Below are 43,621 nucleotides of genomic sequence, written 5' to 3'. Positions count from 1 at the left end.
AACTGCTCACCGCCGAGCAACTGGAAGAGCTCCTCAGCCCGCAACGCCTGGCCAACCTCAGCAAGTAGTCCCCCACCACCCGACAGCCCTCCACCTACCCCGCCCGATCAAGGGAGCAGGGGCACACCGCCGTGCCCAAATATCCCCGGTGCCTACGCAAGGACTGAGTATGAAAAACAAATCAACGATGTGGATTCTGGCAGCGCTCGTGTTCGGAATCCTCAGCGGGCTGCTGTTCCACTGGCTGCTGCCGGCGGACACCCGCGGAGCCGTTGTGGGCGTCCTCGACACCGTGACGCACATGTTCCTGAACCTCATCAAAATGATCATTGCGCCGCTGATCTTTGCCACGCTCGTCTCCGGTATCGCAGGAGCGGCGAAATCTGCAGGGGTAGGGAAGCTCTTTGGCCGCTCCATGGTCTGGTTCCTGTCCGCCTCCGTCCTGGTGGGCGCCTTCGGTTTCATCACCGCCCACATACTCAACGTCGGTGACGGGCTCAACCTGATGCCGGGAGGTGATGCGGGGATGGAAACGAAGCCCCTCGATTACCAGGAGTTCATTACCCACATCATCCCCACAAGCGTCTTCGCCGCGCTGACCGCCAACAACCCCCTTCAGATCCTCGTCTTCGGCGCTCTCTTCGGCATTGCCCTGCTGAACCTCCGGAAGAAGGGCCGCTCCTCCATAGCGGATGCCATTGATGAACTCATGGGCGTCATGCTGAAAGTCACCGGGTACGTAATGAAGGCGGCCCCGGTCGGGGTGTTCGCCGGCATCGCGGCGGCCTTCACCTCCAAGGGCGTGGACGCTTTCGCAACCTATGCCTCGTTCATCGGCGGCTTCTATGTCTCCCTCTCCGCCCTCTGGGCGATCATGATCGCCGTCGCCGTCGCTTTCCTCGGACGGGCGGCCTTCCGGCTGGTCCGGATCGTACGCGAACCCATGGTGATCGCGTTCGCCACCTCCAGCAGTGAGGCCGCGCTGCCCAAGCTCATTGAAGGCCTGACCAAGTTCGGCATCGCGAAGCGCACCACCGGTTTCGTGCTCCCCCTGGGTTACTCGTTCAACGTGGACGGTTCCATGATGTACATGACCTTTGCGTCCGTCTTCCTGATCAACGCCTACGGCATCGACATGGACCTCGGCCAGCAGATCGCCATGACGGCAATGCTCCTGCTCAGCAGCAAAGGCATGGCCGGGGTTCCCCGCGGTTCGCTCGTCGTGGTGGCCGCCGTGGTCCCTGGTTTCGGTATCCCCGCCGCCGGCATTGGCGTCCTGCTAGTGATCGACCAGCTCCTGGACATGGGACGCACCGCCACCAACATCCTGGGAAATGCCATCGCCACCGCGGTCATCGGCCAAAAGCACGACAGGTCTGCTTCCCCTCTCGAAGCCCCTCGTCCCGACGCGTCCCACGGGGCGCAAGACAGTGAATACAGCAGGGAACCTGAGCGCGTTTCGATGCACTGACCGGTCCTCGCCCGGCCACCCACATTCCACTTGCGAATCCACTCCACACCGAATGAAAGGCCATAGCCCATGACCGCTGCCTTTGAGCTCCAGAGTCCGACGGACGTGCAAACCACTAAGCGGGCGGGAAGCACGCGAAGAACACCGATCAGGACACAAATTATCGACTATCTGGCAAGCAATGGTGCAAGCAAGGTAGCCGACATCAGCAACGGCATCGCCTCGTGCCGGGACTCAGTCAGGCACCATCTGGCCGCGCTTGAGAGCGCTTCGATCGTCCGTTCCAATATTGCCCCTGGACAAAGGGGCCGGTTCACGCCCTTCTACGCCCTAGCCCCTGGAACGCCTGGAAAGCCAGAAAAAACAGAGTCGGATTCCTCACCTGACGTCGCTGGCTACTAAGCAACCGGACGACGGCGGGACCCCCCGCCGTCGTCCGTTGTGCCTTAATCGGGTGCCTTAAAAGGCCGGAGTCCCATGCCCGCGTCCCCGGCCCGCCGCGCCTTGGTTCAGGGACCTAAAACGCAGCACCGGATTTAGTCCGGCACCCATATTTTCCCGGAAATGCTCTGGATAGCATTGGGGGACCGGACAGAGCCGTCCGGGCGGGTATCGATGCAGAAGGAAGCCCATGGCCGCAGCTACAGTGGACGACATCCTGTCGGATCTCCCCCTGGGTTTCGCCAGTCTCATCCTCCGGCCGTCCCGCGCAGATTCGCCGATCGAACGCTTTCTGATTGTTGACGCCGACGACGAAACATCCGACGGCAGCGCCGCGTTTGTCCTGCTGATCGGCGTTCGGGGACGCTCCGCACTGCCGGCGCTGCGGCGCCTCCTGAAAAATCCTCCCCTGGTGCTTGCCGTTAAGGGCAGTCCGGGCGAACTCGAGGAAGCTGAAGAGCTGCTCCGGGCAGCGGGAACGGGCTTGCTCCTGGTGGACCCGGCCGCTGACTGGGACCGGCTCCTGTCCATCGCCAAAGACCGGATCATGCCGCGCACCTACCAGAGCGAAGTGCTGACGCTGCTGGAAGAAGACCTGTTCGCCATCGCGCAGACCACCGCACGCCTGACGTCCAGCCACGTGGTCATCGAGGACGCCGCCAACAAAGTCCTGGCCTACTCCACAGTGACCAATGACATCGACGAGCTCCGCAAGGCATCGATCCTTGCCCGCCGTGGTCCGCGAAAATACGAACTCCTGCTCAAGGACCTCGGCGCCTACCGCGAACTGCACCGGACCCGCCTGCCTGTCAGGGTTCCGGCCCGGCCACAGGACGGGTTGAGGGAGCGCGTTGCCGTCGCCCTGTTCGCCGGCGAGCGCATCATGGGCTACATCTGGCTGCAGGAAACCGGGGACGGGTTCGGCGCCGACGTCGACTATGTCCTGACCGGATCGGCCGCCCGGGTGTCAGCCGAGCTGATCCGCTACCGCAACCAGCAATCGGTGCACATGCGGGAGGACCGGATCGCGCGGATCCTTTCCGGCCCCGCGGAAGCCGCAGCGAGTGCACATAGCGAGAAGATCCCGGCGGACCGCCCCTCGGCACTGATCCTGCTGGGAATGTCCGCCACTGAGGCGCAGGAAGACGATGCAGCCCTCAAACACGGGGAACTCGCCAACCTTGCGTCCATCCATGCGGCGGCCTACAAAGCGTCTGCCATCGTGGGGCAGTTCAACGGCGACACCGCCGTGATCGTACCGGGACTCCAGTCCGCCAACGCCGAAGCCGGGCTGCGGAGCCTCGCCGAGGCCATCGTCCGGGACGCGGGGAAGCACCTGGGCATCGGTCCGTTCGCGGCAGTGGGGCCGATCGCCCCTGACCTTTTGTCGATTCATTCGGTGACCGCCAAAACGGAGGCCCTGCTCGGCTGCATGCGGCGGTCAGGGACCGCGTCAGTGGCCGCGGTGGGCGACTTCGAGGTGGACATCCTCTTCCACGAGGCGGTGGAGAACTTCACGTCCTCCGACTTCCGCCATCGCAGCCTCTGGGCCCTCCTCCGCAACGATGGCGAACTGGCCGAAACCCTCCGGGCGTATTTCGAGGCATCGCTGGACGTGGCCGAATGCGCCCAGCGGATGAGGATGCACAAGAACACCGTCTACTACAGGATCAGCAAGATCAGCCGGGTCACCGGCCTCAACTTCAGCAATCCCCGAGATTCATTGGTCGCCCTGCTCCACCTCCAGGAGTGGGCCGCCACGCACAATAAGGAGCACCTGGGCACGAAATGATGACAGCACTCGATTCACCGCCTCTTGGCCTGGTCCTGGCTGACATTGTCCGCAGCCACCGTCCCCGGAGTGAAGCCGGCTCGGTGCCCGCCGGCATCCCCCACCTGTCATCGCCGCCGTTCGACCGCTTCGGAATCGCGGTGGCCACAACGTCCGGGGACGTGTTCGGCGCCGGCGACGCCGACCTGCCCTTCTCGATCCAGAGCATCTCGAAGGTTTTCACCCTGGCCATGGCCCTCAGCGCCGACGACCCCGGCAGGCTGTGGTCCCGGGTGCTCCGCGAACCGTCGGGAACCTCGTTCAACTCCCTGGTGCAGCTTGAAGTGGAGCACGGGATCCCCCGGAACCCGTTCATCAATTCCGGCGCCCTCGTGGTGACCGACCACCTGATGGAAAGGTTCCCTGACGCTGCAGGTCATGTCCTGCAGTTCCTCCGCGTCCAGGCGGGGCAGCACACTGGGCAGGGGCCCTTCATCGATGAAATCGCCGCGGGGAACGAGCTGGCCAACAGCAGCCGCAACCTGGCGCTCGCCCACTTCCTGAAGAACTTCGGCAACCTGCACCGGTCCGCCGAGGCCGTGGTGGAGAACTACGTCAGGCAGTGCTCCATCATGATGAGCTGCGTCGAGATGGCGAAGGCCGGCCTGTTCCTTGCCCGCGGCGGGCACGGAGCAACCGGCCCCGTCGTCTCCCGGAGCGAGGCCAAACGCATCGGATCCATCATGCTCACCTGCGGCATGTACGATGCCGCCGGTGAGTTCGCCTACCGCGTCGGCCTTCCCGGTAAAAGCGGTGTGGGCGGCGGAATCCTGGTCATCGTCCCTGGCGAATGCGCGATCTGCGTCTGGAGCCCGCGGCTGGACTCCAAGGGAAATTCCCTGGCGGGCTCGGCGGCCCTCGCTGACCTGTCCGACCGCACCGGATGGTCTGTTTTCTGATCCGGTCCCCGTACTTTTTCATTCCACCCCTCAGTTAGATCTTCAACCGGTCGAAAGGATCACCCATGTCCAACAACCCCAATGACGAGGTTGGCCAGTACGAGGCTGACAGCGGCCACGCGCACGCCTCTGAGAGACTCCTCCATGCGGAGGACAAGGGCTACCACAAGAGCCTGAAGCCGCGGCAGATCCAGATGATCGCAATCGGCGGCGCGATCGGTACCGGCCTGTTCCTCGGTGCCGGCGGCCGGCTGAATGCCGCAGGCCCGTCCCTGGTCATCGCCTACGCCGTCTGCGGCTTCTTCGCTTTCCTGATCCTCCGCGCACTGGGCGAACTGGTGCTGCACCGCCCGTCGTCGGGCTCCTTTGTCTCCTACGCCCGCGAATTCTTCGGCGAGAAGGCAGCCTTTATTTCGGGCTGGTTCTACTGGATCAACTGGGCAACCACCACCATCGTGGACATCACCGCCGCAGCGCTCTACATGAACTTCTTCGGCCACTACATCCCGTGGATGGGAGCCGTACCGCAATGGGCCTGGGCCCTGATCGCCCTCGTCGTCGTGCTGTGCCTGAACCTCGTCTCGGTCAAGGTCTTTGGCGAGATGGAATTCTGGTTCGCCATCATCAAGGTCGTCGCCCTCGTCGCGTTCCTGCTCATCGGCACCTACTTCGTCATCTTCGGCACCCCTGCGGACGGCCAGGCAGTCGGCTTCAGCCTCATCACCGACAACGGCGGAATCTTCCCCAACGGGATCCTGCCCATGATCATCCTCATGCAGGGCGTGCTGTTCGCCTACGCCTCGATCGAGCTGGTCGGCACAGCCGCCGGCGAAACCGAAAGCCCCGAAAAGATCATGCCGAAGGCCATCAACTCCGTGGTCTTCCGCATCGCCGTGTTCTATGTCGGCTCCGTCATCCTCCTGGCCTTGCTGCTGCCCTACACCTCCTACGAAAAGGGCGTCAGCCCCTTCGTGACCTTCTTCGGATCCATCGGCATTCAGGGTGTGGACGTCATCATGAACCTCGTAGTCCTCACCGCTGCCCTGTCCTCCCTCAACGCAGGCCTCTACTCCACCGGCCGCATCCTCCGCTCCATGTCCGTGGCCGGCTCCGCCCCCAAGTTTGCCCAGCGCATGAACAAAGCCGGCGTACCTTACGGCGGCATCGCCATCACCGCCGGCGTCTCACTCCTCGGCGTCCCGCTGAACTACCTCGTCCCCTCCCAGGCCTTTGAGATCGTCCTCAATGTCGCGTCCGTTGGCATCGTCGTCACCTGGGCCACCATCGTCCTCTGCCAGATGCAGCTCAAACGCTGGGCAGACAAGGGATGGCTGAATCGCCCGTCCTTCCGGATGTTCGGCGCTCCCTACACCGGTTACCTCTCACTCCTGTTCCTCGCCGGCGTCCTGGTGATGGTCTTCATCGACTCCCCGCTCACACTCCTTGTCACCCTCATCGCCTGCGCCCTTATGGTCGCCGGTTGGTACGCCTGCCGCCAACGGATCCACGAAATCGCCGAGGCACGCGACGGCTACACCGGCGCCGCGCCAGTGGTGGCCAACCCGACTCCCATCCGGTAGCTGGTCCCGCAACCGCCACCGGCGCCACCACCCAACAGACGTAAACCAACACCCAACCCAACAAGACAAGTAGTAATGACAACGGAGTCCGCATCCACCATGACCGCAACCGACACTCAATCGTTCGACAGCGACACCATCAATCAGATCGCAGCACAGCCGGCCGCGGCTGCCCCCGGAATGCTGAAATCCGCCGGGCACGTTATCGTCGACTCCCTCGTGGCCCACGGAGTTGAGCGCACCTACGTTGTTCCCGGCGAAAGCTTCCTGGACGTGCTGGACGGACTGCACGGATCCAAGATCGACACCGTGGTCTGCCGGCATGAAGGCGGCGCCGCGTACATGGCCGAAGCCGACGGCAAGATGAACCAGCGCCCGGGGGTGGCCATGGTCACCCGCGGACCCGGCGCGGCCAACGCCCACGTCGGCCTGCACACCGCGTGGCAGGACTCCACCCCCATGCTGCTTTTCGTCGGGCTCATCCCGTTTGCGCACCGGGACCGCGAGGCGTTCCAGGAGTTCGACATCAAAGCCTGGTTCGACACGGGAGCAAAGCGGGTTATGGTGCTTGACCATGCCGAGCGGGCGTCCGAGATCGTTGCGGAAGCCATGTTCGCGGCCATGAGCGGGCGGCCGGGACCCGTTGTGGTGGGCCTGCCGGAAGACATCATCCGGCAGCACGTTGATCCGGCGCTGCACCCGAGCATCCCCGTGGCGGCGGGCGGCATGAGCACCACGGACGCCGAAGCACTCGCCGGTGCCCTTGCACTTTCCAAGAAGCCGCTGTTTGTCACCGGCGGCAATGACTGGACCCAGGAAGCGGCCGGCCAGCTCACCGGCTGGCTCGAAAAGCACCACATCCCGGCCGCCGCGGAATGGCGCACCCAGGGTACGGTGTCCTTTGATTCGCCGTCCTATGTGGGCCCGATCGGCTACGGACGCCCCCGCCCCACGTACGACCTCCTGGAGGAAACCGACCTGCTCGTCTTCGTCGGGACGGTTCCCGGGGATGTGATTACCGACGGATTTGTCTGCCGGCAGGACTGGAACAAGCAGAACTTCCTGGTGACCATCGACCCCTCGCTGCGCGGCCGTTCAGGCCCCGTCTCACGGCAGATCGTGGCCAAACCGGAGGCCTTCGTCCGCGACCTGCTGGGCATCGACCTGCCAGCGAAAGACGAGTGGAAAGCCTGGACGGCCAGGATGCGGGCCGAACAGACGTCCTTTGCCGCCCTGCCGCCGGCCGCGCCGGTGGCAGGGCCGGCCAGGATGGACACCCTGATGGCCAACCTCGTCCCCCGGCTGCCTGAGGATGCCATCGTGACGTTCGGAGCGGGCGAGCACACCAACTGGGCGCACCGGTACTTCCCCACGCGCCGTTACGCCTCCATGCTCAGCGCCAGGAACGGCTCCATGGGCTACTCCATCCCGTCGGCCATCGCCGCCTCGCTGGCCAGTCCGCAGCGCCGGGTGGTAACCATCGCCGGCGACGGGGAGTTCCTCATGAACGGTCAGGAGCTGGCCACTGCTGCCCAGTACGGGGCCACGCCGCTGATCGTGGTGATGGACAACCAGGAGTACGGCACCATCCGCACCCACCAGGAACGGCACTACCCGTCCCGGGTGTCGGGGACGCAGCTGAAGAACCCCGACTTCGGCCTCATGGCCAGGGCGTTTGGCGGGTTCGGCATCACAGTCACCTGTGACGGGGACGTGCCGGCCGCCCTCGACGCCGCGTTCCAGGCCATCGACCGGCAGGGAACGTTTGCGCTCATTCACCTCATCGTGGAACAGCGGGTGAAGGCGTACTGACTGGCCGGTGGGGCGCCTTCCCGGCGCGGCGCCGGATGACGTACTCGGCAACCGCCACGTTGATCACCCAGCCCGCCCCCAGGAGCACCGCCCGGGTGGGTACATCAGTGGGGCCAATCAGGAGCAGCCAGGGAATGCTCACCAGCGCCTGGGTTCCCGCGCCCACGGCGATCGCGTAGGCCCGCGTCATCCAGGCGCCGTGCCGCACGAAGTCCCGGCGCCTGATCGCGTCGACGCCCAGGACGATGCTCACCAGCATGGCCGAGCCGAAGAACAGCCGGAGCGGGACGTCGGTGTAGCCGTCCGGGAGTGGATAGAAAACGGACATCCACAGCCCGGAGAGCGCTGTGAGCAGGCCTGCCGGGATGAGAATGCGTCCAGCGATGCGGTGCCAGCCGCGCCGTCCCCGAAGTGAGGGGACAAACTGGAACGCCCCGAGCACGGAGTAAACCGTCACGCCGACAATGTGCGTCACCACCGGGACGGGCGAGGCAAAGAACCGCGCGTTCTGCGGCGTGACCGCTGCACCGGACGCCAGCTCGGTCAGCCGGAGGGCCCCGAAAATCACCGGAATCAGGCTGAGCAGGAGCAGGCCCGCAGGCACGGGCCACTGGGGCCGGTGACGCCGGACGGAGGCGGCAGGAGGGCTGGTGGTTTCGGTGCGCATGGCGGGTCCTTCGCTGGCTGGTATACGGCGTACACCTCTTGCGAATGACCATAGGTGTACGCCGTACACTTGTCAATAGGTCCGCGCTCCTGCGGCGTCGCGGCACCGGCTGTGATGAGTCTCACGCGCAATGAACGGCTATCCGCTTGAGACGTCACCGCCCCTCCGTGCATCATGGAAAGGACGGTTGAGAATGCGATTTCACAACCGCACCAGCCCTGATTTCGCGCTTCGGCGCAGAGAATGCAGCGGCAACGAACGACCCAACCTGGTGGACGCAACGAGGCCAAACCAGTGAGCTCGCCGAGCTGCGCAAGGCCTCTGAGCGTTCACGGATTGTCCCGTCCCGGGCTCCGCGCCGACGCGAAGCCCATGACCAAATTGATGAATGAGGCACCGAATAATGACGTTCGAAACCAATCACTCCGTAACCCTTAAGATCTGGGACCGCTCAGCTATCGATCATACGCTGGACGCCCTGGTGCACGATATTTCCACGAAGGCCAACGCCCACCGGAATGATGTCGCCGTCACCCTCAGCGGGCCGAACACCTTTACGGTGAGCCTGAACCGCAGCGCCGCCCAGGGCGCCGCAGTCTAGGACGCCAGGCACCATAAAAAGCCAGCGGACGACGGCGGGAATTCCCGCCGTCGTCCGCTGGCTTTTCGGCTTAATCAGTCAGAGACGAACCGTAGCCCCGTCAGGCATGGGAGTGCTCGGTGAGGACGGCGTCGATCTGGCCTGCAGCCTCCCTCATACCCTCCTCCATGCCCATCTTCATCACTTCTTCCATCTGCTCCTCGGATTCGAACGTGGACATGATGGTCATGCGCGTGCGGCCGCCGATGTCCTCGAGGTCCACGACTGCATGAGCGATTCCCATGGCGTCCACCGGAGCGCCGGACTCGTCAGCGAAGCCATCGTCGAACTCGAGCTTCCGCGGCGCGTCAATTGCGGTGAAGCGCCACCAGCCGCGAGGCTTCTCGCCTTCGGGGGTGGTCATGTAATAGTCGGCCATCCCTCCGGGCTGGAAGTCGAACCGGTCAAACGTGGCCGGATAGTTGGGCGGGCCCCACCAGCGCTCCAGCTGCCGAGGGTCTTCCCAGATCTGCCAGACGCGTTCGACGGCGGCGTCGAACTCCGCCACAAGGGTGAAGCTGAGGGCCTCAAGATTCTTGGTGGAACTGATAACAGGCATTGCGCAACCTTCCTATCCTTCAGCCAGAATGTCTGCGATCCGCTCGGCGCGCTGCCGCCAGATCGCTTCATACTCGTCAAGCAGCCGGCGGGCCCTCTGCAGGCCTTCATGGTTTCCCCGCACGACCTGCTCCCTTCCGCGCTTCTCCTTAGTCACCAGGGAAGCCCGTTCCAACACCGCCACATGCTTCTGGACGGCGGCGAAACTCATGGCGTAGAGGGCGGCGAGGCCGGAAACGGAATACTCGGCCACCGTGACCCGCCGGACGATATCGCGACGGGTGGCATCGGCGAACGCCTGGAACAGGCGGTCCACTTCGGCATCACTGAGCTGATCTACAACCATTTGGTTGTAGGATATGACTGTCGTGTCCGGGTGTCAATGGGTTAACGCTGGCGGAACCCGGCCCCGTAACTCGTAGCCGCCATCAGGTCCGCACCGTCAGCCCGGAGCCGGGATCGCAAGGTGCCCTTCTTCGGTTCCATGTCGTAGAGCCCCCTCTTGGCAAGCTCCGGCACCACCAGTTCGGCAAAGTCATTCAGGGAACCCGGGCTCACCAGCGGGTTGATCATGTAGCCATCCAGCCCGGACGCCGCCGCGTGGTCCTGGATCTGCGAGGCGACACCGTCCGGCGTACCGATGAACAGCAGGTCCGTTCCGCGCGTGACCTCGGAGAATTTGCGCCGCACGTCCCCGGCCGTGAGCGGCCGGTCCTGCGGCGCCCCCTTGACCACATAGGACGTGAGCCCGTTGGACGCCGTAGCCAGCGGCTCGTCGTCGGCGTATTTGCTGAGGTCGATTCCGGTGTCGCCGGCATAGCTGACGAGCTGTGCCTCCAGGTGGTAGTTGCGCTGCAGCTCCTCGTACTTTTCCTGCGCTTCGATCGCCGTGGGCGCGGTAATGATCCGGGCGAGCGCCATGGAGCGGACCTCGCCGGCGGGACGGCCGCCCTCCTGCGCCCGGCGGTCGATGTCCGCCAGGCCTTCGGCAATTTCCTGCGGATCCTTCTTGGGCAGCAGGATCACTTCAGCATGCTTGGCGGCGAATTCGCGGCCCCGCGGAGACCACCCCGCCTGGAACAGGGCGGGGGTCCGCTGCGGTGACGGCGAGGTCAAAGACGGTCCGTCCACCCGGAAATGTTCGCCATCGTGATTGATCGGCCGGACAGAGCCGGGACGCGCGTACATCTTTTCGCTCTTACTGCCAACAACAGCGTCGCCCGCCCAACTGCCTTCCAGCAATTTGTAGAACACATCCATGAACTCATCCGCGCGGCCGTACCGGTCCGCGTGCTTGAGCATCTCGTCCATACCGAAGTTCCTGGCCGCACTGGAAAGGTATGACGTGACGATGTTCCAGCCGATGCGGCCGTTGCTGAGGTGGTCCAGGGTGCCGAAGCGGCGGGCAAGGGAGAACGGGTGCTCATAGGTGGTCGAGGCCGTGATGACGAAGGACAGCCGCTCCGTCAGCGCCGCCAGCGCAGGGACGTAGATGAACGGGTCATTTGCCGGCGCCTCTACGGCCCAGCCCAGGGCGGCGTCGGCAGATCCGCCGTAGACGTCATAAAGGCCCAGCACGTCGGCGAAGAACAGCGCATCAAGGTTGGCCTGTTCCGCGGTAACGGCCACGTCCCGCCAGCGGTCCAGGGAGTTGACCGACAGGCGGTCATCCAACGGGTGCGTCCAGAGACTTGGGGCACCGCCGCAACCGACGCTGGCCTGTTCGTAGAGGGCGAAAAGCAGCGGGGTGGTAGGGGTGCTCAAGGCGGATCACTTCGCTTTCATGGCGGGACGGAAAATCTATGTGCATCATATACAAGCGCATATGCTTGTAATGCCTATTATGGTCTGTCAGGATGATTCACAAGCCGCACGAGCGGCTCCGGCCGATCGAGGGAAGAGGCATCCGGACATGGACGTTGCAATGAAAAGTGTGCGCAAACTCCGCGTCCACTGGCCCATTGGCGCAGTTTCGTTGAGGCGGCTCGTGGAGGGTGACCTGGAGGTCCTGAAAACGGACCCCGGCCTCTCGTCACTTTTCGACACACTGGAGTCCTGCCCCGATCTCGGGGACTTTGGCAACTACCGGCACGTGTTCGAATCAAGTTTCGGCTTCGAGGGGTTCACCGCTTCAGCGGCAGCAAACCCCACGTTCGGCCGCGCGGGCGAGCGGACCCTGTCGCCCACTTTTGTCCTGACCACTTACCTGGACGCAGACCTGTCCGACGAGGCCGTCAGCCGGCTCGTCGGGCGCATGATCGAAGTTCACCCTTGGGAGGTGCCGGTCATCGAACTTTCCGAGCCGGTCCGGGTTTCCGCGGCAGCGTCTGTTCGTCCGGCACTGGGGCGGGCGTCATGACAGTCCAGACCACCGGACTCTGGGAAGGATTCCAGTCGTTGCTGTCCGGCCGATCGTTCACGGATCTGACGCACGCCTTCCACCCCGGCCAGCCACACTTCCCTGCCTTTCCGGACGAACGCAGGACGGCCCTGTTCGACCTGGAAAACGGCGACGGCTTCACGGCACATGTCTACTCCATCGTGGGCCAGTGGGGCACCCACGTGGACCCGCCGTCGCACTTTATCCGTGGCGGGCGAAGCCTGGACAACATCCCGGTGGAAGAGATGGTGCTGCCCCTGGTGGTGCTGGACATCAGCACGCGAACCGCGATCGACGCCGACGCGACGCCCACCCTGGCTGACGTCAGAGCATGGGAGGAACGCAACGGAAGGATTCCGTCCGGCGCGTTCGTAGCGCTTCGGACCGGCTGGAGCAAGCGCTGGCCGGACCCGGAGTCGATGGCAAACCGGGATTCCGACGGCGTCAGCCACACCCCGGGCTGGTCCCGGGAGGTGCTGTCCTTCCTGGTCGGCGAGCGGGACATCACGGCGATCGGCCACGAACAGACCGACACGGACCCGGGCAAGGCGACGTCGCACCAGGACTTCAGCCTGGAGACCTACATCCTTGCCCAGGACTGCTGGCAGATAGAGTTGCTCGCCAATCTGGACGGCCTGCCTGAATCAGGGGCTGTGCTGGTGGCCACGTGGCCAAAGCCTCAAGGCGGAAGTGGATTCCCCGCCCGGGTCTTCGCGATCCACTAGAGGCAATCCCCCTGACCGGCAGCTGCCACGAACTAAGATCGGATCCATGTCGAAGATCTCCAGCATGGGCCGCGGAATGCAAGTCGTCTTAGCTGTCGGGTCCCGTCACGAGGGCGGAGCGCGCGGCGCGACCGTCGGGGACATCGCCGCAGACCTCGGCAAGGACCGTAGCCAGATTTCCCGCGGGCTTAAGGCCGCCCAGCAGGAGAACTTCCTGCTCCGTGGCGGACACCGGGAGTACTCATTGGACTGGAGCCTCTACACGGATGCCCAGTTACTCACTGAGCAAAGGCTCCGGACCGACGGATTGACGGCTCTGGAGGGGCTCGTCGAGGATACCGGCGAAGGTTGCTTCCTGGGTGTCCTCAACGGGGACAGCACCGTAACGATCGGTGAGCATGTCCCATCGGACAGCAGGATGGTGGGTTCGTGGATCGGCCGGCCCTACCCCGCCTACTGCAGCGACGCCGGCCAGGCGCTGCTGTGGGACTCCGGCGACGCCGAGGTCCGGGCCGTCTTTAGCCACACTGAATTTGTGCGCCATGGCCCCAACACTCCCGTCGACGTCGAGGACTTCCTTGCTCGCCTGGCCGGGGCGCGGGAGCGCGGATATTCCGTTGTGGATGAAGAGGCGGAGCCCAACCTGTACTCCGTGGCCGTCCCCGTGCGCGACTTCCGCGCCGAGACCATCGCTGCTTTGCAGGTGGTCGGGCCAAAGGCGCGGCTGGAGCCGAAGTGCGAAGAAATTGCTTCCGCAGCCCTGAAATGGGCCGGCCGGCTTGAAGTGGCCCTGGGGCGTCCTAGCTGACTCCAGTGCCGTCTGCACCCACCGCCGCGAGGCGCCGTGCTGCCGAGTGCAGGGCATCCGCAATTTCCTCGGTCCGGAGCTCAACAGCGGCACGGCTGCCCAGGACGGAGAGGGCTGCGCTGACGCGTCCGCCCGGATCCCGCACGGGAACGGCCAGCTCATGAACGTCGTGCTCAAACTCCTCGGCCGCCCTGATGAAACCCTGCGGGCGGTCATGTTCCATCAACTCGCACACTTCCGATACGGCGTGGGCCGCCCTTGGGCCGCCCACGCCGATGAAGTCCACACCCTGCAGAAGCTCCGCAACCTCTGTTGCCTTGTGGTCCCAGAGGAGGGCACGGCCTGATCCCGTGCACCAGACAGGTGTGACCATGCCCGGTTTCACAAAGCTTCCCGGCACGCCGTCATTGCTCGATGTCCTGAGGAGGACCACCCGCACACCGTCGCGGACTGACAGCCGGGCCCGGAGCCCGAACTCGGCCACGAAGAGTTCCAGCTCGCTCTTGGCTTGGCCGATCCAGCCGACATTGAGGCTGGCCGCCAGCTGGAAGAAGGCCGGACCGGCACGGAACGGTCCGCGCTCTACCCGCTCCAGAATGGTTAGTTCGCACAGCTCCTGGGTTAGCCGGGACACCCGGCTTTGGTCCATCTCCAGTTCGGCGGCGAGCTGCGAAACGCCCAGCAGTGGCCTGCCCTGCTTCTCGCGGTCGATGATGAGCCGGACAAGGCGAAGACCCTGGCCCAGCGATGACGCTTCCGACAATTCCAAGCTGAACCGCTCCCTCTGGTGGACCTCAACGCCCATTCTCACACGGCGCAGGCTGCGGTGACCGGCGGCTGACTAGCTCGCGTGCTGCCGGCGTCGTCCGTGCTTGAAGTAGAAAAACGCGTAGCAGGCCGCGACGAAGGGGATGCCGAAATACAGGGCCGCTACCTGGTTCGGGTCGAAGGCGATGCCGATCAGAGAGACGAGGCACAGAGTGAAGGCAAGGATCGGAACCGCCGGAAACAGCGGGGCCTTGTAGGTGAGGTCTTCGATGTTTCCGCCGTTCCGCACGAAGGCCCTCCTGTGGAAGAAATGCGATGCCGTGATGGACATCCAGACTCCGACAACAGCGAACCCGGCGACAGAGACCAGGGCGAGATACACCGATTCCGGAGCGACCACGCTGCTGATCAGCGAGGCCAGCCCGCCGACCATGCTGACGCAAAGAGCGATGAAGGGAATCCCCTGTTTGGTGAGCTTCCGGAAAGCCTTCGGCGCGTGCCCTTCCTCCGACAGGGAGTAGAGCATCCTGGCGCAGGAGAACAGGCCGCTGTTTCCGGCGGAGAGCAGGGCGGTGATGATGACGAAGTTCATGATGTCCGCCGCGTAGGGAATGCCGATGGAGGAAAAGACTGTGACGAAGGGACTCTCGTCAAGGCCCACCTGGTCAAAAGGGATGGTGGCAGCGATGACAGCGATGGCGCCCACGAAGAAGATCAGCAGGCGGAACACCGTGGTCCGCATGGCTTTGGGAATGCTGGTCTCGGGGTTGGCGGTTTCGCCCGCCGCGACGCCGATGAGTTCCGAGCCGGAGAACGCGTAGAACACCGCCAGGGCAGTCACCAGGACGCCGGAGAAGCCGTTGGGGAACAGTCCGCCCGACGTGTTGAAGTTTTCGAGCAGGAACGGGTGGGAACCTCCGGCCAGCGGGTGGAACCCGACCAGCGCGGCCCCGCCAAAGGCAATCAGGACAACGATGGCGCCCACCTTGATGATGGAAAACCAGAACTCGGATTCGCCGAAGAAGCGCGATGAGACGGCGTTCAGGGCAAACAGAATGGACGCGAAGACGATGCACCACACCCACACCTCAATTCCCGGGAACCAGCGCTGCATGAGCAGTCCGGCCGCGGTGAACTCCGACCCCAGGGCCACTGCCCAGCACAGCCAGTACAGCCAGGCCGTGGTGAAGCCGGTGGCTGGACCGATGGACCTGGCTGCGTAGATGTGGAACGCCCCGGAGACCGGATAAGCGATGGCCAGCTCACCGAGGCAGGCCATGACCAGATAAACGACGAAGGCGCCCACGAGATAGGCGAGGACCGCGCCAAGCGGGCCTGCCTGGGAAATCGTGTAGCCCGAACTGAGGAAGAGGCCGGACCCGATGACGCCGCCCATGGCGATCATCACGAGGTGCCGGGGGCCCATTGACCGGCGGAGCCCGGGAGTTCCGGCCGTGACGGAAACCTGGTGGTCCAAGCTGGCAGTGGAGGAGAGTTCCATGAATTGCTCCCGGAAGTTTGTGGGCGTGCGGACGGGATTAGCCCGTGGCCTGACGGGACCCGGGACCAGGTCGGCGCACCCGCCCGGCGTCATGAAACTAGCACCAAATCCGCGTTAAGATCCTTAAAAGCATTCACAAATGTTTATATTGCACAACATTAAGGCCGCCCGAATCCGTTGTACTCAGGCTCCCCAGCTACACCGGCGTGCTGGCACACTGGGCAGATGAAAGAGTCGCCCTCCCCCGCCCGACGACCCGGAATCCGGGCGGCCATGTTTGTGGACTTCGACAACGTGTACACGGGTCTGCTGGCCCTCGATCCCCTGGCGGCGAAGCGGTTCGCCGAGGATCCCAAGCACTGGGCGGACGCCCTGTCCGCCGGCGGCTCCGCCGAAAGTTCCCGCCGCTTCCTGATCCGAAACTGCTACCTGAACCCGGTGGTGTACTCGAAATACCGGACGTACTGGACCCGTGCGGGTTTCCGTGTGATCGACTGCCCGTCGCTGACGCAGCGCGGGAAATCCAGCACCGACATCAACCTCGTGCTGGATGCGATGGACGCACTGTCCGGCGGCGCAGGCATAGACGAGTTCTTCATCGCCTCGGCGGATGCTGATTTCACGTCGCTCATCCAGCGATTTCGGGCGGCTGACAAGATGACCACGGTCATCGCCGCCGGCGCCGTGGCCTTCGCCTACCGCGAGATGGCGGACAGCGTGGTGGAGTCCCACGACTTCGTGGCCATCCTGAACGGCACCACCGGCGAGCCCATCCGGGCCGTGGCGTCTGTTCAGCCGCCGCAGGTCCAGCCGGCTGCCAAATCCAAGCCCAAGACCATGTCGAAAACCGCTTCCGCCGCGGTCCGGGAGGTCTGCGACTTCGTTCGCGCTGCCCCGGGTCCGGTGGTCGGGGCGATGGTGGCCCACCGCGCACTCACGGCGGACCCTTCCCTGAAGACTGACTGGGGAGGGTACGGAAAATTCGGGACGTGGGTGGCCCAGATCGGCAACAGCGTTGAGTACTCCCCCTCACGGGGCGGCTGGGTCTGGGACGCGCAGCGGTTTTCCAGTGACGACCTGCCCGCGGACGCCGACGTCGAGCCCGGTATCGAGGAACGCGTCACCAGGGTGACGGACGTGCCCGCACTCTCCGCCGCCCAGTTCCGGCAACTGTTCCAGGCGATGGCGGCCAGGCTTCGCGAACAGCCGGTCAACCGCAACGAACTCTCCCGGCTCGTCCGGGACGACTGTGTCACCGCCGGCCAGCCCGTGTCCCGCGGTGCCGTGAACTTCGTCATTCAAGGTCTGGGCTACGTCAATTATCAGCTCAGTGAAAATGCGACGGCGGAAGGGCTGGCGGCGGCATGGACAGAAGACGTGGAGGAGCTTTGCCGCGTGGCGCTGATGGAGTTCGACGACGCCGAGAAGGCGGCCCTGCGGCGCTGGGCCAGTGGCGGCTATCTGGAGGTCTAGTTTCCCTCCGGCAGGCGTCGGTGAGAGGACGACGGCGGGGAGGAACCGCCGTCGTCTGTCTCGGTTTTCTTCGGTTTGCGGCCTCACGGACCGCGGGGGTCAGGCCCGGCTTCGACGCGTAACGGCGCCGAAAATCGCCAATACGATCACAGCCCCCAAAATAGCCAGCAGCCAGGTCCTGAGATCGAAGAAGTCAGCGAGTCCGCCGCCGAAGACCAGCGAGCCGATCCATCCGCCAAGGATGGCGCCAACCACACCCAGAACCAGCGTTACCACCCAACCACCGCCCTGCCTGCCGGGAAGTATGGCTTTTGCGATAGCCCCCGCGATCAAGCCGAGCAGGAGAAATCCGAGAAATCCCATGACGAGCTTCCTTCCGAATGAGAGAACCGCTTAGCTGCGGCGGGAGCAGGAATTCCTGCTGGACGGGGTCATGCCCGTTGCCTGCTGCCGCTCCGCGGTCCGGGTTGCCGGCACCTGCCGGTGAGTGGATTCTAAGGAGTCCTACCGGGCCCGTCACGAGTGGCCGCCACCCGAATATTGCGGCCGCCTACGTGAATTGCCAGCACAGACTACCCACGGACAGCACCTGAGGCCCAAATACCCTAGCGGGTATGCCCGCCGCTTCGTAGCCTTGGCTTCTGGAAGAGGAGGCCGAGCATGTCCGTTTGTGGAACTGAAACCGGCGGCCGGCGCCAGTGGCCGGCCGTCCCACCCCTGAACGTAACCGTCGCATCGGACGGGTGTTTGCCAAGGCCGGACCGTAGGCCCCTCCGTCAGGGAGAGGCTGGCCCGATGCCGGCATCCAGGGGCAGAGTGGTTTCACCGCCGGCATCCTCCGCCGCTTCCGGTCGCTGCGGCTTGTAGACCCAGGCCACCAGCACCACCGAGATGATCATCAGCAGGAACCACGAAACCAGCTTGTCGGGCGAGACCATATGCCAGCCGTCCACCTGGTTGGGGTAGAGCCAGGCCCCCGACCAGGTGGCGATGTTCTCCGCAATCCAGATGAACAGCGCCACCAGGAGGAACGCCAGGACCAGCGGCATCCGGAAGTTCCGGCGGAAGACGCGGAAGTGCATGACGCACCGTCCAAAGACGGTCACGACGGCGGCCAGCAGCAGCCAGCGGGCGTCCCAGATGTAGTGGTGGGTGAAGAAGTTCACGTAGACGGCCGCGGCAATGACCGCCGTAATCCATCGCCGCGGGTACCGGCTGAAGCGCAGGTCGAAGAGCCGGTAGACGCGGACCATGTAGGAACCCACCGCCGCGTACATAAAGCCGCTGAAGAGCGGGACCGCCCCGATGCGGAGGAAACCTTCGGCCTCGTAGGACCAGGATCCGACGTCGGTCTTGAACAGTTCCATCACCGTTCCCACGATGTGGAACAGGACGATAACCCTCAGCTCGCGGACAGTTTCCAGCCGTGTGGCCACCATCAGGATCTGGATGACGACGGCGGCGAGGGTCAGGAAGTCGTTCCTGGCCAGACCGGCGTCGTCCGGGTACCACAGGCGGGCCGCCATGAGCACGGCGAGAAGCGCGGCCCCAAAGATGCATGCCCAGCCCTGCTTGAGGCCGAAAACCACAAACTCGGCGACCCTTGACCTGGCACCTCCGGCAGGGGCACTGTCCAAAAACCGATGGGCCCGCTGATCGATCACAAGCTCTACGGATGTGAAGCTCCGCACTGATCCCCCGTTTCCCTAGGCTGCGCCGAGCCTGCCCAGGCAGTAGTTCTTTGGCCAGTGCCGGACCCGGCGCGGCAGCCGTGGATACACCACCGCGGACCACCGCACGGTGCGGTCGAACCAGCGGCCATGACGTTCAGTCCACGGCAGCCCGAAGCCTTGCCGCAGGTGGTCCGGCAGAAGCCCTGCGGTAATGAAGCGGGCCAGCGGCATGACCGCACGCTGCCAGGTCCGGGGGTCTGTCGGGTAGAGCAGGCCGCGGGCCACACCTGACGCAACGGCATCGGCCTCCAGCCCCTGCAGGCAGCCCTCCCAGTAACGGCCGAATGCCGCGCGGTCAGCCGGCCACAGCTCCGCGGGAAGCTGCAGTGCCGTGCCGATTCTCGCGTAGTCCCGGTACATGAGGTCAGCGGCTTCGTCGTCCAGCGCACCGTAGATTTTTTCGTAGATGGTGACGGCCGTGTCGTACAGGGTTGCCACCACCCAGAGCTGGGACTGTGCGTCGAAGGCGCTGTAGCCCGCGGAGCCGGCGTCAGGTTTGCGGCGGACGGGGGCGTGGGCGCGGTTCACGCTGCGGCGCACCGCTGCCACCTGGTCTTCAGTCCCGTACACCACTGCATACACGTAGGTGAGGGTGGCCCGAAGCCGTTCGAGCGGACGATCGGCAAAGTTGCTGTGCTCGGCAACGCCGTGGCCCACTGCCGGGTTCGCGATCTGCAGCAGGATTGCCCGCCCTGCCCCGGCCAGCAGAACGCCCTCTGCTCCCATGTCGGCAAGTCCACGCACCATGCCCACACACTACCCGAGAGCCGACCCTCGCCGCCGCCGGCGTATAGCCTTGGAACAGGAGGCAACATGACGGTTCGCAGCGCAGGGATCTTGCTTTTCCGGTGGAACCCGGAAGCCCGCTTGGAGGTCTGGATAGCCCATATGGGCGGACCTTTTTGGGCCCGCAAGGACGAGCACGCGTGGTCCATCCCGAAGGGTGAATACCCCGAGGACGAGGATGCCCTGACGGCCGCCCGGCGCGAGTTCGCCGAGGAAATGGGCACTCCGGCACCGCCGGCCGACTACTTCGAACTGGGCGCTTTCAGGCAACCCTCAGGCAAGATCATCACGGCTTTCGCGGCCGACTGGGACTTCCAGCCCGAAAGCATCGTCAGCAACACCTTCCCACTGGAATGGCCCAGGGGGTCCGGCATCATCAACCACTATCCCGAGATCGACGACGCCCGTTGGTTCAGCGAGTCCGAGGCGCGCACCAAGCTGGTGAAGGGCCAGCTGCCCATCCTTGACGCCCTGGTTCAGCGGCTCCGGGACGGCATCCAGCACTAGCCCGGACAGTCCGGGAGGTCCCGCCGTCGTCGTTCATCACTTTTTCGGTTTGGCAGTCTTGGGTGCCTTCGGCGGCAGTTCGGCGACGTGCGCCAGCGCCCGGGCCAGCCACGGCTCGATCTCTTCTGGCGACCCTTGTACCGGGAGCCCCGCATAGCCGCCCATGGGCCGTTCGGCGGAGATGAATGGCAGGGTTTCCCGGCTCGCCATCAGCTCGTCGCGGTCGGCATCCGTGAGCTTCAAGCCCAAGGTGGAGCCGTAAAGCCCCGCGAACATGTTTCCGTTGACAAAGGCGCCGAGGTTCCCGAACATCGGCTTGATCTCGATGCCCGGCAGCGCTGCCAGCAGTGACCTGAACTGCTCTTTGTCAGCCTCACTGGGCTTTGCCATTTCCATGAGGGCGCCTTCCGGTCCGGGGCCTTCATTATCACCCGTCTACTCCTGGAAGGGGACCTTTTCCCAGGACAGGGCGGCGGGGCCGGTGGCGCTGTTGGCCGCCACCGTGAACCTGACGTAGTTGGTGGCGTTGGCTGAACCGTCCACGGTGATGCGCTGCAGGTCATCCGCCGCTTCCTGGCCGTAGATGGTCAGCCAGGGCGAGCCTTCGGCCAGGGGCTGGTTTTCGGCGTAGACGTGGCTGTCGCCGTTGATGAGGTATACCGGGCCGTCGAAACGGTTGGTTTCCTCGGTGATCGTCCGGACGATTTCACGGAAGCCCGACACGGAGTCCGGGTTCGCCGAGGCAGCGGCGAGCAGCGACGGATCAAACATGTCCGCCTGGGTCATGAGCACCACTGCACGGTCGTTGCGGCGGGTCGCGTCCCGGAACGTGTCCCGCACCTGTTCGAGGACAGCCTGCGTGCGGTGCTCCACTTCGGCCTGCTGCTCGGGCGTGACCGAGGTTTCGCCGATGCCGGTCCAGGGCAGGAGCGAGTTGTTGCTGCCCTGGACGTTGACCACGGAGAACGCCACGCGGTTCTTCGTGAAGCGGACGTTCTCGGGCAGCCCGAGGTCTTCCTGTGTCTTCAAGGGCATCGTCTTCCCGAGGGTCTTGCCGGGCTCGTTGAAGAAGACTTCCCGAAGCTTGGCCAGCCGTTCGAGCGGGTTGTAGGCGCCGTTGTTTCCACGGTGGCAGTCCACCCACTCGTTGTCACCGGGCGTGTAGACCAGCGGGTGTTCGAAGGTGTCTAATTCGGCGCGGATGTATTCGAAGTATTCATCCGAACAAACGGAGGACCCGTTCTTGATATCGCCCACGTGGGCGACGAAATCCAGGCTGCTGTCGGCGTTGATGTCCTGGATGCGGGCGGGGAACTTGGCGATTTCGGCATCGCCGTAGGGGATGTCGCCGATGACGCCGAAGCTGAATACCTGCTGCCCGGCATCGTCTTCACCTGCGTTGGCGGCAGCGGACGGGCCCGCAAACCCGGTGAGGGACATGAGTGCCACGAGGGCGGTGGCAGCGCTTTTTATGAGCACAGAGGTTCTCCTTGGTGCGTCTCAACGGGATTCCGCCCAAGCGATCCGGCCGTGAGCGAGGGTGCCTGAAAAGAGTGCCTGTGGCGGACTAACGCGCGAGAACCGCACGGTGTCGGATCCGTGAACAGTGAGTGTCGCGGCCGGACGCTGTCCGCCCTTTGTTCGTGCCTGAGAGAATGGCCCAATGGAGGTCGCCCTGGGACTGTTGGTTCTCGTGGCGGTGGTCTGTGCCGGGAGCGCCCTGGGCCGGAAGCTCAACGTCTCGGTGCCGCTGCTGCTGGTGCTGGCCGGCGTCGCGGGGTCGTTCCTCCCCTTCGTTCCGCACATTGAACTGAATCCGGAACTGGTCCTCGTCGGGCTGTTGCCGCCGCTGCTGTACGCCGCCGCGCTGCGGACCTCGCTCTTTGATTTCGGCTCCAACCGCCGCGCCATCGGGCTGCTCTCGGTGGGCTATGTCATCTTCGGAACGCTCGCTGTGGGCTTCGTGGTGTGGTGGCTGTTCCCGGAGATCCCGCTGGCCGCCGCGATCGCGCTCGGCGCCGTCGTGGCGCCGCCTGATGCGGTGGCCGCGACGGCCATCGCGCGGAAGGTGGGCATGCCGCGCCGGATTGTCACCATCCTCGAGGGTGAATCGCTGGTCAACGACGCCACGGCCCTGGTCTGCCTCCGTGCTGCCATCGCCGCCATCTCGGGGTCCGTGTCCGCGGCCGGGATCGCGGGCGGATTCCTGCTCGCCGCCGGCGGTGGCCTGGTGGTGGGGCTGGCCGCCGCCTACGTGCTGACCGTGCTCCGTAAAAGGATCCGAAACGTCGCGATCAACACTTCGACCTCACTCGTGGCCCCGTTTGTCGCTTACCTTCCGGCCGAGGCGATCCATGCCTCCGGGGTGCTCGCCGTCGTCGTCACCGGGCTCGTGATGGGGACAAAGGCGCCGTCCATGCCCAACGGCGCCGCACGGCTGAGCCAGCGCAGCAACTGGAACACGGTGCAGTTCCTGCTGGAAAACTCCGTATTCCTGCTGATCGGGCTGCAGGTCCGGACCATCATCGACGGCGTCCAGGACGACTCGCTTGGCGCCGGCCGGATCTGGGCCGGTTGCGCAGTGATCCTGGTGGCCGTGCTGGTGCTCCGGCCGGTGTGGGTGTTCCCGGCAACGTACCTGCCCCGGCTGATTCCGTCCGTGCGGCGGGCGGACCCCGCACCGCCCTGGCAGTTCGCCGCGATCGTGTCCTGGGCCGGGATGCGCGGGGTGGTGACGCTGGCCGCGGTGCTGGTGCTGCCCGCGGAACTGGAGCACCGTTCGGTGTTGATTCTGGCCGCCCTGGTGGTGGTGGGCGGCACGCTGACGCTGCAGGGGTTCACTCTTCCGGGGCTGGTCCGGTTGCTCCGCGTGCAGGGTCCGGACCAGCGCGAGGACGCCCTCAACCAGGCCTCTTTGATGCAGCTCGCCACCTCTGCCGGAGTGGCCCGCCTGCAGGAACTGCGCACCGACAACGACCCGCCGGAGGTGGTGGCGATGCTGAAGCGGCGGACCCAGGAGCGCGGGCTGGCGGCCTGGGAGCGGCTGGGCCGGCCCGCGTCGGAAGCAGCGACCCCCAGCCAGCGCTACGCCCAGCTGCGGCTTGCCATGCTGGAAGCTGAACGCGCGAAGGTGCTGGAGCTGCGTCGGGGCGGCGAGTACGCCCACGAGGTCCTCAGCGAAGTCCTGGACCGGCTGGACGTTGAGGAATCGATGCTCGACCTTTCCCTGAATGAACTGGACACTTCCGGCGAGGGCGGCGGGGAGGGCATCGCCAGGCCCGGCGGGGTGTGCGGTCACCTGGAGTCCGCCCGCTCCCCCGCTGTGCCCCGCGACGCCTCCTGCGCGGACTGCGTCCGGGAAGGCACGACGACGGTGCACCTCAGGATGTGCCTGGCCTGCGGCAACGTAGGGTGCTGCGATTCCTCCCCCGGAACGCACGCGTCCAGGCACTTCGAGACCACCGGCCACCCGGTGATGCGGAGCATCGAGCCGGGCGAGGACTGGCGCTGGTGCTACAAGGACGACCTGCTGGGGTGATGGCCGGGGTCATCGTGGTGAACCCCAACCAAAGAGCAAACACTCGGCAAACAGCGGGGAAACAGGCACCCGGAAAGCCCAATCCGCTACTCGCGGGTAGGAATACTGGAAGGCATGACTACCTTTACTCGTCGTCAAGTTCTGCGTTCAGCGGGAGTGGCCGCCGTGGCCGGAACCATGGCCACCAGCACTCCGGCGGGCGCGTTTTCAGCCTCCCCAAGCGGCGTCTTCGGCTACGGGGTCGCTTCAGGAGACCCTATGCCGGACACTGTGCTGCTGTGGACCCGCGTGACGCCCACCCCGGAATCACTACCCGGCAGTGGTGCCGGACCGGACGTTTCCGTCCGATGGGAAGTATCCGCCGATGCCGCGTTTACGAAAGTCGCGGCCCGGGGTACTGCCTCCACGGGCCCGGGCCGCGACCACACCGTCAAGGTCATTGCGGGCCGGCTCGCCCCCGGCACGAGCTACTGGTACCGGTTCATCTTCGGACAGGAGATCTCACCCGCTGGCCGCACCCGCACGGCACCGGCGGCAGGTGCCCCGGTGGACCGGCTGAAGTTCGGTGTCGTTTCCTGCGCCAACTGGCAGGCCGGCTATTTCTCCTCCTACCGCCACCTCGCCGCCCGCGGGGACCTCGACGCTGTGCTCCACCTCGGCGACTACCTCTACGAATACGGCCCGGGCGAATACCAGGCGCGCGACGTGGTGGTCCGTCCACACGAACCCGCGCACGAGATGACCCAACTGGCCCACTACCGCCGTCGCCACGCCCAGTACAAGACCGACACCGACCTGCAGGCCCTGCATGCCGCCGCGCCGTTCATCGTGACCTGGGACGACCATGAATCGGCCAACGACGCCTGGAGGGGCGGCGCCGAGAACCACAGCGAGGGCGCCGAAGGGGCGTGGAGCGCGAGGTTTGCCGCGGCGCACCAGGCCTACGCCGAGTGGATGCCCGTGCGCTACGAACCGGGCGGCCAGATTTACCGCCGGCTGGACTTCGGCTCGCTGGCCAGCCTGTCCATGCTTGACCTCCGTTCCTACCGGGACCAGCAGGCGGCCAACGGCACGGATGCCGCGGTCACTGACCCCGCCCGCACGATCACCGGCGCCGCCCAGATGGACTGGCTGCTGGGCAACCTCAAGTCAACTGGCCCGCAATGGAAGCTCGTGGGCAACCCGGTCATGATCGCACCCGTCCGGGTGCCCTCGACCCTGAGCACGGCGGAACTGGCCGGCGTCCAGAAGCTGATGGGCGGGACGAGCATCAGCGGGGTGCCATACAACGTGGACCAGTGGGACGGTTACGAGGCCGACCGCAACCGTGTGGTCCGCCACCTGCGGGACCACGCCGTCAAGGACACGGTTTTCCTCACCGGAGACATCCACTCCGGCTGGGCCTGCGACATCCCCGCCGATCCTGCCAGCTACCCTGCCACCGGCGATTCCGTGGCCACGGAACTGGTGTGCACGTCCGTCACGAGCGACAACCTCGATGACATCCTCAACGTTCCGCCCCGGACCGGATCCGTCGCCGTGGAGAACGCCATCAAGGCGGCGAACCCGCACGTGAAATACCTCGATTTCGATTCGCACGGCTACTCCGTCCTGGACGTGACGGCCGCCGGAGTCCGGATGGACTGGTATGTCCTCGCCGAACGCACCTCCGCCAGCTCAGGATCCACGCTGTCCACATCGTTCAACGTTCACGCCGGCACCGGCAAGGTCACGCCGGCACAGGGAGGACTCCAGTGAGCCGTTCACCGCAGCAGCGTACGCCCGCCGTCAACAGACGTCCGACGCCGGGACGACGGCAGTTCCTGAAGTTCGCCGCTGCCGGAGGTGCCGCCGTCGTCCTTTCCTCCGCGCAAGGAACGGCGTGGGCGGCGCCGGCGGCGGGCCGGACCCGGAGCTACGTGCTCGTGGTGGACGGATGCCGCCCGGACGAGATCACTGCCACCCTGACTCCCAGGCTGGCTGGCCTGCGTGCGGCCGGCACGAATTTCCCGGCGGCGCGGTCCCTTCCGGTAATGGAGACCATTCCCAACCACGTGATGATGATGACCGGGGTCCGGGCGGACCGCTCAGGCGTTCCGGCCAACGCGATTTTCGACCGGGCCGAGGGCCTGGTCCGCGACCTCGACCGGCCCACGGACCTGCACTTCCCCACCCTCCTGGACCGGTTGCAGGAGCGCGGACTGACCACCGGCTCGGTGCTGAGCAAGAAGTACCTCTACGGCATCTTCGGCACCCGCGCCAGCTACCGCTGGGAACCCCAGCCGCTGCTGCCGGTCACAGGTCACGCGCCCGACGCCGCCACGATGGACGCGCTGCTCGCGATGGTGGGCGGACCCGACCCGGACTTCGTCTTCACCAACCTCGGCGACATCGACCGCGTGGGGCACTCCGATCTCACGGGAACCACGCTGCGGGCTGCACGTGAAGCTGCCCTCGCCGACACAGACGTGCAAGTGGGGCATTTCATCGACCACCTCAAGAGCACCGGCAAGTGGGATTCCAGCGTGGTGATGGTGTTGGCGGACCACTCCATGGACTGGTCCATCCCCACGAACGTGGTTTCCGTCGACCTGATCCTGCAGTCCCGGCCGGAGCTGCAGTCCAACATCACGATTGCCCAGAACGGCGGGGCGGACCTGCTCTACTGGACCGGTCCCGACGCCGACCGCACCGCAGGCCTGGCCGCCGTCGAGCAGCTGGTCGCGGCGCATGAGGGCGTCCTGTCGGTCAACAGGCCCGCGGACCTGCGCCTGGGGGCCGAAGCCGGAGACCTCGTGGCCTACTGCCGTGCGGGCTGGCGCTTCTCGGACCCGTACGTGGCGTCCAACCCCATCCCTGGCAACCACGGGCACCCCGCCACCGAGCCCATTCCATTCTTCATCTCCGGCGGCAGCCCGCTGGTGGTTCCGGGGTCGGTGTCTTCGGAGCCGGCGAGGACTGTCGATGTCGCTCCGACCATCGGCGACATTTACGGACTCAAGGCACCGGCTGGCGGGTACGACGGAACGTCGCGGTCCAGCGCCCTGAGGCTCTGACCTCCTTGAGCGGACGACGGCGGCACCCCAGTGAGTGCCGCCGTCGGACGCTTCCCGGGTGTTGCGGTCAGCCGAACAGCCAGGCCGCTCCCAGGAGGAGCGGGACCGCCAGGACCGTGGTGAACACGGCGGTTGACTGCGCGATGCCCTGACCCGCGCCGTAGCGGACCGAGTAGAGGACCACATTTTGCCCGGTGGGAAGGATCGCGCAGGCCGTGACCACAAAGGTGCTGAACGCGTCGAGGTGGAAGACGAATGCGGCCAACGCCCAGGCGAGTGCCGGTTGAATGGCGGATTTGAGGATCACCGCCACAGAGGTGGGAACACGGTCACTGAGCCCGGGCCGGACAGAGAGTCCGTGGAGCGACATGCCAAAGATGATCAGCATCAGCGGGACCGCCAACTGGGCCACCAGGGCCAAGGGATCCAGAACCAGGCTGGGCACTTCAATCCCCGCGGCGCTGACCATCACGCCAAGGATGGCCGCCACGGTTACCGGATTGCGGAACGGAATGGAGAGGATGCGCCAGATGGAAACGTGCTTCCCCGCCGGATCCGTGAGGTCCAGGATAGTCAGGGCTATGGGCGTCAGGATGGCCAGCTGGAACAGCATGATGGGCGTGACGTAGGTGGCGCTGCCGAGGATGTAGAGCGACAACGGTACACCCAGGTTCGTGGAATTCACGATGCCCACGGACAGCGCACCGATGGTGGTGCGCCGGACACCCCAACGGCCAATCGCACCCGCAACGGTGAACACGAGCATGACGGCCACTGCCGTCACCACGGAGATCAGGCCCGTGCTGCTCAGGACGTCGGAAATGTGCCGGGACGCGATGGCGGAAAACATGAGGCAGGGCAGCCCCACCATGAAGGTCAGGGTGGACAGGACCTTGCTCCCCTGCGGGCCCAGCGCCTTGGTTCTGCCGAGGATGTAGCCGATGAGCAGCACCACGCTGACAACAAAGAAACCCTTGAGGACTCCGTCCAAACCGTTTTCCTCAATCTTTTCTGCCGGAGGGCCGGCTGATGACGCGGCTGACTGGGAACGGGTCAAGCCTATAGCGGCGGCCGTAACCGGCAGATTCTGCGGCGTAATCTTGAGGCATGACGGCAAGCTACAGGTATGACGTGGCGGTAGGGCACCTGCTGGTGTCCCCGGCGCACGCCTACTTCGGCCGCGCCCGCGAGGGTGCGGCCGACGTTCCGACCACCGACGCCGAGCGGGTTGAACTGGTGGCGGGCAAGGGCATTGTGGGCGACCGTTTCTTCGGCAAGGCTGCGCATATGGATGCCGCCGTCACCCTCTTCGCCATCGAGGCGCTCGAAGCCATGGCCGCGGAGTTGGGGGCAGGCCCTTTTGACCCGCGGCTGACGCGGCGCAATGTGGTCCTCAGGCGTGCAGACCTGGCACCGTTGCTGGGCGGAGAATTTGCGCTCGAATCACGAGGGGACGTTGTTCGGTTGAAGGCCGGACGGCCCGCCCATCCCTGCGCCTGGATGGACCAGATGCTCGCACCAGGCGCCCACAAGGCGATGCGCGGGCGGGGCGGGGTTCGCTGCCAGGTGCTGTCGGGCGGCATCCTGCACCGCGGCCCGGCAGTGCTGGTCAGCCCCGTTCCCCTCGACCCCGGCAGCGCCGGCAGGCCGACGCTGCTCCGCCCGTCGCGGCTGCCTTAGCGCGGCGGGCACAACGGAAGCGGACGACGGCGGGAAGTCCCGTCGTCGTCCGCCTGCCCTTGGTGCCGCTACGCTCTGTGATGTTCCGTAGCTGACCGCCCGGCCCCTCCGGTTCCGGCTTTGCCGGCCGGCTGGCCTTCGCCGGCGCCCTGACGCCGCGGCGCAGCCGGGTTGTTGATCCTGCCGGCCCGCGCTTCGGCCACGAGAAGTCTCTTCTTCACGATGACGCTCCTGCGGGTTCCCGGTAGCGGCTTTCCGGAACATCGGTGATGAACATGTGCCCCGGCGTGTGGCTGATGGCAAAGGAGGGCCTGGACGCCATCACGGCGCTCTGCGGTGTCACGCCGCAGGCCCAGAAGACCGGGACTTCGCCTGGCCGGATCTCCACCGCGTCACCGAAGTCGGGGCGGTTGATGTCAGCGATGCCAAGGTCTTCCGGGGACCCGACGTGAATCGGGCTGCCGTGGACCTTCGGTACTTCCGACGTCACCCTGATGGCGGTTTCGACCAGCCCGGGCGGCATCGGGCGCATGGACACCACCATCGGACCGTGAATCCGTCCTGCCGGAGTGCACTCAATGTTCGTGCGGTACATGGGCACGTTGCGGCCGGTTTCCGTGTGCCGCAGCGGGATGCCCTCACCAGCAAGCGCGGCCTCGAAGGTGAAGCTGCAGCCGATGAGGACGCCCACCATGCCGTCACGCCACACCGATGTTGCGTCAGTGACCTCGTCGGCAAGTTCGCCGTCCACCCACACGCGGTAGGAGGGGATGTCAGTGCGGATGTCCGACCCTGCAGCGAGGACGCTTTCGTAGTGCCCCGCCCGGATGATGTCGATAACGGGGCAGGCCTTGGGATTAAGCCGGCAGAACTCAATGAATTCGTCGGCGTAGTCGGCCGTCACCGCGATCAGGTTCGCCTGGGTGTAGCCGTCGCTCCATCCGGAGGTGGGCGTGACCAGGCCGTTGCGGAACTTCAGGCGCGCGTCGGAGGGTGCCATGAGGGCGTTGGCCTGGCTCATCGGGCCAGCGCCTCAGCGGGTTCGCCCGAGGACTGAAGGTATTCCTCGTCCTCGGCGACGTTGGAGTTCCGGCCCAGGGCCAGGCCCACCAGGGTCAGCAGGCATGCGACGCTGAGGTACATAGCCACCGGGACCCAGCTGTGGAAAGTACTCAGCAGCAGGGTGAACATGAACGGTGCAATGGCGCCACCGATGATACCGGCGAAGGTGTACGCCAGCGAACTGCCGGTGGAGCGGAGCCGCGGCGAGAACTGCTCAACCACGAAGGCCGCCTGCGGGCCGTACATGAACGAGTGGCAGAGCAGGCCCAGGACCGTTCCCACAATCAGCATGACCGGGGACCGTCCTTCGAGGACGATGAAGAACAGGTAGGCCCACACCGCGGCCGCCACTGCGGCGATGCCGTAGACCAGCCGGCGGTTGATGCGGTCTGAGATGGCCCCGGCAAGCGGCATGGTGAAAAGCTGGAGGGCTGACCCGATAAGAACAGCCACAAGTACCTGGCCTCGGTCGAAGCCAAGCTCCTGGATGCCGTAGGTGAGGGTGAAAACCGTGCACAAAGCGTAGGTGACATCCGGGCCGATCCGGCTGAGCATGGCTGCGATCAGGGGCCGGCGCTGGGTGGTCAGGACTTCCCGGATCGGGGCCTTGGGCTTGTCTCCCCTGGCTTCCATCGCCTTGAAGATGGGGGTGTCCTCAAGCTTGAGCCGGATCCAGAGCCCGAAGGCCACCAGCAGCGCCGAGATAAGGAACGCGATCCTCCAGCCATAGTCGAGGAAAGCTTGTTCTGACAGGGTCAGGGTCAGGACTGCGAGCGCACCGTTGGCCATCAGGTTGCCGGCGGGAGGGCCAATCTGCGCGGCAGATGCCCAGAATCCGCGGCGGTTGGGGTCACCGAATTCGCTGGAGAGCAGCACTGCGCCACCCCATTCGCCGCCGACACCGACGCCCTGGGCAAAGCGGAGGAAGACCAGGATGGCGGGAGCGATGACGCCGATATTGTCGTACGTGGGCAGCAGGCCGATAAGGAACGTAGCGACGCCGATGAGCATAAGCGTGATGACCAGGATTTTCTTGCGGCCGATCTCATCCCCCAACCGCCCGAAGATAATGCCGCCGACGGGCCGGGAAATGTAGCCCACCGCGTAGGTCGAGAAGGCCAGCAGGGTGCCCGTGACGGGGTCCGAGGCCGGGAAGAAGATCAGTGGGAAAACGATCGCGGCCGCGGCTGAGTAGACGGCGAAGTCATAGAACTCCAGCGCGGTTCCAGTCAGGCTGGCTGCGAATGCCTTGTACATGCCCTTGCGCCCAACAAAGGGTTTCGGGTCGCCGGGGGCCATTACTGATGGAGTGGCCATGTGTATCCTCCATGAAAAGTGCGGATGTCATCCGCATGCGGGCGGATGCTGCTGGGGCGCCTTCTTCTGTCCGGCTCGCAGCGTCGCAAGCGGAGCATTAGGGCGGGTGTGCAGCTACCGTTAGGGCTGCAAGGTCGAGAGGTAATCGTTGGATCGTTGAACAATCCGAACTGTTGAACAATCTACGCGACGCAGATCACACCGTCAAGGGTTGACTGTGATTCGGCGGAGTGCCGGGATGTGATTTTTCGGCTGGTCCGGGGTTCCTTCCCGCCGTCCGTCCGAGCGGTGGGGGGGGGGGGGGGGGGGGGGGGGGGGCCGAGCGGTCGACGGCGGGAGTTCCCGCCGTCGACCGCCTTGCTCTTGGTGCCGCTCCCCTACAGTTTCGGCTGGTCCGGGATGAACGCTTCCCGGGCCAGACGGGTGAAGTCCGCGACGAGAACCGAGGGATCGTCTTTCCACGAGGCCAGGAACACGGAAATCGGAGGGGCATCGCGGACCGGCCGGTAGGTGATTCCCGGCCTTGGATTCTGCGCCGCCGTGGCCTCCGACGACATTCCAACGGCCTGTCCCGTGGAGATGAGGGTCAGCCATTCATCCACGCCCTGCACCAGCCGGACCGACGCCGGCCCGTCCATGCCCAGCCAGAGGTCTTCCGTGGTGGTTCCCGTCCGGTGGTCGACCGCAATCGTTCGTCCGGCGAAATCGGACAGGCGGAGGAAACGCCTCCGCGCGAGCGGATCCCCCTTCGCGAGGGCACCGTAGCGCGCTTCCGTGCCGATAATCGTCGTGGCGAAGCGGTTGTCGGTAAGCGGACGCCGGACGACGGCGATGTCGACGCCTCCATTTGCCAGGCCGCCCGTCGGGGCATTCGACTGGACCCAGATCAGGCGCACCGCAGGGTGGAGCTCTTCCCATTTTCGCTGCAGGGCCACGGTGCGGCGGCCCAGCGCGGACCACGCATAACTCACCCTGAGTTCGCCGCTGTGGTCCTGGGCTGCGCGTTCCAGCAACGCGACCTCGTCGAGGACGCGCCGTGCGTGCTCGATGATGCGTTCCCCGGCAGGCGTCGGGGTGACGGTGCGGGTTGTTCGTTGCAGAATGCGCAGCCCAAGGGCCCGCTCCAGCGCCGCGACAGACCGCGAGATGGCGGCCTGGGATGTCCCGAGTGCGATGGCGGCGTCGGTGAAAGTCCGGGAGTCCACCACGGCCACCAGCGCCCGGAGGTACCGCAGCTCAACATTCATACGGTCATCGTATAGAACCGTCGTTGAGCACATTTTTCGGCGCACGGTTTTGGCCGGACACTTTGGGCTATGGAAGCTTATTCAGTGCAGGGCGCGGAGCCGGCCCGCGAGTCGTCGGTGGTTCGCGGTGTCCTGACCATGACGGGTAGCGGGGTCAGTAACCAGGTGGGCGCGGGGATCGGCGCCCACGCCTTTCCGATGATCGGGCCGGCAGGGGTGGTGGCTGTACGGCAGCTGGTGGCTGCCGCCGTACTCCTCCCCGTTGCCCGCCCTCCCTTCCATCGGTTCACGTGGAGGCAGTGGTGGCCGGTCCTGCTGCTGGGGGCCGCTACCGCATTGATGAACATCTGCCTCTACGTGGCCATCGAACGGATCGGGCTGGGCCTTGCCGTCACCCTGGAATTCCTGGGTCCGCTGGCGGTTGCCCTCCTCGGATCAAGGGCGCGGCGGGATTTGTTGTGCGGGCTGAGCGCAGGACTGGGAGTCTTCATCCTCGTGATGCCGGGGCCCACCAGCGACTTCGCCGGCATAGCCGTCGCTATGACGGGAGCCGCGTGCTGGGCGGCGTACATCGTCCTGAACCGCGTCGCCGGCCAGCGGCTGCCCGGACTGCAGGCCCCGGCCGCAGCCACTCTGGTTTCCCTCGTGTTCTACCTGCCGGTGGCCGCCTACCTCGTCACGCAAGGGATGCTCGCCGGGCCGGCTCTGCTGTACGCCGTCATTGCCGGTCTTCTTTGCTCGGTCATTCCCTACGCCTCCGACCTCATTGCACTCCGCCACGTGCCCGCCGGATTCTTCAGCGTGTTCATGAGCATCAACCCCATCCTCGCCGCACTCTCCGGAACCATGGTGCTGGGGCAAATCCTGGTGATGCACGAATGGCTGGGCATGGCGTTGATCGTGGCCACCAACACCGCAGCGATCTGGCTGGCGGGCCGCAGGACTGCGCCCGTGGTTATTTAGCTGGCCGGACCGGGGCGGTCGATGGCATCCATGACCCTGTCGGTAACGTCATCAATTGCGCCGATGCCGTCCACCCGCGTCAGGATGGTGCGCTTCGCATACGTGGCCACCACCGCCTCGGTCTGCTCGTGGTAGAGGTCCAGCCGGTGGCGGATAACGGCTTCGTTGTCATCGCTACGGCCGGTTTCCCGGGCGCGGCCCAGGAGTCGCGTTACCAGCTCCTCGTCGTCCGCGGTCAGTTGCAGAACGAGGTCAAGGGTCAGCTCGCGTGCGGCCAGGACGCCGTCCAGGTAGTCGATCTGCGCTGCGGTGCGCGGGTAGCCGTCCAGCAGGAAACCGTTGTCGATGTCGTCCTGGCTGAGCCGGCTGCGCACCATCTCATTGGTGACGCTGTCGGGCACGAAATCGCCCGCGTCCATGTACTTCGTGGCCTCGATGCCAAGCGGTGTCCCGCCCCTCACATGGGCACGGAAGATGTCGCCTGTGGAGATCGCAACGACGCCAAGGCGGTCCGAAATGCGCTCCGCCTGCGTGCCCTTGCCGGAACCGGGCGGGCCGATAATCAAAAGCCTCGTCATTCGGGTATCCCTTCGTTGTGCCGTTGTTGGGGGTGTGCCCCCATGTTAGGACTTCAAAGGTTGCGACCAGGCTGCATTGGCGGTGCCGCCAGAAATTCAGTCAGCATACTTACTATCGGGCGGGGATCGGGTTTACGATGAAATTGTGAGCAACCGGCGGACGGCCGGCGGCAACCAAACCGGAGGGAGTACCACCATGGGTCTGGGAGACAAGATCGAAAATGCTGCCGAGAAGGTTGGCGGCAAGGGCAAGGAAGCGGCCGGCGAGGCCACCAACGATCCGGGCCTGAAGGCCGAAGGCCAGGCTGACCAGTCCAAAGCGGACCTGAAGCAGGCCGGCGAGAAGGTCAAGGACGCCTTCAAGGAATAGGCCGCTGAACCGAAGCCAAACAGAAGCGGACGACGCCGGAACCTCCCGGCGTCGTCCGCTTGCGTTTGCCTACGACCGGGAAGCCAGTGCTTCCAGGGCAGCCCGGGCCCCGACGCGGTGGAGGTCATTCAACGCCCGGGTGTACGCCGCCACGAAGACGGGGTTGTCGATCAAGTCCCCGAAGACCTCGCGGTTGGAGATGAAGGCGAGCGGTTCCTCGTGCTGCCGGGCGGCGGCTGCCATCAGTGGTTCCTTGAGCCGGTCGACGACGTCGATGGGGTTTCCCTGCTCGTCGGTGCCTTCGTCGTACCGTGCCCAACTGGCTACTATCGCCGCAGACCGGGCGATCTCGCCTCCATGTTCGAGGTTGATGCGGATGACCGGAACCAGCCATTTGGGGATCCGGTCCGAGCTTTCAGCGCATAGCCGGGCCAGGGTGTCGCGGACGTGCTCGTTGGAGAACCGCTCGATCAGGGTCCGCTTGTAGGATCCGAGGTCGATGCCGGGTACCGGGTGCAGCGTCGGCGTGGCTTCCTTGTCCATGTAGTCGAGCAGGAACTGCGCGAACAAACCGTCCTGGGCCACCTCGTGGGCGTAGCGGTAGCCGGCGAGGTAGCCGAAGTAGCACATGCCCTGGTGGCTGGCGTTGAGCAGGCGCAGCTTCATCAGCTCATACGGTTCCACGTCTTCCACCAGCTGGACGCCGGCATCCTCGAAGGGAGGCCGGCCGAGGCTGAAGTGGTCTTCGAGGACCCATTGCTCGAACGGTTCGCACACCACCGGCCAGGCATCCTCGACGCCGAATTCTCCGGCAATCGCGGCGCGGTCGACGTCGGTGGTCACCGGGGTGATCCGGTCCACCATGCTGTTGGGGAAGGGGACATTGCCCTCCACCCAGACCCCGAGTTCAGGGTCCTTGAGGTTTGCGAATGCGGTGAACATTTTCCGGGCCACGTCGCCGTTGCCCTGGATGTTGTCGCAGGACATCACGGTGAAAGGGGCAAGCCCGCGCGCCCGGCGCCTGGCTAGTGCTTCGGTGACCAGGCCGAAAGTTGTCCGCGGCGCGGCACCGGGCTGGAGGTCGTGGACCACGTCCGGATTGCCGGCATCGAACTCGCCGGTGACGTGGTGGAAGTTGTAGCCGCCCTCGGTAACCGTGAGCGAGACGATCCGGATCGCCTCGGATGCCATCTTCTCAATGACGGTTTCGGGGTCCTCCGGGGCGAAGAGGTACTCGATGATGGACCCGATGACCCGTCCTTCCCGGGTTCCGTCCGGGTTCTTCACCACCAGGGTGTAAAGGCAGTCCTGGGCGTCCATGACCTGCTTCATGCGGGCATCGCCGGGCAGGACGCCGACGCCGCAGACGGCCCAGTCGTGAGCCTGCCCGGCGTTCATCAGCCGGTCCAGGTACATGGCCTGGTGGGCGCGGTGGAACCCGCCCACGCCGAAGTGGACGATCCCTGCTGTCAGGCCGGTGCGGTCGTAGGAGGGTACCGCCAGGGAACCGGACAATCCGGAAAGTACGCTGGGCTCGAGTGCAGGCATTGTCTAACCTTCCGATGCGGTGAGGGAGCCGGTCAAGGACCCCAGTTCGGCTGACGTGGGCGGGTTGGCGCCCGGCCGGGAGCACGTGATGGCCGCGGCCCTGTTCGCGTACGCGGCCAGGGCGTGCAGTTCACCCGCCGTGATGTCCCGCAGGCGCGATCGTGCTGGCGCGCCAAGCGCGTCCAGTTGCGCGAGCCCGGAGATCAGGCCAGCCATGAACGAGTCCCCCGCCCCGACGGTGTCCGCCACCGTGACGGTTTCGGCGGCCAGCTCCACCCGCAGTTGGCGTGTGAGGAGTACCGGCCCGTCTTCGCCGCGCGTAAGGGCCACGATGGCCGGCCCGAGGTCGAGCCATGCAACCAGGCTCTCCTCCGGCGTCCTGTCCGGGTACAGCCAAGCCAGGTCCTCGTCGCTCGCTTTGACGATGTCGCTGGCGGCCACGAAGAGTTCGGCCTGCGAGCGCGCCGCGGCCGCATCCGGGCTGATCCCCGGCCGGCAGTTCGGGTCGTAACTGATGGTCGCATGCTGCCGGGCCGCCTTCACGAGAGCAAGCGTTGCCTGGTCTCCCGGCGCCAGCACGGCAGCGATCGAGCCTGTATGGACGTGCACGGACCCTTCGACGGCGGCCAGGGCAGGCAGCGATGCCCCGTTGATGTCCCAGCCGATGTCGAACGCGTAGGTGGCGGCGCCGTCGGGATTGAGCGTTGCAGTTGCCGTTGACGTGGGCGCGCTGCCGCCCCTGATCACCGTGACGCCGTTGGCCAGCAGGTGCTCTTCGATCATGAGCCCGTACCGGTCATCTGCGTAGTGCGTCACGAGGTTCGCCGCCAGGCCCACGCGGGCAGCCCCCACCGCCACGTTGAGGGGGCTGCCACCGGCGTGTGCCTGGACTTCCTGCGGCCGGCGCGGGTCGGTGATGATGTCCACAAGGGATTCGCCGATGACGGTGATCATGGTCAGCGGCCCGGGTAGACCACGGCTTTGAGCTGTCCGGGCTGCTTGCCGGCTTTGAGCGCGTCCTCGGAGTCGGCGAGGGCGAACCTGCCCGTGACCAGGATGTCCAGGTCCACTTTTCCGTCGGCGATCAGCTGGATGGCCAGCGGCCAGGTATTGGTGTAGCGGAACACTCCGGATAGCCAGATCTCCCGGTTCTGGATGTACGAAACGGGGAGTTCGACGTCGTCCGCCCCCAGCCCGACCAGAATCACCTTCCCGGCCGGTCCCACTGCCTTGATGCCGGAACGGACCGCCTGCGGTGCGCCGGAAGCGTCAATGAACGCATCGACGTCGAGCCCTTCCACACTGTCCGTCTTCGCGTTCAGCGCGTGGGTTGCCCCGTGTTCCAAGGCAAACGCGAGCCGGTCTTCGGCGATGTCGCTGATATAGATTTCGGTGGCGCCGAACGCACGGGCGGCCTGGGCGGCGATGATGCCGATCGGACCTGCACCGGCGATCAGGACCCGGCTGCCCGGCTTGATCTCGGCACGTTCGCAGGCCCAGAGCCCTACCGAGAGGGGTTCGATCAGGGCTGCCGCCTCGTCGCTGACACTGTCCGGGATGTCGTAGGCGAAGTCGCTCTGGATGGTCACGTATTCGGCGAACGCGCCGTCGATCGGCGGGGTGGCGTAGAACTCGATGTCCGGGCACAGGTTGTAGCGGCCGGCTTTGCACTGCTTGCATTTGCGGCAGGGGCGCTGGGGTTCGACGGCGACCCGCTGGCCGATGCGGGCAGGGTCCACGGCGCTTCCGACGGCGGCGATCCGGCCGGAGAGTTCGTGGCCCAGGATCAGCGGATGGTCCACCACGTAGTCGCCGATCCGGCCGTGCTCGTAGTAGTGGACGTCGCTGCCGCAGACGCCGACGGCGGCGACCTGGACCAGCACCTGGTCGGCGTCGAGCTGCGGGACGGGCAGCGTTTCCATCGCCATGTCGCCCTGGCGCTTCAGGATGGCGGCGCGCATCGTGGCGGGCAGCTCCGGCCGTCCGAGGGCCGGGGTCTGGGTGGTTGATGTTGTCATCGAAGTACTCCTCTGGAAATCGAAGGGGGACGGCGTTACTTGACGGGCTGGTTACTTGACGGCGCCGAGCGAAAGTCCCTGGACGAGCTTGTCCTGGGCGGCAAAGCCGGCGAAGAGCACCGGCAGGGAGATCACGACGGCGGCGGCGCAGACCTTGGCGAGGAACAGGCCCTGGCCTGAGACGAAGCCGGTCAGGAAGACCGGGGCGGTGCCTGCCACCACGCCGGTGAGGACCCGTGCCAGGAGCAGTTCGTTCCAGCTGAAGATGAAGCAGATCAGGGCGGTGGCCGCGATGCCGGGCATGGCCACGGGGGCGATGATCTTCCGGAGGGTCAGGAGCAGGTTGGCGCCGTCAATCTGGGCCGCCTCCAGCATCTCGACCGGTACTTCCGCGAGGAATGACCGCATCATCCAGACCGCGATGGGGAGGTTCATGGAGGTGTACATCAGGATCAGGAACCAGATGTTGTCCAGGGCACCGACTGTTCTGGCGAACAGGTAGAGGGGCAGGATTGCAGCCACCACGGGCATCATCTTCGTGGAGAGGAAGAAGAACATCACGTCCGTCCACTTCTTCACCGGCCGGATGGACAGTGCGTAGGCCGCAGGGATGGCCAGGACCAGGACGAGGACCGTGGACAGGATCGAGGCAGTGGCTGAGTTGATCAGGGCCGGCCACGGGCTGACGCCGGACGTTTCCCCGAAAAATTCCCGGTACGCATCCAGGGTGAGATTGGCGGCAATGGACGGCGGGTTCGTTGCTGCATCGGTTTCGGAGTGGAAGGAGGTCAGGATCATCCACACGACCGGGGCGGCGAAGAGCAGGGCGAGCAGCCAGGCCGCGAGGCCGGCCGCGGTGTTGTTGCGGGTGGGATCCATGCGGGTCTTGCCTCGTTTGCGGCTGCCGGTGTTCAGAGCGGTGGGGCCGGCGGAGGTTTCGCGGGGCGCGGCGGGGGTGAGGGTGCTCATCGTGCTGCCTCCTTCTTGAAGAGTGAAAAGACGGTGCGGAGTGCGAAAGTGGCCACGATGATGGTGCCGATGACCACCACGACGCCGGCGGCGGATGCCAGGCCGTATTCGTTGGCGAAGTAGAACGTCTGGTAGATCGCGTAGGGCAGGTTGGCCGTGCCGAGTCCGCCCGCGGTGAGGGTGAAGACGGCGTCGAAGTTCTGCACGATGTAGATCGCCCCGAGCAGGCCGCCCAGCTCCAGGTACTGGCGCAGGTGCGGCAGCGTGAGGTGCCGGAAGATGGCCCATGGGGTGGCGCCGTCCATCTGGGCTGCTTCCACGGTGTCCATGGGACGTGACTGCAGGCCGGCCAGCAGGATGAGCATCATGAACGGCGTCCACTGCCAGACCAGCGAGACGATGACGGCCATCATGGGTGCCTGGGAGAGAAGGTCCAGCTGGGGCGCAGTGGCGCTGCCGAAGAGGGACCAGACCCAGGTCAGGATGCCGTTGATCAACCCGTAGGTGGGGTTGAGCAGGGCGTGCTTCCAGATCAGCGCCGCGGCTACCGGCACCACCAGGAACGGGGCGATCAGCAGGGTGCGTGCCAGTCCGCGGCCGATGAACTTCTTATCCAGCAGCAGGGCCAGGCCCAGTCCCACGAGCAGGCTCACGAGGACCACGGAGACGGTGAGGAGGATGGTGGTGAAGATTGCCTGGCGCAGGTCGGGATCCGTGAGGACCGTGACGTAGTTTTCAAAGCCGGCGAAGGCGGTCTTGTCAGGGCTGAGGCTGTTCCAGTTCAGGAACGAGATGATCAGCGTCACCACGAACGGAAGCTGGGTGACGACGATAAGGAAGATCAGGGCCGGCAGCAGCGGCGCGCGCCGTGCCCAGGCCAGCGCACGCTCACGTGATTTGGCGTTCTTGGAGGGGGTGGCTGCGCTGCGTCCCGATCGGGAGATACGCGCCGTTGCGGTAGTCATGATGTTCTCCTGCTGTTGGGTTGTTGCTACTTGTACTTATTGCCGACTTTTTGGGCGGCTTCCTGGCCCTTGGCCAGCGCATCAGCCACAGAACCCTGGCCGGCGATGGCGGAGCTGACTCCTTGGGAAACGTTGGTGCCGAGGGCGGCGAACTCGGGAATGCCGACGAACTGGATACCGACGGCGGGGCGTCCCTGCGCGCCGGGGTTCTTCGGGTCCGCGTTCTCGATGGCGAAGCGTTCGGCCTCGAAGAACGGAGCCGCCTTCTGGAATTCGGCATTTTCGTAGGTGGAGATGCGCTTGCCGGAGGGAACCTTCGCCCAGCCGAGCTTGGCGGCGACAAGTTCTTCGTATTCCTTCGAGCTGGCCCAGGCGATGAACTTCCCGGCGGCGTCCTGCTTCTTTGAGGCAGCCTGCATGGCCCAGGACCAGGTCCACAACCAGCCGGAGGACTTGGTTTCCTTGACCGGGGCCTGGGCGTAGCCGATCTTGCCCTTCACCGGGGATGCCTCGGCTTCCAGGGCTCCGGCAGCCGAGGTGGCGTCGTACCACATGGCCACTTTGCTTTGGCTCATGTTGTTCAGGCACTCGGTGAAGCCGGCCTGGGCGGCGCCCAATTCACCGTGCTCACGGACCAGTTTGGTGTAGAACTCGACGGCCTGGGTGAATTCCGGGGAGTTGACCTGGGCGTTCCAGTCCTTGTCGAACCAGGTGCCGCCGAAGGTGTTCACCACGGTGGTCAGCGGCGCGAAGACCTGGCCCCAGCCGGGCTGGCCGCGCAGGCAGATACCTTTCATTCCCGGAGCGGCGCCGTCCACCTTCGCCGCTATGTCCGCGACCTCATCCCAGGTGGGCTTCTCCGGCATGGTCAGGCCCTTGGCGTCCAGGATGTCTTTCCGGTACATCAGGAAGGACGATTCTCCGTAGAACGGTTCGCCGTAGAGTTTCCCGTCCTCGCCCGTCAGGGACGCCGTGTAGGCGGGCAGGATGTCGTCCTGTTCGAAGGCCGGGTCCGCGGCCACCTTGTCCAGTGGAGCGAGCCAGCCGTTGGCGGAGTAGAACGGGATCTCGTAGTTGGACAGCGACGCGACGTCGTACTGTCCGGCCTGGCTGGAGAACTCCTGGCTGATCTTGGCCCGGACGTCGTTCTCCGGCAGGATCGTGTAATTGACCTTGACGCCGGTTTCCTTGGTGAAATTCTCCGCGGTGAGCCGCTGCAGGTCCTCCATCTGAGGGTTGTTCACCATCAGGACATTGATGCTGTTCGGGTCGCCGGCGGAATTGCCTCCGCCGGCACCTGCACAGGCCGAGGCACTGAGTGCGACGCACAAAGCGCCGGCGGCGAGGGTCGCAGCACGCATTTTTGAGCGCATTAAGGACTCCTTTGTTCTTCAGGGGTGCGCGGTCACCGCACTCGACTGCCATGTCGATGTACCGGACCGGACGGGGCTAGTGGCCGGGAAATCCGGGGGTGCCCCGCTGTTGTTCCTCAACGATAGGGCTGTGGGATAGGGCACAACTAGCGCCGTGGTTGCCAGTTTCTGATACTAATTTTCCGCACCGGTCCCTCAGGGAGGCGATAATCTGGGGGAAGGCATTCAAGATGCTTCCATTTTTCATAAACCCAAAACGTGGAGAACCACTATGAGCGTCGCGGACCTCACGGACGGAGCAGACGGAGCAACGGCAAGGCTCGCCGAGCGGCTGCTGGGGATGCGGGCCAACCGGGAAGTCATCCCGCCCGACCCGAACCACTCGGTCCGGTGGCACCAGCACGACTACCCCAGCCCCGTGGCGCGGTGGAACTACCATCCCGAGTACGAGATCCACCTCATCCGGAAGGGCACCGGAAAGTTCATCGTCGGAGACCACATCGGCACGTTCGAGGCCGGCCACGTCTCCCTTGTCGGGTCCGGGCTGCCGCACGACTGGGTCAGCGATCTGGAGCCCGGCGAAGTGCTGGAGAACCGTGACGCCGTCATCCAGTTCGACGCCAAGTGGGTTGAGCAGACGGCAGCCCTGGTCCCCGAAATGGCCGAGGTCAGGCCGCTTCTGGAGCAGTCGGCACGGGGCATAGAATTCCTCGGGCGTTCAGCGGAGACCGCGGCCGCAGCCATCGAAGCGATGGGTTCCGCCACCGGCCTGGAGCGGTTCCGCCACTTGCTGGAACTCTTTGCGGTCCTTGCCCGCGCCCCGCAGGAGGAACGGCGTTACCTCGCCGACGAATGGTTCAGGCCCCAGCTGGACAGCCAGGCCGCCGCCGTCGTGGATATCGTTCTGGAGTACGTTTTCGGCAACCACGCCGGCACCGTCAAGATGTCCGAGGCCGCGGCACTGGTTGGCATGCCGGAACCGACGTTCTCGAAGTACTTCAAGCGCGCCACCGGCCAGAACTTCAGCGACCTGGTCCGCAAGCTTCGGCTCGCCCATGCCCGCCGCCTGCTCGAGCACAGCGAGAAGGCCATCTCCGAGATCTGCTACGAGGTGGGTTTCTCGAACCTGTCCAACTTCAACCGGCACTTCCTCAACGACGCCGGCGAAACCCCGCGGGCCTACCGCCAGCGGGTACACGGCTGACCTTTCAAGTTTCCGCAGGAGTGGCTAAGATGTTTTTCCTTCAGACGGTGAGCAGACTCCGTCTTCGTCTTCTCCAAGGAGAGACCGGCACATGGCAACCGACTATGACGCACCCCGGGTGAGCACCGAGGACGAGGCAAACGCCACGACCGACGTCCTCAAGCCCGAACGTTCTGCCGCATCAACGTCCCAGATCGACGTTGACGAGTCCGACCTGGCCGACTCCTTCGAGCTCCCGGGAGCGGACCTGTCCCACGAGGAACTCCTCGTGCAGATCATCCCCGTCCAGAAGGACGAGTTCACCTGCATGTCCTGCTTCCTGGTCCACCACCGCAGCCAGCTGGCCCGCGAGAAGGACGGCAAGAAGTACTGCAAGGACTGCGAAGGCTAGGTGCTTGCCCGGGGACCGGTCCCCAACGACGGTTGACGGCCGGGTGGCCCGCTATAGTGGCAGCAGCCATGAGCAGCCTTCCGTCCGCCCCCGCCACAGTCCGCCTTGATGCCTGGCTGTGGGCCGTCCGCGCGTATAAGACCCGCTCGGCTGCCACGGCCGCCTGCCGCGGCGGGCACGTCCGGCTGAACGGAAACCCGGCCAAGGCGTCGCAGTCCGTGGTGCCGGGCGACACCGTCCGGGTCCGCCAGCCGGGATATGAACGGATCCTCGAAGTCCGGCGGCTGATCGCCAAGCGGGTGGGCGCCGAGGCAGCCGCGCACTGCTTCACCGACCACACCCCGCCGCGGCCCGAGGCGCCCGCGCTCGGTCTTCCGCAGCGCGACCGCGGAACCGGCCGGCCCACCAAGAAAGACCGCCGCGAAATGGAACGCCTGCGCGGCCCGGCTTAGGCCTGGTCACCAGCCTGCCGCATTCCGGTTTACCGGCTGGAGGCAGTCAACTGACGGCCCCGAAGTCCAGCAGTACCTTTCCTGATTCCGCGGAGTTTCTGGCCACTTCAAAGGCCTCGAGTCCGCGCTCCAACGGAAAGTCGTGGGTGATCACGGGGTCCACGAAGAGGGTGCCGTCGGCGAGGGCCGCGATGACGTCGTCGATCTCGTCGTTGAAGCGGAAGGAACCCTTCAGCTCCAGTTCGCGGGTGATGGCCAGCGAGATCAGGACCGGCTGCGGGCCGGTGGGCAGCAGCCCGACCATCACGAC

43 protein-coding genes and 1 pseudogene are annotated in these 43,621 nt (G+C 65.4%); 20 read left to right on the top strand and 24 right to left on the bottom strand.

Annotation, left to right across the window (positions count from 1 at the left end; genetic code table 11):
* Positions 1-169 precede the first annotated feature (169 nt).
* The 5 genes from AC07YR_RS21285 (at position 170) to AC07YR_RS21265 (ending at position 8,034) form a co-directional block, all read left to right on the top strand.
* Positions 170-1,471 carry a dicarboxylate/amino acid:cation symporter gene (locus tag AC07YR_RS21285; RefSeq protein ID WP_436058705.1) on the top strand — a complete coding sequence of 434 codons (1,302 nt, stop codon included), beginning with the start codon at positions 170-172 and terminating at the stop codon, positions 1,469-1,471.
* 631 nt (positions 1,472-2,102) lie between these two features.
* Positions 2,103-3,704, top strand: a complete 1,602-nt coding sequence (locus AC07YR_RS21280) for a PucR family transcriptional regulator (RefSeq protein ID WP_494735171.1) — start codon at positions 2,103-2,105, stop codon at positions 3,702-3,704.
* Positions 3,701-4,642, top strand: coding sequence for a glutaminase (locus AC07YR_RS21275; protein WP_494735170.1), 942 nt, complete (start codon positions 3,701-3,703; stop codon positions 4,640-4,642). Before AC07YR_RS21280 ends, AC07YR_RS21275 begins: the two co-directional genes overlap by 4 nt.
* Before the next feature lie 65 nt (positions 4,643-4,707).
* Positions 4,708-6,222 carry an amino acid permease gene (locus AC07YR_RS21270; protein ID WP_436058708.1) on the top strand — a complete coding sequence of 505 codons (1,515 nt, stop codon included), beginning with the start codon at positions 4,708-4,710 and terminating at the stop codon, positions 6,220-6,222.
* Between the two features lie 75 nt (positions 6,223-6,297).
* The gene (locus AC07YR_RS21265) at positions 6,298-8,034 is read left to right on the top strand and encodes a thiamine pyrophosphate-dependent enzyme (RefSeq protein ID WP_494735169.1); all 1,737 of its coding nucleotides are present in this window, start codon (positions 6,298-6,300) and stop codon (positions 8,032-8,034) included.
* On the opposite strand, the gene AC07YR_RS21260 is transcribed toward AC07YR_RS21265, so the two are convergent.
* Positions 8,003-8,701: a DUF2306 domain-containing protein gene (locus AC07YR_RS21260; RefSeq protein ID WP_494735168.1), complete on the bottom strand. Its 699-nt coding sequence runs from the start codon at positions 8,699-8,701 to the stop codon at positions 8,003-8,005. The genes AC07YR_RS21265 and AC07YR_RS21260 overlap by 32 nt on opposite strands.
* 403 nt (positions 8,702-9,104) lie before the next feature.
* On the opposite strand from AC07YR_RS21260, the gene AC07YR_RS21255 reads away from it, so the two are divergent.
* Complete coding sequence (locus tag AC07YR_RS21255; protein ID WP_011693996.1) at positions 9,105-9,302, top strand: hypothetical protein; 198 nt, start codon at positions 9,105-9,107, stop codon at positions 9,300-9,302.
* A gap of 100 nt (positions 9,303-9,402) precedes the next feature.
* Here the strand turns inward: AC07YR_RS21255 and AC07YR_RS21250 are convergent, their stop codons facing one another.
* The 3 genes from AC07YR_RS21250 to AC07YR_RS21240 are packed head-to-tail and all read right to left on the bottom strand — an operon-like array spanning position 9,403 to position 11,663.
* On the bottom strand, positions 9,403-9,900 hold the full coding sequence (locus AC07YR_RS21250) for an SRPBCC family protein (RefSeq protein ID WP_436058711.1): 498 nt from the start codon (positions 9,898-9,900) through the stop codon (positions 9,403-9,405).
* Between the two features lie 12 nt (positions 9,901-9,912).
* On the bottom strand, positions 9,913-10,245 hold the full coding sequence (locus tag AC07YR_RS21245; RefSeq protein ID WP_436058712.1) for an ArsR/SmtB family transcription factor: 333 nt from the start codon (positions 10,243-10,245) through the stop codon (positions 9,913-9,915).
* Positions 10,246-10,286: 41 nt separating this feature from the next.
* Positions 10,287-11,663 (bottom strand): NtaA/DmoA family FMN-dependent monooxygenase, encoded by a 1,377-nt coding sequence (locus AC07YR_RS21240; RefSeq protein WP_494735167.1) that lies wholly within the window; start codon positions 11,661-11,663, stop codon positions 10,287-10,289.
* Between the two features lie 160 nt (positions 11,664-11,823).
* On the opposite strand from AC07YR_RS21240, the gene AC07YR_RS21235 reads away from it, so the two are divergent.
* The 3 genes from AC07YR_RS21235 to AC07YR_RS21225 are packed head-to-tail and all read left to right on the top strand — an operon-like array spanning position 11,824 to position 13,812.
* A complete protein-coding gene (locus AC07YR_RS21235; protein WP_494735166.1) occupies positions 11,824-12,258 on the top strand; it encodes a hypothetical protein in 435 nt (144 codons plus the stop codon).
* Positions 12,255-13,004 (top strand): cyclase family protein, encoded by a 750-nt coding sequence (locus AC07YR_RS21230; RefSeq protein WP_055807563.1) that lies wholly within the window; start codon positions 12,255-12,257, stop codon positions 13,002-13,004. Before AC07YR_RS21235 ends, AC07YR_RS21230 begins: the two co-directional genes overlap by 4 nt.
* 46 nt (positions 13,005-13,050) lie before the next feature.
* The gene (locus AC07YR_RS21225; protein ID WP_494735165.1) at positions 13,051-13,812 is read left to right on the top strand and encodes an IclR family transcriptional regulator; all 762 of its coding nucleotides are present in this window, start codon (positions 13,051-13,053) and stop codon (positions 13,810-13,812) included.
* Here the strand turns inward: AC07YR_RS21225 and AC07YR_RS21220 are convergent.
* Together AC07YR_RS21220 and AC07YR_RS21215 are read right to left on the bottom strand one after the other, a co-directional pair.
* On the bottom strand, positions 13,805-14,581 hold the full coding sequence (locus AC07YR_RS21220) for an IclR family transcriptional regulator (protein WP_494735164.1): 777 nt from the start codon (positions 14,579-14,581) through the stop codon (positions 13,805-13,807). The two genes, AC07YR_RS21225 and AC07YR_RS21220, sit on opposite strands and share 8 nt — an antisense overlap.
* A gap of 72 nt (positions 14,582-14,653) precedes the next feature.
* Positions 14,654-16,081, bottom strand: a complete 1,428-nt coding sequence (locus AC07YR_RS21215; protein ID WP_494735163.1) for an amino acid permease — start codon at positions 16,079-16,081, stop codon at positions 14,654-14,656.
* Between the two features lie 225 nt (positions 16,082-16,306).
* Here AC07YR_RS21215 and AC07YR_RS21210 point away from each other — a divergent pair, with 225 nt between their 5' ends.
* Positions 16,307-17,554 carry an NYN domain-containing protein gene (locus tag AC07YR_RS21210; RefSeq protein ID WP_436058719.1) on the top strand — a complete coding sequence of 416 codons (1,248 nt, stop codon included), beginning with the start codon at positions 16,307-16,309 and terminating at the stop codon, positions 17,552-17,554.
* A 99-nt stretch (positions 17,555-17,653) separates the two neighbouring features.
* Here AC07YR_RS21210 and AC07YR_RS21205 read toward each other — a convergent pair whose 3' ends face one another.
* The 3 genes from AC07YR_RS21205 to AC07YR_RS21195 all read right to left on the bottom strand — a co-directional run bounded on the left by AC07YR_RS21205 (position 17,654) and on the right by AC07YR_RS21195 (position 20,034).
* Positions 17,654-17,917: a GlsB/YeaQ/YmgE family stress response membrane protein gene (locus AC07YR_RS21205; RefSeq protein ID WP_137324058.1), complete on the bottom strand. Its 264-nt coding sequence runs from the start codon at positions 17,915-17,917 to the stop codon at positions 17,654-17,656.
* Positions 17,918-18,330: 413 nt separating this feature from the next.
* Positions 18,331-19,245 (bottom strand): DUF817 domain-containing protein, encoded by a 915-nt coding sequence (locus AC07YR_RS21200; RefSeq protein WP_494735162.1) that lies wholly within the window; start codon positions 19,243-19,245, stop codon positions 18,331-18,333.
* A 15-nt stretch (positions 19,246-19,260) separates the two neighbouring features.
* Positions 19,261-20,034: an oxygenase MpaB family protein gene (locus AC07YR_RS21195; protein WP_436058721.1), complete on the bottom strand. Its 774-nt coding sequence runs from the start codon at positions 20,032-20,034 to the stop codon at positions 19,261-19,263.
* A gap of 66 nt (positions 20,035-20,100) precedes the next feature.
* Here AC07YR_RS21195 and AC07YR_RS21190 point away from each other — a divergent pair, with 66 nt between their 5' ends.
* The gene (locus AC07YR_RS21190) at positions 20,101-20,580 is read left to right on the top strand and encodes an NUDIX hydrolase (RefSeq protein ID WP_436058722.1); all 480 of its coding nucleotides are present in this window, start codon (positions 20,101-20,103) and stop codon (positions 20,578-20,580) included.
* A 36-nt stretch (positions 20,581-20,616) separates the two neighbouring features.
* Here the strand turns inward: AC07YR_RS21190 and AC07YR_RS21185 are convergent, their stop codons facing one another.
* A complete protein-coding gene (locus AC07YR_RS21185; protein ID WP_494735161.1) occupies positions 20,617-20,976 on the bottom strand; it encodes a TfoX/Sxy family protein in 360 nt (119 codons plus the stop codon).
* A gap of 39 nt (positions 20,977-21,015) precedes the next feature.
* Positions 21,016-22,059 (bottom strand): metallophosphoesterase, encoded by a 1,044-nt coding sequence (locus AC07YR_RS21180; protein WP_494735160.1) that lies wholly within the window; start codon positions 22,057-22,059, stop codon positions 21,016-21,018.
* A gap of 184 nt (positions 22,060-22,243) precedes the next feature.
* Here AC07YR_RS21180 and AC07YR_RS21175 point away from each other — a divergent pair, with 184 nt between their 5' ends.
* The 3 genes from AC07YR_RS21175 to AC07YR_RS21165 all read left to right on the top strand — a co-directional run bounded on the left by AC07YR_RS21175 (position 22,244) and on the right by AC07YR_RS21165 (position 27,174).
* A complete protein-coding gene (locus AC07YR_RS21175; RefSeq protein WP_494735159.1) occupies positions 22,244-24,118 on the top strand; it encodes a Na+/H+ antiporter in 1,875 nt (624 codons plus the stop codon).
* A gap of 114 nt (positions 24,119-24,232) precedes the next feature.
* Positions 24,233-25,876: an alkaline phosphatase D family protein gene (locus AC07YR_RS21170; protein ID WP_494735158.1), complete on the top strand. Its 1,644-nt coding sequence runs from the start codon at positions 24,233-24,235 to the stop codon at positions 25,874-25,876.
* Positions 25,873-27,174 carry an alkaline phosphatase family protein gene (locus AC07YR_RS21165; RefSeq protein WP_494735157.1) on the top strand — a complete coding sequence of 434 codons (1,302 nt, stop codon included), beginning with the start codon at positions 25,873-25,875 and terminating at the stop codon, positions 27,172-27,174. The genes AC07YR_RS21170 and AC07YR_RS21165 overlap by 4 nt, the downstream gene beginning before the upstream one ends.
* 67 nt (positions 27,175-27,241) lie before the next feature.
* Here AC07YR_RS21165 and AC07YR_RS21160 read toward each other — a convergent pair whose 3' ends face one another.
* Complete coding sequence (locus AC07YR_RS21160) at positions 27,242-28,165, bottom strand: AEC family transporter (protein ID WP_436058734.1); 924 nt, start codon at positions 28,163-28,165, stop codon at positions 27,242-27,244.
* A 116-nt stretch (positions 28,166-28,281) separates the two neighbouring features.
* Here AC07YR_RS21160 and AC07YR_RS21155 point away from each other — a divergent pair, with 116 nt between their 5' ends.
* Positions 28,282-28,854: an MOSC domain-containing protein gene (locus tag AC07YR_RS21155; protein WP_494735156.1), complete on the top strand. Its 573-nt coding sequence runs from the start codon at positions 28,282-28,284 to the stop codon at positions 28,852-28,854.
* Between the two features lie 68 nt (positions 28,855-28,922).
* On the opposite strand, the gene AC07YR_RS21150 is transcribed toward AC07YR_RS21155, so the two are convergent.
* The 4 genes from AC07YR_RS21150 to AC07YR_RS21135 form a co-directional block, all read right to left on the bottom strand.
* Positions 28,923-29,075, bottom strand: coding sequence for a hypothetical protein (locus AC07YR_RS21150; RefSeq protein ID WP_436058736.1), 153 nt, complete (start codon positions 29,073-29,075; stop codon positions 28,923-28,925).
* Positions 29,072-29,875 (bottom strand): putative hydro-lyase, encoded by an 804-nt coding sequence (locus tag AC07YR_RS21145; RefSeq protein ID WP_494735155.1) that lies wholly within the window; start codon positions 29,873-29,875, stop codon positions 29,072-29,074. The genes AC07YR_RS21150 and AC07YR_RS21145 overlap by 4 nt, the downstream gene beginning before the upstream one ends.
* Complete coding sequence (locus tag AC07YR_RS21140) at positions 29,872-31,233, bottom strand: MFS transporter (RefSeq protein ID WP_436058738.1); 1,362 nt, start codon at positions 31,231-31,233, stop codon at positions 29,872-29,874. Before AC07YR_RS21140 ends, AC07YR_RS21145 begins: the two co-directional genes overlap by 4 nt.
* Positions 31,234-31,610: 377 nt before the next feature.
* Positions 31,611-32,480: a LysR family transcriptional regulator gene (locus tag AC07YR_RS21135; protein ID WP_494735154.1), complete on the bottom strand. Its 870-nt coding sequence runs from the start codon at positions 32,478-32,480 to the stop codon at positions 31,611-31,613.
* A 69-nt stretch (positions 32,481-32,549) separates the two neighbouring features.
* On the opposite strand from AC07YR_RS21135, the gene AC07YR_RS21130 reads away from it, so the two are divergent.
* Positions 32,550-33,443 carry an EamA family transporter gene (locus AC07YR_RS21130; protein ID WP_494735153.1) on the top strand — a complete coding sequence of 298 codons (894 nt, stop codon included), beginning with the start codon at positions 32,550-32,552 and terminating at the stop codon, positions 33,441-33,443.
* Here AC07YR_RS21130 and AC07YR_RS21125 read toward each other — a convergent pair.
* On the bottom strand, positions 33,440-34,021 hold the full coding sequence (locus AC07YR_RS21125) for an adenylate kinase (RefSeq protein WP_436058741.1): 582 nt from the start codon (positions 34,019-34,021) through the stop codon (positions 33,440-33,442). The genes AC07YR_RS21130 and AC07YR_RS21125 overlap by 4 nt on opposite strands.
* 196 nt (positions 34,022-34,217) lie before the next feature.
* On the opposite strand from AC07YR_RS21125, the gene AC07YR_RS21120 reads away from it, so the two are divergent.
* On the top strand, positions 34,218-34,391 hold the full coding sequence (locus AC07YR_RS21120; RefSeq protein ID WP_055807725.1) for a CsbD family protein: 174 nt from the start codon (positions 34,218-34,220) through the stop codon (positions 34,389-34,391).
* Between the two features lie 69 nt (positions 34,392-34,460).
* On the opposite strand, the gene AC07YR_RS21115 is transcribed toward AC07YR_RS21120, so the two are convergent.
* The 6 genes from AC07YR_RS21115 to AC07YR_RS21090 are packed head-to-tail and all read right to left on the bottom strand — an operon-like array spanning position 34,461 to position 41,264.
* Entirely contained in the window at positions 34,461-35,939 is a 1,479-nt protein-coding gene (locus tag AC07YR_RS21115; RefSeq protein WP_494735152.1) for a mannitol dehydrogenase family protein, read from the bottom strand.
* 3 nt (positions 35,940-35,942) lie between these two features.
* Positions 35,943-36,893 (bottom strand): carbohydrate kinase family protein, encoded by a 951-nt coding sequence (locus AC07YR_RS21110; RefSeq protein WP_494735151.1) that lies wholly within the window; start codon positions 36,891-36,893, stop codon positions 35,943-35,945.
* Between the two features lie 2 nt (positions 36,894-36,895).
* A complete protein-coding gene (locus tag AC07YR_RS21105) occupies positions 36,896-37,957 on the bottom strand; it encodes an NAD(P)-dependent alcohol dehydrogenase (protein WP_494735150.1) in 1,062 nt (353 codons plus the stop codon).
* 51 nt (positions 37,958-38,008) lie between these two features.
* A complete protein-coding gene (locus AC07YR_RS21100) occupies positions 38,009-38,926 on the bottom strand; it encodes a carbohydrate ABC transporter permease (RefSeq protein WP_055807630.1) in 918 nt (305 codons plus the stop codon).
* Positions 38,923-39,891 (bottom strand): carbohydrate ABC transporter permease, encoded by a 969-nt coding sequence (locus AC07YR_RS21095; protein ID WP_436058745.1) that lies wholly within the window; start codon positions 39,889-39,891, stop codon positions 38,923-38,925. Before AC07YR_RS21095 ends, AC07YR_RS21100 begins: the two co-directional genes overlap by 4 nt.
* 26 nt (positions 39,892-39,917) lie before the next feature.
* Positions 39,918-41,264, bottom strand: coding sequence for an ABC transporter substrate-binding protein (locus AC07YR_RS21090; protein ID WP_494735149.1), 1,347 nt, complete (start codon positions 41,262-41,264; stop codon positions 39,918-39,920).
* Between the two features lie 271 nt (positions 41,265-41,535).
* On the opposite strand from AC07YR_RS21090, the gene AC07YR_RS21085 reads away from it, so the two are divergent.
* The 3 genes from AC07YR_RS21085 to AC07YR_RS21075 all read left to right on the top strand — a co-directional run bounded on the left by AC07YR_RS21085 (position 41,536) and on the right by AC07YR_RS21075 (position 43,311).
* Positions 41,536-42,468 (top strand): AraC family transcriptional regulator, encoded by a 933-nt coding sequence (locus AC07YR_RS21085; RefSeq protein WP_494735148.1) that lies wholly within the window; start codon positions 41,536-41,538, stop codon positions 42,466-42,468.
* 91 nt (positions 42,469-42,559) lie between these two features.
* Positions 42,560-42,859, top strand: coding sequence for a DUF4193 domain-containing protein (locus tag AC07YR_RS21080; RefSeq protein ID WP_028269817.1), 300 nt, complete (start codon positions 42,560-42,562; stop codon positions 42,857-42,859).
* Positions 42,860-42,927: 68 nt separating this feature from the next.
* Positions 42,928-43,311, top strand: a complete 384-nt coding sequence (locus AC07YR_RS21075) for an RNA-binding S4 domain-containing protein (RefSeq protein ID WP_055807639.1) — start codon at positions 42,928-42,930, stop codon at positions 43,309-43,311.
* Between the two features lie 46 nt (positions 43,312-43,357).
* On the opposite strand, the pseudogene AC07YR_RS21070 reads toward AC07YR_RS21075, so the two are convergent.
* Positions 43,358-43,621, bottom strand: a pseudogene (locus AC07YR_RS21070) (L-idonate 5-dehydrogenase); the annotation flags it as partial.

Source organism: Arthrobacter sp. GW460-12-1-14-TSB2, assembly GCF_059423525.1.
This window is presented reverse-complemented; position numbering and strand designations above follow the sequence as displayed.

Excerpts from the sequence above, each read along its gene's own strand:
- AC07YR_RS21130 (WP_494735153.1), top strand. The coding sequence starts at position 32,550 with ATGGAAGCTTATTCAGTGCAGGGCGCGGAGCCGGCCCGCGAGTCGTCG.
- AC07YR_RS21075 (WP_055807639.1), top strand. The coding sequence starts at position 42,928 with ATGAGCAGCCTTCCGTCCGCCCCCGCCACAGTCCGCCTTGATGCCTGG.
- AC07YR_RS21190 (WP_436058722.1), top strand. The coding sequence starts at position 20,101 with ATGACGGTTCGCAGCGCAGGGATCTTGCTTTTCCGGTGGAACCCGGAA.
- AC07YR_RS21145 (WP_494735155.1), bottom strand. The coding sequence starts at position 29,875 with ATGAGCCAGGCCAACGCCCTCATGGCACCCTCCGACGCGCGCCTGAAG.
- AC07YR_RS21275 (WP_494735170.1), top strand. The coding sequence starts at position 3,701 with ATGATGACAGCACTCGATTCACCGCCTCTTGGCCTGGTCCTGGCTGAC.
- AC07YR_RS21210 (WP_436058719.1), top strand. The coding sequence starts at position 16,307 with ATGAAAGAGTCGCCCTCCCCCGCCCGACGACCCGGAATCCGGGCGGCC.
- AC07YR_RS21085 (WP_494735148.1), top strand. The coding sequence starts at position 41,536 with ATGAGCGTCGCGGACCTCACGGACGGAGCAGACGGAGCAACGGCAAGG.
- AC07YR_RS21255 (WP_011693996.1), top strand. The coding sequence starts at position 9,105 with ATGACGTTCGAAACCAATCACTCCGTAACCCTTAAGATCTGGGACCGC.
- AC07YR_RS21250 (WP_436058711.1), bottom strand. The coding sequence starts at position 9,900 with ATGCCTGTTATCAGTTCCACCAAGAATCTTGAGGCCCTCAGCTTCACC.
- AC07YR_RS21080 (WP_028269817.1), top strand. The coding sequence starts at position 42,560 with ATGGCAACCGACTATGACGCACCCCGGGTGAGCACCGAGGACGAGGCA.
- AC07YR_RS21265 (WP_494735169.1), top strand. The coding sequence starts at position 6,298 with ATGACAACGGAGTCCGCATCCACCATGACCGCAACCGACACTCAATCG.
- AC07YR_RS21285 (WP_436058705.1), top strand. The coding sequence starts at position 170 with ATGAAAAACAAATCAACGATGTGGATTCTGGCAGCGCTCGTGTTCGGA.
- AC07YR_RS21205 (WP_137324058.1), bottom strand. The coding sequence starts at position 17,917 with ATGGGATTTCTCGGATTTCTCCTGCTCGGCTTGATCGCGGGGGCTATC.
- AC07YR_RS21095 (WP_436058745.1), bottom strand. The coding sequence starts at position 39,891 with ATGACTACCGCAACGGCGCGTATCTCCCGATCGGGACGCAGCGCAGCC.
- AC07YR_RS21280 (WP_494735171.1), top strand. The coding sequence starts at position 2,103 with ATGGCCGCAGCTACAGTGGACGACATCCTGTCGGATCTCCCCCTGGGT.
- AC07YR_RS21175 (WP_494735159.1), top strand. The coding sequence starts at position 22,244 with ATGGAGGTCGCCCTGGGACTGTTGGTTCTCGTGGCGGTGGTCTGTGCC.
- AC07YR_RS21100 (WP_055807630.1), bottom strand. The coding sequence starts at position 38,926 with ATGAGCACCCTCACCCCCGCCGCGCCCCGCGAAACCTCCGCCGGCCCC.
- AC07YR_RS21215 (WP_494735163.1), bottom strand. The coding sequence starts at position 16,081 with ATGGAACTCTCCTCCACTGCCAGCTTGGACCACCAGGTTTCCGTCACG.
- AC07YR_RS21125 (WP_436058741.1), bottom strand. The coding sequence starts at position 34,021 with ATGACGAGGCTTTTGATTATCGGCCCGCCCGGTTCCGGCAAGGGCACG.
- AC07YR_RS21260 (WP_494735168.1), bottom strand. The coding sequence starts at position 8,701 with ATGCGCACCGAAACCACCAGCCCTCCTGCCGCCTCCGTCCGGCGTCAC.
- AC07YR_RS21140 (WP_436058738.1), bottom strand. The coding sequence starts at position 31,233 with ATGGCCACTCCATCAGTAATGGCCCCCGGCGACCCGAAACCCTTTGTT.
- AC07YR_RS21120 (WP_055807725.1), top strand. The coding sequence starts at position 34,218 with ATGGGTCTGGGAGACAAGATCGAAAATGCTGCCGAGAAGGTTGGCGGC.
- AC07YR_RS21110 (WP_494735151.1), bottom strand. The coding sequence starts at position 36,893 with ATGATCACCGTCATCGGCGAATCCCTTGTGGACATCATCACCGACCCG.
- AC07YR_RS21170 (WP_494735158.1), top strand. The coding sequence starts at position 24,233 with ATGACTACCTTTACTCGTCGTCAAGTTCTGCGTTCAGCGGGAGTGGCC.
- AC07YR_RS21230 (WP_055807563.1), top strand. The coding sequence starts at position 12,255 with ATGACAGTCCAGACCACCGGACTCTGGGAAGGATTCCAGTCGTTGCTG.
- AC07YR_RS21155 (WP_494735156.1), top strand. The coding sequence starts at position 28,282 with ATGACGGCAAGCTACAGGTATGACGTGGCGGTAGGGCACCTGCTGGTG.
- AC07YR_RS21105 (WP_494735150.1), bottom strand. The coding sequence starts at position 37,957 with ATGACAACATCAACCACCCAGACCCCGGCCCTCGGACGGCCGGAGCTG.
- AC07YR_RS21115 (WP_494735152.1), bottom strand. The coding sequence starts at position 35,939 with ATGCCTGCACTCGAGCCCAGCGTACTTTCCGGATTGTCCGGTTCCCTG.
- AC07YR_RS21135 (WP_494735154.1), bottom strand. The coding sequence starts at position 32,480 with ATGAATGTTGAGCTGCGGTACCTCCGGGCGCTGGTGGCCGTGGTGGAC.
- AC07YR_RS21195 (WP_436058721.1), bottom strand. The coding sequence starts at position 20,034 with ATGGTGCGTGGACTTGCCGACATGGGAGCAGAGGGCGTTCTGCTGGCC.
- AC07YR_RS21185 (WP_494735161.1), bottom strand. The coding sequence starts at position 20,976 with ATGGAAATGGCAAAGCCCAGTGAGGCTGACAAAGAGCAGTTCAGGTCA.
- AC07YR_RS21235 (WP_494735166.1), top strand. The coding sequence starts at position 11,824 with ATGAAAAGTGTGCGCAAACTCCGCGTCCACTGGCCCATTGGCGCAGTT.
- AC07YR_RS21090 (WP_494735149.1), bottom strand. The coding sequence starts at position 41,264 with ATGCGCTCAAAAATGCGTGCTGCGACCCTCGCCGCCGGCGCTTTGTGC.
- AC07YR_RS21270 (WP_436058708.1), top strand. The coding sequence starts at position 4,708 with ATGTCCAACAACCCCAATGACGAGGTTGGCCAGTACGAGGCTGACAGC.
- AC07YR_RS21245 (WP_436058712.1), bottom strand. The coding sequence starts at position 10,245 with ATGGTTGTAGATCAGCTCAGTGATGCCGAAGTGGACCGCCTGTTCCAG.
- AC07YR_RS21225 (WP_494735165.1), top strand. The coding sequence starts at position 13,051 with ATGTCGAAGATCTCCAGCATGGGCCGCGGAATGCAAGTCGTCTTAGCT.